The sequence below is a fragment of the Mucilaginibacter sp. genome (genome assembly GCF_041088075.1).
GTDB lineage: Bacteria > Bacteroidota > Bacteroidia > Sphingobacteriales > Sphingobacteriaceae > Mucilaginibacter_A.
In genome coordinates this window covers 57,672-114,370 of the sequence record NZ_JBGCVY010000020.1, presented here as the reverse complement: position 1 = coordinate 114,370, position 56,699 = coordinate 57,672, and the positions used below count along the sequence as shown (strand labels likewise).

At 40.8% G+C, this 56,699-nt stretch carries 60 protein-coding genes and 1 tRNA gene (2 of these 61 cut by a window edge); 37 read left to right on the top strand and 24 right to left on the bottom strand.

Translation table 11 applies throughout. The features are described 5' to 3' along the window. From V5804_RS04065 to V5804_RS04035, 7 genes are all read left to right on the top strand, one after another. Positions 1-213, top strand: partial view of a hypothetical protein gene (locus V5804_RS04065; RefSeq protein WP_369590094.1) — the final stretch only. Its footprint begins 753 nt before the window's first position; 213 of the gene's 966 nt are visible here — the last part of the coding sequence; its start codon lies off the left edge, out of view; the stop codon is at positions 211-213. A gap of 191 nt (positions 214-404) precedes the next feature. Further along, positions 405-755 carry a hypothetical protein gene (locus tag V5804_RS04060; RefSeq protein WP_369590093.1) on the top strand — a complete coding sequence of 117 codons (351 nt, stop codon included), beginning with the start codon at positions 405-407 and terminating at the stop codon, positions 753-755. 11 nt (positions 756-766) lie between these two features. Next, positions 767-1,816 carry a DUF2235 domain-containing protein gene (locus V5804_RS04055; RefSeq protein ID WP_369590092.1) on the top strand — a complete coding sequence of 350 codons (1,050 nt, stop codon included), beginning with the start codon at positions 767-769 and terminating at the stop codon, positions 1,814-1,816. 518 nt (positions 1,817-2,334) lie between these two features. Further along, entirely contained in the window at positions 2,335-4,527 is a 2,193-nt protein-coding gene (locus V5804_RS04050; RefSeq protein ID WP_369590091.1) for an ATP-binding protein, read from the top strand. Positions 4,528-4,660: 133 nt separating this feature from the next. Next, positions 4,661-5,026: a hypothetical protein gene (locus V5804_RS04045; protein ID WP_369590090.1), complete on the top strand. Its 366-nt coding sequence runs from the start codon at positions 4,661-4,663 to the stop codon at positions 5,024-5,026. Between the two features lie 168 nt (positions 5,027-5,194). Continuing rightward, on the top strand, positions 5,195-6,454 hold the full coding sequence (locus V5804_RS04040; RefSeq protein ID WP_369590102.1) for a M16 family metallopeptidase: 1,260 nt from the start codon (positions 5,195-5,197) through the stop codon (positions 6,452-6,454). A 21-nt stretch (positions 6,455-6,475) separates the two neighbouring features. Then, positions 6,476-7,747, top strand: coding sequence for a M16 family metallopeptidase (locus tag V5804_RS04035; protein ID WP_369590089.1), 1,272 nt, complete (start codon positions 6,476-6,478; stop codon positions 7,745-7,747). Between the two features lie 46 nt (positions 7,748-7,793). Here V5804_RS04035 and V5804_RS04030 read toward each other — a convergent pair whose 3' ends face one another. Continuing rightward, positions 7,794-8,477, bottom strand: a complete 684-nt coding sequence (locus V5804_RS04030) for a heme exporter protein CcmB (protein WP_369590088.1) — start codon at positions 8,475-8,477, stop codon at positions 7,794-7,796. Between the two features lie 53 nt (positions 8,478-8,530). On the opposite strand from V5804_RS04030, the gene V5804_RS04025 reads away from it, so the two are divergent. Both V5804_RS04025 and V5804_RS04020 read left to right on the top strand, forming a co-directional pair. Continuing rightward, a complete protein-coding gene (locus tag V5804_RS04025) occupies positions 8,531-9,013 on the top strand; it encodes a methylated-DNA--[protein]-cysteine S-methyltransferase (protein ID WP_369590087.1) in 483 nt (160 codons plus the stop codon). 93 nt (positions 9,014-9,106) lie between these two features. Next, entirely contained in the window at positions 9,107-9,397 is a 291-nt protein-coding gene (locus tag V5804_RS04020; RefSeq protein ID WP_369590086.1) for a YciI family protein, read from the top strand. 19 nt (positions 9,398-9,416) lie between these two features. On the opposite strand, the gene V5804_RS04015 is transcribed toward V5804_RS04020, so the two are convergent. The 5 genes from V5804_RS04015 to V5804_RS03995 all read right to left on the bottom strand — a co-directional run bounded on the left by V5804_RS04015 (position 9,417) and on the right by V5804_RS03995 (position 12,896). Further along, positions 9,417-9,830 carry a hypothetical protein gene (locus tag V5804_RS04015; RefSeq protein ID WP_369590085.1) on the bottom strand — a complete coding sequence of 138 codons (414 nt, stop codon included), beginning with the start codon at positions 9,828-9,830 and terminating at the stop codon, positions 9,417-9,419. Between the two features lie 10 nt (positions 9,831-9,840). Then, on the bottom strand, positions 9,841-10,170 hold the full coding sequence (gene gldC, locus V5804_RS04010; protein WP_369590084.1) for a gliding motility protein GldC: 330 nt from the start codon (positions 10,168-10,170) through the stop codon (positions 9,841-9,843). Between the two features lie 89 nt (positions 10,171-10,259). After that, the gene (locus V5804_RS04005; RefSeq protein WP_369590083.1) at positions 10,260-10,526 is read right to left on the bottom strand and encodes a hypothetical protein; all 267 of its coding nucleotides are present in this window, start codon (positions 10,524-10,526) and stop codon (positions 10,260-10,262) included. A 12-nt stretch (positions 10,527-10,538) separates the two neighbouring features. Beyond that, on the bottom strand, positions 10,539-11,876 hold the full coding sequence (locus tag V5804_RS04000) for a DEAD/DEAH box helicase (RefSeq protein ID WP_369590082.1): 1,338 nt from the start codon (positions 11,874-11,876) through the stop codon (positions 10,539-10,541). A gap of 153 nt (positions 11,877-12,029) precedes the next feature. Then, entirely contained in the window at positions 12,030-12,896 is an 867-nt protein-coding gene (locus V5804_RS03995) for an alpha/beta hydrolase (protein WP_369590081.1), read from the bottom strand. Between the two features lie 379 nt (positions 12,897-13,275). Here V5804_RS03995 and V5804_RS03990 point away from each other — a divergent pair, with 379 nt between their 5' ends. Then, positions 13,276-13,509, top strand: coding sequence for a hypothetical protein (locus tag V5804_RS03990; RefSeq protein ID WP_369590080.1), 234 nt, complete (start codon positions 13,276-13,278; stop codon positions 13,507-13,509). A 131-nt stretch (positions 13,510-13,640) separates the two neighbouring features. Here the strand turns inward: V5804_RS03990 and V5804_RS03985 are convergent, their stop codons facing one another. Further along, positions 13,641-14,240 carry a hypothetical protein gene (locus V5804_RS03985; RefSeq protein WP_369590079.1) on the bottom strand — a complete coding sequence of 200 codons (600 nt, stop codon included), beginning with the start codon at positions 14,238-14,240 and terminating at the stop codon, positions 13,641-13,643. A 137-nt stretch (positions 14,241-14,377) separates the two neighbouring features. Between V5804_RS03985 and V5804_RS03980 the strand changes: the two genes are divergently transcribed. From V5804_RS03980 to V5804_RS03970, 3 genes are all read left to right on the top strand, one after another. Next, the gene (locus tag V5804_RS03980; RefSeq protein WP_369590078.1) at positions 14,378-15,712 is read left to right on the top strand and encodes a dihydroorotase; all 1,335 of its coding nucleotides are present in this window, start codon (positions 14,378-14,380) and stop codon (positions 15,710-15,712) included. A 62-nt stretch (positions 15,713-15,774) separates the two neighbouring features. Next, on the top strand, positions 15,775-16,002 hold the full coding sequence (locus V5804_RS03975) for a hypothetical protein (RefSeq protein WP_369590077.1): 228 nt from the start codon (positions 15,775-15,777) through the stop codon (positions 16,000-16,002). Then, positions 15,989-16,339 (top strand): type II toxin-antitoxin system PemK/MazF family toxin, encoded by a 351-nt coding sequence (locus V5804_RS03970; RefSeq protein WP_369590076.1) that lies wholly within the window; start codon positions 15,989-15,991, stop codon positions 16,337-16,339. The genes V5804_RS03975 and V5804_RS03970 overlap by 14 nt, the downstream gene beginning before the upstream one ends. 48 nt (positions 16,340-16,387) lie before the next feature. Here V5804_RS03970 and V5804_RS03965 read toward each other — a convergent pair whose 3' ends face one another. The 3 genes from V5804_RS03965 to V5804_RS03955 all read right to left on the bottom strand — a co-directional run bounded on the left by V5804_RS03965 (position 16,388) and on the right by V5804_RS03955 (position 19,985). Beyond that, entirely contained in the window at positions 16,388-17,371 is a 984-nt protein-coding gene (locus V5804_RS03965) for a transglutaminase domain-containing protein (RefSeq protein WP_369590075.1), read from the bottom strand. A 211-nt stretch (positions 17,372-17,582) separates the two neighbouring features. After that, complete coding sequence (locus V5804_RS03960) at positions 17,583-18,518, bottom strand: alpha-E domain-containing protein (protein ID WP_369590074.1); 936 nt, start codon at positions 18,516-18,518, stop codon at positions 17,583-17,585. 18 nt (positions 18,519-18,536) lie between these two features. Next, a complete protein-coding gene (locus tag V5804_RS03955; protein ID WP_369590073.1) occupies positions 18,537-19,985 on the bottom strand; it encodes a circularly permuted type 2 ATP-grasp protein in 1,449 nt (482 codons plus the stop codon). Positions 19,986-20,543: 558 nt separating this feature from the next. Between V5804_RS03955 and V5804_RS03950 the strand changes: the two genes are divergently transcribed. The 3 genes from V5804_RS03950 to V5804_RS03940 all read left to right on the top strand — a co-directional run bounded on the left by V5804_RS03950 (position 20,544) and on the right by V5804_RS03940 (position 25,467). Then, positions 20,544-23,222, top strand: coding sequence for a ThuA domain-containing protein (locus V5804_RS03950; RefSeq protein ID WP_369590072.1), 2,679 nt, complete (start codon positions 20,544-20,546; stop codon positions 23,220-23,222). A gap of 269 nt (positions 23,223-23,491) precedes the next feature. Then, positions 23,492-24,562, top strand: coding sequence for an aldose epimerase family protein (locus V5804_RS03945; RefSeq protein ID WP_369590071.1), 1,071 nt, complete (start codon positions 23,492-23,494; stop codon positions 24,560-24,562). A 434-nt stretch (positions 24,563-24,996) separates the two neighbouring features. Further along, entirely contained in the window at positions 24,997-25,467 is a 471-nt protein-coding gene (locus V5804_RS03940) for a hypothetical protein (protein WP_369590070.1), read from the top strand. Between the two features lie 295 nt (positions 25,468-25,762). Here V5804_RS03940 and V5804_RS03935 read toward each other — a convergent pair whose 3' ends face one another. From V5804_RS03935 to carA, 3 genes are all read right to left on the bottom strand, one after another. Beyond that, complete coding sequence (locus V5804_RS03935) at positions 25,763-26,050, bottom strand: HigA family addiction module antitoxin (protein ID WP_369590069.1); 288 nt, start codon at positions 26,048-26,050, stop codon at positions 25,763-25,765. Positions 26,051-26,061: 11 nt separating this feature from the next. Further along, positions 26,062-26,145, bottom strand: coding sequence for a type II toxin-antitoxin system RelE/ParE family toxin (locus V5804_RS03930; protein ID WP_369590101.1), 84 nt, complete (start codon positions 26,143-26,145; stop codon positions 26,062-26,064). A gap of 121 nt (positions 26,146-26,266) precedes the next feature. Further along, a complete protein-coding gene (gene carA / locus V5804_RS03925) occupies positions 26,267-27,379 on the bottom strand; it encodes a glutamine-hydrolyzing carbamoyl-phosphate synthase small subunit (protein ID WP_369590068.1) in 1,113 nt (370 codons plus the stop codon). 208 nt (positions 27,380-27,587) lie between these two features. Between carA and panB the strand changes: the two genes are divergently transcribed. The 4 genes from panB to V5804_RS03905 all read left to right on the top strand — a co-directional run bounded on the left by panB (position 27,588) and on the right by V5804_RS03905 (position 30,694). Beyond that, positions 27,588-28,403 (top strand): 3-methyl-2-oxobutanoate hydroxymethyltransferase, encoded by an 816-nt coding sequence (panB, locus tag V5804_RS03920; protein WP_369590067.1) that lies wholly within the window; start codon positions 27,588-27,590, stop codon positions 28,401-28,403. A gap of 120 nt (positions 28,404-28,523) precedes the next feature. Beyond that, entirely contained in the window at positions 28,524-29,246 is a 723-nt protein-coding gene (locus tag V5804_RS03915; RefSeq protein ID WP_369590066.1) for an RluA family pseudouridine synthase, read from the top strand. A gap of 224 nt (positions 29,247-29,470) precedes the next feature. After that, on the top strand, positions 29,471-29,770 hold the full coding sequence (locus V5804_RS03910; protein ID WP_369590065.1) for a DUF6582 domain-containing protein: 300 nt from the start codon (positions 29,471-29,473) through the stop codon (positions 29,768-29,770). Positions 29,771-29,800: 30 nt separating this feature from the next. Further along, positions 29,801-30,694, top strand: a complete 894-nt coding sequence (locus tag V5804_RS03905) for a Rieske 2Fe-2S domain-containing protein (protein WP_369590064.1) — start codon at positions 29,801-29,803, stop codon at positions 30,692-30,694. Between the two features lie 71 nt (positions 30,695-30,765). Here the strand turns inward: V5804_RS03905 and V5804_RS03900 are convergent, their stop codons facing one another. The 4 genes from V5804_RS03900 to V5804_RS03885 all read right to left on the bottom strand — a co-directional run bounded on the left by V5804_RS03900 (position 30,766) and on the right by V5804_RS03885 (position 33,490). Then, positions 30,766-31,746, bottom strand: a complete 981-nt coding sequence (locus tag V5804_RS03900; RefSeq protein WP_369590063.1) for a type I phosphomannose isomerase catalytic subunit — start codon at positions 31,744-31,746, stop codon at positions 30,766-30,768. A gap of 18 nt (positions 31,747-31,764) precedes the next feature. Beyond that, positions 31,765-31,953 (bottom strand): type II toxin-antitoxin system HicA family toxin, encoded by a 189-nt coding sequence (locus V5804_RS03895; RefSeq protein WP_369590062.1) that lies wholly within the window; start codon positions 31,951-31,953, stop codon positions 31,765-31,767. Beyond that, the gene (locus tag V5804_RS03890) at positions 31,953-32,168 is read right to left on the bottom strand and encodes a type II toxin-antitoxin system HicB family antitoxin (protein ID WP_369590061.1); all 216 of its coding nucleotides are present in this window, start codon (positions 32,166-32,168) and stop codon (positions 31,953-31,955) included. The genes V5804_RS03895 and V5804_RS03890 overlap by 1 nt, the downstream gene beginning before the upstream one ends. Before the next feature lie 86 nt (positions 32,169-32,254). Then, positions 32,255-33,490: an NADP-dependent isocitrate dehydrogenase gene (locus tag V5804_RS03885; protein ID WP_369590060.1), complete on the bottom strand. Its 1,236-nt coding sequence runs from the start codon at positions 33,488-33,490 to the stop codon at positions 32,255-32,257. Positions 33,491-33,646: 156 nt separating this feature from the next. Here V5804_RS03885 and V5804_RS03880 point away from each other — a divergent pair, with 156 nt between their 5' ends. Further along, on the top strand, positions 33,647-34,135 hold the full coding sequence (locus tag V5804_RS03880; RefSeq protein ID WP_369590059.1) for a hypothetical protein: 489 nt from the start codon (positions 33,647-33,649) through the stop codon (positions 34,133-34,135). A 157-nt stretch (positions 34,136-34,292) separates the two neighbouring features. Here V5804_RS03880 and V5804_RS03875 read toward each other — a convergent pair whose 3' ends face one another. Continuing rightward, complete coding sequence (locus V5804_RS03875; RefSeq protein WP_369590058.1) at positions 34,293-36,152, bottom strand: DNA polymerase III subunit gamma/tau; 1,860 nt, start codon at positions 36,150-36,152, stop codon at positions 34,293-34,295. A gap of 117 nt (positions 36,153-36,269) precedes the next feature. Between V5804_RS03875 and V5804_RS03870 the strand changes: the two genes are divergently transcribed. The 10 genes from V5804_RS03870 (at position 36,270) to mtgA (ending at position 43,536) form a co-directional block, all read left to right on the top strand. Further along, on the top strand, positions 36,270-36,872 hold the full coding sequence (locus tag V5804_RS03870; protein WP_369590057.1) for a Uma2 family endonuclease: 603 nt from the start codon (positions 36,270-36,272) through the stop codon (positions 36,870-36,872). 75 nt (positions 36,873-36,947) lie between these two features. Beyond that, the gene (locus tag V5804_RS03865; protein ID WP_369590056.1) at positions 36,948-37,550 is read left to right on the top strand and encodes a Uma2 family endonuclease; all 603 of its coding nucleotides are present in this window, start codon (positions 36,948-36,950) and stop codon (positions 37,548-37,550) included. Positions 37,551-37,622: 72 nt separating this feature from the next. Then, on the top strand, positions 37,623-38,540 hold the full coding sequence (locus V5804_RS03860; protein WP_369590055.1) for a glycoside hydrolase family 43 protein: 918 nt from the start codon (positions 37,623-37,625) through the stop codon (positions 38,538-38,540). A gap of 92 nt (positions 38,541-38,632) precedes the next feature. Beyond that, on the top strand, positions 38,633-39,505 hold the full coding sequence (locus V5804_RS03855) for a UbiA prenyltransferase family protein (RefSeq protein ID WP_369590054.1): 873 nt from the start codon (positions 38,633-38,635) through the stop codon (positions 39,503-39,505). Beyond that, positions 39,502-40,965 (top strand): hypothetical protein, encoded by a 1,464-nt coding sequence (locus V5804_RS03850; RefSeq protein ID WP_369590053.1) that lies wholly within the window; start codon positions 39,502-39,504, stop codon positions 40,963-40,965. The genes V5804_RS03855 and V5804_RS03850 overlap by 4 nt, the downstream gene beginning before the upstream one ends. Beyond that, a complete protein-coding gene (locus V5804_RS03845; protein WP_369590052.1) occupies positions 40,952-41,557 on the top strand; it encodes an HAD-IB family hydrolase in 606 nt (201 codons plus the stop codon). Before V5804_RS03850 ends, V5804_RS03845 begins: the two co-directional genes overlap by 14 nt. Before the next feature lie 65 nt (positions 41,558-41,622). Beyond that, positions 41,623-41,991 (top strand): 30S ribosomal protein S6, encoded by a 369-nt coding sequence (gene rpsF, locus V5804_RS03840; RefSeq protein ID WP_369590051.1) that lies wholly within the window; start codon positions 41,623-41,625, stop codon positions 41,989-41,991. Beyond that, positions 41,991-42,254: a 30S ribosomal protein S18 gene (gene rpsR / locus V5804_RS03835; RefSeq protein WP_157566583.1), complete on the top strand. Its 264-nt coding sequence runs from the start codon at positions 41,991-41,993 to the stop codon at positions 42,252-42,254. Before rpsF ends, rpsR begins: the two co-directional genes overlap by 1 nt. Before the next feature lie 11 nt (positions 42,255-42,265). Beyond that, complete coding sequence (gene rplI / locus V5804_RS03830; RefSeq protein ID WP_369590050.1) at positions 42,266-42,709, top strand: 50S ribosomal protein L9; 444 nt, start codon at positions 42,266-42,268, stop codon at positions 42,707-42,709. Positions 42,710-42,858: 149 nt separating this feature from the next. After that, positions 42,859-43,536 (top strand): monofunctional biosynthetic peptidoglycan transglycosylase, encoded by a 678-nt coding sequence (gene mtgA, locus V5804_RS03825; RefSeq protein ID WP_369590049.1) that lies wholly within the window; start codon positions 42,859-42,861, stop codon positions 43,534-43,536. A gap of 116 nt (positions 43,537-43,652) precedes the next feature. On the opposite strand, the gene V5804_RS03820 is transcribed toward mtgA, so the two are convergent. Continuing rightward, complete coding sequence (locus V5804_RS03820) at positions 43,653-44,138, bottom strand: ABC transporter ATPase (RefSeq protein WP_369590048.1); 486 nt, start codon at positions 44,136-44,138, stop codon at positions 43,653-43,655. 297 nt (positions 44,139-44,435) lie between these two features. Between V5804_RS03820 and V5804_RS03815 the strand changes: the two genes are divergently transcribed. After that, positions 44,436-44,508: transfer RNA gene (locus V5804_RS03815), tRNA-Phe, on the top strand. Between the two features lie 117 nt (positions 44,509-44,625). On the opposite strand, the gene V5804_RS03810 is transcribed toward V5804_RS03815, so the two are convergent. The 3 genes from V5804_RS03810 to V5804_RS03800 form a co-directional block, all read right to left on the bottom strand. Then, positions 44,626-46,185 carry a glycoside hydrolase 43 family protein gene (locus tag V5804_RS03810; protein WP_369590047.1) on the bottom strand — a complete coding sequence of 520 codons (1,560 nt, stop codon included), beginning with the start codon at positions 46,183-46,185 and terminating at the stop codon, positions 44,626-44,628. 197 nt (positions 46,186-46,382) lie between these two features. Next, positions 46,383-47,486: a cellulase family glycosylhydrolase gene (locus V5804_RS03805; RefSeq protein ID WP_369590046.1), complete on the bottom strand. Its 1,104-nt coding sequence runs from the start codon at positions 47,484-47,486 to the stop codon at positions 46,383-46,385. A 184-nt stretch (positions 47,487-47,670) separates the two neighbouring features. Continuing rightward, complete coding sequence (locus tag V5804_RS03800) at positions 47,671-48,489, bottom strand: phytanoyl-CoA dioxygenase family protein (RefSeq protein WP_369590045.1); 819 nt, start codon at positions 48,487-48,489, stop codon at positions 47,671-47,673. Positions 48,490-48,803: 314 nt separating this feature from the next. On the opposite strand from V5804_RS03800, the gene V5804_RS03795 reads away from it, so the two are divergent. Then, a complete protein-coding gene (locus V5804_RS03795) occupies positions 48,804-49,811 on the top strand; it encodes a family 43 glycosylhydrolase (RefSeq protein ID WP_369590044.1) in 1,008 nt (335 codons plus the stop codon). 394 nt (positions 49,812-50,205) lie between these two features. Here V5804_RS03795 and V5804_RS03790 read toward each other — a convergent pair whose 3' ends face one another. Next, on the bottom strand, positions 50,206-50,745 hold the full coding sequence (locus V5804_RS03790) for a pyridoxamine 5'-phosphate oxidase family protein (protein WP_369590043.1): 540 nt from the start codon (positions 50,743-50,745) through the stop codon (positions 50,206-50,208). 204 nt (positions 50,746-50,949) lie between these two features. Here V5804_RS03790 and V5804_RS03785 point away from each other — a divergent pair, with 204 nt between their 5' ends. Beyond that, entirely contained in the window at positions 50,950-51,780 is an 831-nt protein-coding gene (locus V5804_RS03785; protein ID WP_369590042.1) for a Cof-type HAD-IIB family hydrolase, read from the top strand. Positions 51,781-51,985: 205 nt separating this feature from the next. Here V5804_RS03785 and V5804_RS03780 read toward each other — a convergent pair whose 3' ends face one another. After that, positions 51,986-53,929: a KUP/HAK/KT family potassium transporter gene (locus V5804_RS03780; RefSeq protein ID WP_369590041.1), complete on the bottom strand. Its 1,944-nt coding sequence runs from the start codon at positions 53,927-53,929 to the stop codon at positions 51,986-51,988. Here V5804_RS03780 and V5804_RS03775 point away from each other — a divergent pair. The 3 genes from V5804_RS03775 to V5804_RS03765 all read left to right on the top strand — a co-directional run. After that, entirely contained in the window at positions 53,922-54,131 is a 210-nt protein-coding gene (locus tag V5804_RS03775) for a hypothetical protein (protein WP_369590040.1), read from the top strand. The two genes, V5804_RS03780 and V5804_RS03775, sit on opposite strands and share 8 nt — an antisense overlap. Before the next feature lie 158 nt (positions 54,132-54,289). Then, complete coding sequence (locus tag V5804_RS03770) at positions 54,290-55,639, top strand: sigma-54-dependent transcriptional regulator (protein WP_369590039.1); 1,350 nt, start codon at positions 54,290-54,292, stop codon at positions 55,637-55,639. Between the two features lie 233 nt (positions 55,640-55,872). Further along, positions 55,873-56,699: the 5' portion of a hypothetical protein gene (locus V5804_RS03765; RefSeq protein WP_369590038.1), read on the top strand. 121 nt of this gene lie beyond the right edge of the window; only the first 827 of its 948 coding nucleotides appear in the window; its start codon is at positions 55,873-55,875; the stop codon falls past the right edge of the window.

Below are 56,699 nucleotides of genomic sequence, written 5' to 3'. Positions count from 1 at the left end.
TATACTTTGTTTGTGAAAAACCAATTTTCATCATATTTAAACAAGACCGATGCCGGCGTTATCTTTTTCCTGACCAAACAAGATAAAAGCGGTATCCGAAACCCGGTGCTTGGTTTTATCATTCAGGCCGTAAATTTATTTGACACGCAGCATTTGGACAACGGATTGCAAAACCGCATCCGCATTGGTTTTACAACAAACTTTTCTTTGTGATAATACGTAACTTAAAACCAGCAGCCGTTATAAATCCAACCGTTCTAAAAAAATTAAGATTTTACTTTACAATCCGGTTTTTTTAGTTTAGCTTTATTTTATTGATAATCCGATAGTTAATTAAGCCGCACCTGTTAATTTTAGCACTATAGTATTTAATATTATCATCAACCATTAATCAGCCAGCATCTATGGATACCCGTAAACATTCCATTTCGTATGCTTCTTTTATCAACAAAACTTATCGTTGGTCAATTGCTTATTTACACAGAAAAAGGGCGTTTAAACATGTGGCGTTGTTGTCTGTAGTTTTGTTTTGCACTTTAACGCGTTACGTCGTGCTTTCTTTTGATAAAAACGAAGTAAGGCAAACCCAAGCAAAGCCTGGCAATTTTAAATTGTTAAAACTTCCGCTTGTACGGGCAAAAACTATTTTGAAAAGCGAAGTTGAGGCACTGAACCAAAAACATCGGCACAAAACAAAATCCTTAAACTTTAAAAATGCCAAAAGCAACAGCTTTTACATTTATGCCTTAAACTAATGTAAAATTGGATGAAACGCATTGTTACCTGCTCGGACGGAACCTGGAACAAACCCAACGAAACCTACAAGGGAAAACCGGTAACCACCAATGTGCAAAAAATTTTTGAGGCGATTTGCAACAGCGATGACCGGCAGACTGCGCAGATTAAGTTTTATGACGAAGGCGTAGGTTCCGACGGTTCCTGGTTTTCGAGGCGTATGGATGGTGCCACCGGAAAAGGTATAGACGATAATATCCTGAGCGCCTACAAATTTATTTTATGGAACTACGAACCGAACGACGAACTTTATTTGTTTGGTTTCAGCCGTGGCGCCTACACGGCAAGAAGTTTGGCCGGTTTGATCCGGAATTGCGGCATCCTTAAAAACAATGATTTATCGTTGATAAAAGAAGCATACCGCATTTACCGCGACCGGAATTTTGTTTCTGACCCGAACGGGGAAGAAGCAATGGCTTTTAAGCAAAAATACAGTTACTACAACCTGCGTATCAAATTTATTGGCGTTTGGGATACGGTTGGCGCGCTTGGCATACCGTCGCGCTGGTTTCAATGGTACAACAATAAAAAGTACCAGTTTCATGACACCAAGCTCAGCAGCATCACCGACTACGCTTACCAGGCTTTGGCCATTGATGAAAAACGGAGCAATTTTACGCCAACTTTATGGGAAAAAAGCGATAAAGTATTGCGCGTCGAAGTGCAGCAGGTGATGGAACAGGTTTGGTTTCCGGGCGTGCATTCTAATATTGGCGGCGGTTATCCGGATGCAGGTTTGAGCGACCTTGCCTTAAATTGGATGGTAAACAAAGCAAAAGCCGCAGGTTTGGGTTTCGAAAAGAAGTATCTGGACGGGCATTTGAAACCCGATGCAGCGGGAATGTTGTACAATTCCAAAGTCTTCCCCTTTAATTTACTGCCGGATTACCTTCGCCCGGTTTGTAAAAACCCTTTGGCCAACGAACTGGTGAACGAAGCCGCTTTTGCAAGAATGAAAACTGTGCCCAATTATCAGCCTGAAAATTTAGCAGGAATGGCTTCACAACAAAATGTTGCCTAAAAATACACCGGTAAAAGAAGCATTGCCGCAAGCCCCAAATTTACAGGCATAAAAGAAGCATTGTAAATTTTTATCATAGAAATTGAAACAGGTATTTATTGCTGCAAAATTTATTTTGGCAACCTGTCGTTCTTTTATTTGCTTTTACGTTTGAAAAATCAAACCATTCGCAAGTAGCATCGAGGTTGTTTAAATTTTTAGGGTTCAGTTTAAATTTGTACCATAAAAACAGACATGCTTCTTTTACCGGGTAAAAATTGGTGGCTATATTTATTGATATACAAAAAAATGACCAAGGTTTTTATGCGGTAAAAGAAGCATCAACCCAAACTGGAAATAAATTTAGACAAATCCGCAATTAAATTTTCAAATTTTAAGATTAACATTATGCCGATCAAGTCAAAAATAAACTTCTTATATTTAAAGATTATAACCTTGCACAAGCTAACCTGCTACAATTATTGCAACACTATTGGTTTGTTAGCGTAGAAGCAACGGTATGAATATCAAAGCCTAAGATGTCTAATTTGCAGATCCGCCCTTATATTTTAACTGTTGCAACCACAATTATCGCCGCCGCAATTTTATATTCGGGGATTTTGCTTAAATCCAACCAAAACGTTGTTACCAGCAGCCGTCTCAGTTATTTAACCCAGCAAATAAATGTGCAGGAACTCGGCAAATCGTTGGGTACGCTGCAATACGGTGTAAACCAATATATTGTTTACCGTAACCAGTCTGCCTTAGATACCATCCGTTTCTTTGAAAAAGATTTTCAGTTACAGGCGGATAAATTGCAGCAGCTTTCTAAACTCATCCCTGAAATTAAAAAACCCGCTGTTATAATTTGTTCCAGCTTCCCTAAAACATTAACCCAAATTGAAGCCAGGCTAAAAAAACTTCCGCCAAAAATAACCCTAAACGAAGCTGTTGCCATTTTTGAAGACAACAGCAATGGCTTTAAACGCTATTGGTTGGCGATGGACGAAATCCGTGCTTTTCAAATTAAGTCTATCAAAAACAGTACAAATCAAACCATTGTTGCCGGTTACCAATCCTGGCGTTATTCTATTGCCGGCATTGTTTTTATGCTGGTGGTTGTGCTTGTCGGTTACCTGCAGTTTAAAAAAATATACAAAAAGCAGGCAATTGCAGAAGCCAATGAAAAGGCAAGTGAAGCAAAACGGAAGGAAAACGAAAAACTTTTGCAGGCTGTAGTAGATAATTGTCCGGTAAATATTTTTTTAAAAGATACCAGCTCACGCTATACGCTGGTGAACAAGAACTTGATCCAAGCATTAAAATTAGAATATAAAGACTTTATAGGCAAAACACAAATGGAGGCATTCGGGCATGTTCATCCGGAGTTTATCCTTGAAAACGAAAACGAAGTGCTGAAAGAAGGCAAGGTACAGGAATCAAAACAATGGTTGAACCTGGACGGCCAAGTCAGGTATTTTTTAACAACTAAATTTCCTTTGTTTAATGAGCAAGGCACCATTTTTGGCCTCGGCGGAATTGCTGCAGATATTACCGAACAAAATAAGTACGAAGTTGAATTGCTGAAGGCGCGCGAAACCTCTGAATCTGCAAAAAATTCGCAGCAACTTTTTTTGGCAAACATGAGCCACGAGATCAGAACGCCGATGAACGGTGTTATCGGTATGTCAAACCTGCTGGAAGCCACAACGCTGAACGAAGACCAAAAAGATTATGTGAACGTGATCAAGCAATCGTCAAACATTTTGATGCTGCTGATCAACGATATTTTGGACGTTTCTAAAATGCAGGCCGGTATGCTCAGGCTGGAAAAAATACCTTTTGAGGTAAGGGAATCTGTGAAGCACATTTACCTCAGCTACAAACCGCTGGCCGATGAAATGGGCATTTATTTAAATTGCCACGTGGATCCTTCCATCCCCGAATATTTACTGGGCGATCCGTTGCGCTTAAACCAAATCATTTCTAACCTGGTTAACAATGCCATTAAATTTACTGTCCAGGGCGGCGTAAGTGTTGATGTTGGCACTTTTGAAACCGAAAGCGGTTCATTTGAACTTAAAATTGTAGTGGCAGATACCGGGATTGGCATTCCACCGGACAAAACGGAAGCAGTTTTTAAAAGTTTTACCCAAAGCAGCAGCAGCACGACCCGGAAATACGGCGGCACAGGCCTGGGTTTGGCAATTGTAAAAGAACTGGTAGAACTGCAAAACGGCACAATAAATTTAGTTACCGAGCTGCAGGTGGGCAGCACTTTCACGGTGGTGATCCCGTTTGAAAAAGCGGTTGCAGAAAAAAACCAATTGCGGCAAAGCATACAACTACAAAAATTTTCTTCTCTGAAAAACAAAAAGGTTTTGGTGGTTGAAGATAATTTGATCAACCAAAAAGTGGCACGCCAGATTTTATTGAATGCTGATTTAGGCGTGGTTGACATTGCCGATAATGGTTTTATCGCTTTGGAAATGCTGCAAAAAGCGGCTTATGATGCGGTTTTGATGGACCTGCAAATGCCGGATATTGACGGCTTGGAAACCAGTCGGCGCATCCGGAACGATTTGAAACTAACGCTGCCGATTATTGCGCTTACCGCTTCCGTTTTGACAGAAAACCAGGAAATTTGTTTTGATGCCGGCATGAACGATTATATCACCAAACCGTTCTTGCCATCAGAACTGCTGCATAAACTTTCCGTTTTACTGCAGTAAAAGCTGTTTTTAGGGCAATGCTTCTTTTATCGGTATAAATTTAATGCTTCTTTTACCGGCATAAATTCATTGAAAATATTGCAAACAATAATTAATCAGTTTCTTTATAACTTGTAATTAGAACAATCAAAATATGGCAACAAACAACCTTAGCAACAGCGGCGAAGAACTTCCGTTAAGCACAACCGGAGAACCGACAGACCAATTAGCACCGGAAGAAGATGACGATTTTGAAGATGACGACGAACTGGACGACGATGAGGATGATACGGATTTGAATTCTGACCTATCGGATTTTGATGACGAGCCAATGGAAGACGACGAAGACTTGGACGAAGATGAAGTAAAACGCTTGTTTCCGGGAGAGGACACGTACAGCGGGGATAACGAGGACGACGATGACGAACCTTACGAAGGCATCCGCCACGGCGACGAAGAAGACGAAGGTTTGGTAGACGACAACATGACGGGCATGCCGGTCATCCCGTCGCCATCATAACTTTTTTTGTTTTTAAAAGATAAAGTAGTGAAGCAGGTTTTAAAACAATCTGCTTTTTTTATGCCATAAAAACAGCATCGGCAGGATTATCCAAACCCAAACAAAACGCTTTTGAACCTAAAAGCTTACCTTTGTGTTTTGGTTTTTAAAGATGATTTTAGGATAATTATGGTCAGGTTTAACAGGTTTACACTTTCTAATGGTTTAAAAGTTCTGGTTCATGAGGACAAAACAACACCAATGGCCGTGGTTAATGTTTTGTACGATGTTGGCGCAAGAGACGAAAACCCCGAACAAACCGGATTTGCACATTTGTTTGAACATCTGATGTTTGGCGGTTCGGAAAATATTCCGGCTTACGATGAACCGCTGCAACGTGTTGGCGGCGAGAACAATGCCTTCACCAGCAATGACATCACCAATTATTACATCACGCTTCCGGCTGTTAACATCGAAACTGCTTTTTGGCTGGAAAGCGACCGGATGCTGAATTTGGCTTTCAGCGAAAAAAGCCTGGAAGTGCAGCGCAACGTGGTTTCCGAAGAGTTTAAACAACGGTATTTAAACCAGCCTTACGGCGATGTCTGGCTGAAACTGCGCCCTTTGGTTTATAAAAAACACCCGTACCAATGGGCAACCATCGGCAAAGAACTTTCGCATATTGAAAATGCAAAAATCGAAGATGTAAAAGCATTCTTCAAAAAACACTACAACCCACAAAACGCCATATTGGTTGTGGGCGGCGATGTATCTACGGCACAAGTTAAAGCTTTGGCAGAAAAATGGTTCGAACCAATCCCGCCAGGCGAAAAATACCACCGTAATTTGCCGCAGGAACCCGAGCAAACCGAAGCACGGAGCGAAACCGTTATTGCAAAAGTGCCTTTGAATAGTTTGTACATTGCCTTTCATGCACCGGGACGAACGGAAGCGGCAAGTTACCCGACGGAATTGCTGGTGGATATCCTTTCGCGCGGCAATTCTTCCCGTTTGTACCGCATTTTGCTGAAAGAGAAACAATTGTTCAGCGATATCAACGCTTATTTATCCGGCAGTTTGGATACGGCGGTGCTGGTGGTTGAAGGAAAACCGCTCGAAAACATCAGCATAGAACAGGCAGAAGCAGCGGTTTGGGAAGAACTGGAAAAATTTAAAAACGAATTGGTGCCCGAAGAAGAACTGACGAAGGTGAAGAACAAAACCGAATCAACCATGGTTTTTACCGAAATGTCTTTGCTGGAAAAAGCGATGAACCTGGCCTACTTTGAGCTGATGGGCGATGCCGAAAACCTGAACCACGAAACCGAAAAATACCTGGCCGTAACGGCAGAGGAAATAAGGCAGCAGGCCCAAAAAATGTTCCGCAAAGAAAATTCATCAACCTTGATTTATTTGGCAGAAGAGGTTGCCGAAAACGTAAGTGCCTGATTTTATACCGATAAAAGAAGTATGTTAAATAGAACTGTTGCGCCTGATTTTCATGCAGTTGAAGAATTGGCTTTGATTGAGCCGAAGAAAATTGTGTTGGAAAATGGCTGTAAAATATTTTCGTTCCACTCGGACGAGCAGGATTTGGTGCGTATAGAATGGATTTTTAATAACCTGTGCTTTCATCCCCAAAAACCGCTTTTAAACGTTACGGTAAACACCTTGCTTACCGAAGGGACGAAAACGCGTACCACGGCACAAATTTCGGCCGAGATTGATTTTTACGGTGCTTTTTTACAGGTGGAGCATAGCGCAGACCAATCGCAGGTTACGCTTTACACGCTGAATAAACACCTGAAAGCTGTTTTGCCGGTGCTGAAAGATATTTTGACCGGTTCGATTTTCCCGGAGAAAGAACTGCAAACCTACATCCGCAACCAGCAGCAAAAGTTGCAGGTGCATTTGCAAAAAAACGATGTGATTTGCCGACGGAATTTTAACAAAGCTTTATACAATGGCACCATTTACGGCTATACGGCCGAATTGGAAGATTATGGCCAGATCAAACTGGATGATTTGCGGCTGCATTTTGAGCAGCAGTACCAGCCTGCCAATTGTACCATTGTGGTGGCCGGCAAAGCGGATGAAAACATCATTGGCCTGATTTCGGATACTTTTGACGATTGGCAAAACACGATCACGGCCGATTTTATGCAGCCAGAATTAGATAAAGTACCGGGCGAATTACTGTTTATCGAAAAACCGGAAGCTTTGCAATCGGCTGTTCGTTTGGGCACGGCAACCATCAACCGCAAACATCCTGATTTTCCTGGTTTGCAGGTTTTGAACACGGTTTTGGGCGGTTATTTTGGTTCGAGGCTGATGAACAATATCCGCGAAGACAAAGGTTACACTTATGGTATTGGCTCGGCAGTTGCTTCCTACAAAAACACCGGCACGTTTTTTATTGCCACAGAAGTTGGGGCCGAAGTTTGCAAACCAGCCGTGCAGGAAATCGAAAAAGAAATTAACCTGCTAAAAACAGTATTGATTGGCGAAGGCGAACTTTCTTTGGTCAGAAATTTTATGATGGGTGCTTTGCTGGGAAGCTTAGAAAATATTTTCTCCCACGCCGATAAATTCAAAAATGTGTATTTCTCCGGTTTGGATTATGCGTACTATCATCTTTATACCAAAACCGTTCAGCAAATTACTTCCGAAAAATTGCAGGCTTTGGCCAATGAGTATTTGAATTTTGAAGATTTTATAAAAGTAATCGTCGGGAAATATTGATTGCTGTTGAAACCGCAATGCTTCTTTTACCGGCATTTTTTTGGTGTCAATCGCGCCACAAATAAGGAAATAGAACCAGCGAAGTAGCCATAACAATAATGTTAATGGCGGCAAGCACAATAATATCATGCCCGCTTGCGCTTCTTTCGATGCCGTCCATCGCGTTTTTGGAGAACCGCACCAAAATCAAAATCACCGGAATGATGATGGGGAAACACAAAATCGCCATCAACGTTCCGTTGTTTCCGGCTTTGGAAGCAATGGCCGAAAGCATCGTAAAAACCATCGAAAAGCTGATGCTTCCACTTAAAACCGCCAGAAAATAATAAAGCGGGTCGCCCAACGAATTTTTAAAAAACAGCAGGTAAACCAAAAGCGCCAGCGTGCTTAAAAGCATCATCAGCAAGCAATTGTAAATGATTTTTGCCAGGATGATGGCTTTTGCGCTTGCTATCGTATAATAATAAAGCAAACGGCTGCTGCTTTCCTGCATAAAACTTTTGGCAATGGCATTTACGGAAGCAAAAAGCAAAATGATCCAGAACAAAACATTCCAAACAATAGGATAACCGGCGCTACCAACAAAACCAGGCGACAAATTAAAAGCGATATAACACACAAAAACCGTGGAAACCACATAAAGCAGCACGCCATTGAACGCGTATTTGGATCGCCATTCCAGCAAAACCTCTTTCTTCAGCAAAAATTTTACCTGGTTCAATAAATCCATCTGGGGCAAATATAACCAAGGCAAACGGCTTTAAATTATTTTTATATTTGAAAATGCACGCACATTATCGTTCGCCGATTGGAATTGTTCGAGTTGAAGAAACCGAAGGCAAAATCTCTGCAATTTCTGTTTTGGATAAAGAAATGGAAATGCTCGAACCGCAAACCGAAGTTTTAAAATTAGCCGTCCAACAATTACACGAATATTTTGCCGGTAAAAGAAGTATGTTTAATTTTCCTTGTCAGCAAAGCGGGACGCCTTTCCAGCATCAAGTTTGGCAGCAACTGGGCCAGGTGGATTTCGGAAAAACGCAAAGTTATTTGCAAATGGCGAATGATTTTGGCAACCCTTTGGCTATCCGCGCCATTGCTTCGGCCAACGGCAAAAACAAATTGTGGATTGTGGTTCCTTGCCACCGCATCATCGGCAAAAATGGCGAACTAACTGGTTACGCCGGTGGTTTATGGCGAAAAAAATGGCTGCTGCAACACGAAGCAACCGTAATTGGAAAAGCACAAACCGAGTTGTTTTTGTAGTTTGGATAAAAAATAGGCGATAAAAGAAGCATTATCATCAACCTAAAACTTAAACCTAATTTCAAGATTGTAGCTTAAACATTACCAAAAAACATGAAACAATACCTGATAAACGCGTTGGATTTTACCGATGAACAAGCATTAGAAAGACGAATGCTAGCCCGGCCAGCGCATCTGGAAAGCGTAAAAGAAGCGAAAAACAAAGGCCACTATTTAATTGGCGGCGCTTTGTTAAACGATCACGGGCAAATGGTTGGTTCGGCCCTGATCGTGCAATTTGAAACACCCGAAGCTTTGCAGGAATGGCTCAACAACAATCCGTACATCAAGGGTGAAGTTTGGGACAGGATTGAAATTAAGCCATTTAAAGTTGCTGAAATTTAGGTGGTAAAAGAAGTATTGCTTACGCTTTTGTATGCAAGCTTTCCCTTTTTCCACTGCTTCCCAATAAAGCCAAAACCGGGCCGGCAAAAAGCAAAAACCAGCCCCAGCGGTAATGGATCAAACCGGATAAAGTGTGCGATAATTTAGGAAAAGGGATAAAACTAAAAGATGTATTTACTTTCATCACTGCCGCAATAAAAACTAAAACTACCAAACCTAAAGTAATCCAACCGGCAAATTTAACAAGCTGAACACTTTTGGTTAACGAAGCTGCCAATCCGGTAACTGCGATTGCCAAAACTACAATTCCGAAAGGCTTGTTCAGGTCGAACAAATTCCATTTTACCAATCCAAGCGGACTTATCAGCGGACTAAAAACTCCGGCAATCAATAAAATAAATCCTGCAAAAGAAACAAAATTACGTGGTGCCATGCTGTTTTTATTATTGTTTTATTTCCATTTTATCGGCAAAGTGGGCGCAATAATCGCGCAGGTCTTCCACAATTGCTTTTTCGCCGGTTGCCCGCAAAAAGCTGTCGCCCATAGTTTGCAGCATTTCGTAAAAAAAGCGTTTCATTTCATCTACGGGCATTTCCTTGGTCCACAAATCAATTTTCAACGTGTTTTTATACTGATGGTCCCAAAGCGATAAATTAAAAGCCGTTACCGCTAACGCCTCTTTTGATTGCGAATCGGTTGATTCCCAGGTAATTTTTTCAGGAACGTTTTGGTTGTCCAGTTCTATGGTTAATTTTATTTCTGCTTTTTTCATTGGTTTGGTGAGAGGTTTGGTTTCAGGTATGAGGTATCAGGTTTGAGGTTTAGGGCTATCAACTATGAACTATTAACCATCAGCTTTTCTCAACTTACTAAAAGGTAAATTACAACGGCCAAAGTGATAAAGCTAATTTCGATGAGCCATATTTTTTTGGTTTCGGGGAAAAAGTTTCGGAAGATGATATCGAGAAACGCGACAGCGACGGCAAACAGTAAAAACATCCAACTGATGGCACTGCCAAAGTGTTCGTATTGCCCGCCGGAAAGTTTTGCGCCGTTGATCCAGATGTCAACCGCCAGCACAATAAATGCGGCGGTTGCCAGGTTGAGCGGGGTAATCCTGAATTTCATGCTGCAAAAGAACTATTTATTCCGCAATTTTTTGCCTCTCGCTGCTTTTGGCGATTTAAACTTGCGGTCATCTTTTTTCTTCGGCAGGTTGCTTTTTTGGTTAGAAAGCTTCTTTTCGTGGAACGCGCCTTTAAATTCCGGGTTGTCTTTCCGGTTTTGCAAATCAATTTCTTTGTTCTGTTCCTGGCGTTCGTCGTAACCGGTTTCTTCCACAAAAACACCTTCCGGGATCGGCAAAATTTCTAATTTCTGGCGGATCAGTTTCTCAATTTTCTGCAAATAATATTCTTCGGAAGGCGCACAAAAAGTAATGGCTTCGCCGGATTGCAGCGCGCGGCCGGTCCGTCCAATTCGATGTACATAATCCTCAATCACAACAGGAACATCAAAATTTATCACATGGCTAACGGCGCTTACATCAATGCCGCGCGAAGCAACATCGGTAGCCACCAATATTTTTACTTCATCGTTTTTGAAGGAATTGATGGAGTTGATGCGCGTGTTTTGTCCTTTGTTGGCGTGCAAAACCTTCACCTGCTGCTGCCCGAATTTGCGTTCGAGAAATTTGTAAACATCTTCGGCAGATTGGCGTGTTTTGCAGAATACAATCAATTTTGTAATGCTTTCCGGTTCGTCCAGCAGCTTGCGCAACAGATTGATTTTGGTTTTCATGTTCGGCACAAAATATAACTTTTGCGTTACGGTTTGTGCCGGCGTGGCTTGCGGCGTAACTTCGATTACGGTTGGAAATTCCAAAAAATTACTGGCTAAAAGATGCACTTTATCGCTCATCGTAGCCGAGAAAAGCAGGTTTTGCCTTTTGCGCGGCACCACTTCGAGGATGCGGTTGATTTGCGGCATGAAGCCCATGTCCATCATTTTGTCGGCCTCATCCAAAACCAAAACCTGCAACGTTTTGGTAATGATATGTCCGGCCAGATAAATATCCAGAAAACGGCCCGGCGAAGCAACGATGATATCCACGCCTTTTTGGATCTGTTCGATCTGCGTTTTCGGGCCTAAGCCGCCGTATAAAACCACCGTCCGTAAATCGGTATTTGCAGCAAAAGTTTTGATGTTTTCTTCAATTTGCATCGCCAGTTCTCGTGTTGGGGCAATGATCAAAGCACGCGGATCGTTGCCTTGTGCATATTTCAGCTTCATCAGCAAAGGCAAAACGTAGGCCGCAGTTTTTCCGGTTCCGGTTTGGGCAATGCCCATCACATCTTGTCCGTTTAAAATTGGCGGAATCGCTTTTTGCTGGATCGGGGTAGGTTCGGTGTAACCTGCATCGGCAATGGCATTCTGGATTTGCCGGTTAAAATTAAAGTCCTCAAAAGTTACAGGCATGCGGCAAAGATAATGTTTCTTTTTGGGAGCGGGGATGGAGAGGAGCGGGGAGCGGAAAAGTTTGAGGAGGGGGGATGTTAAGGTTTGGGTTTAGAGATTTTTAGTTGATAAAAGAAGTATGTTTAATTTTCAACCTGATGCAAATACGATGAATTATTTTACGATTAAATCTTTTATGATTATATACAAATCCTCCACTAATACAGGTAACTTAATAATTTTATCATGCCCTATATTATCATAACATTTACTTTTAATAGTTGGATGGCCTTCTAAAAACTCCTTAACATAACTTAAGGGGGAAATTTGATCATAGTGATCATATATTACCAAATGGTTAAGCTCTTCGTCAGAATTATATAAATCGCCAAGAGTAAAATAAGATGCAGAAACTCCAAACTTATTTCTAAAGTTATTAAAAAAATCTTCTTTTGCTGTTTGTGGTATTCCAACTACATCCATACTTGCTTCAAAATTTTCCTTTAGCTTTATAAGGGGCGTAATACTTATGAGTAATGATGGAGTCAATTTCATTTCGTTTAAAGCGATGATATTAGCCATTGCACCCAATGAATGACCAATGATAATATCTGGAACACCAAATTTTTGTACAATAACTTCAATTGCTTGAGTGTAGAGCAACAAGTTTGATAAATCTCCCTCAGAACTACCATTTCCAGGAGCATCAAATGCAATAATTTCTACTTCGTCAATCTGTTTGAGCTTTGAAATAAGTTCGCTAAAATCCATAGCTTTTGAACCCCAGCCATGTGTAATTAATAGTTTTACTGGCCCATTTCCCCATTTGAACCCATTAAATCTTATATCTTTATTAGCGAAATGTCTGTCAAATACCGTTAAACTGAATCTTTCCGAATCTTCTATTAATTGTTCTTGATGCCATCTAATTGGCATTTTTGGTGGATAGCATATTAACTGCCAAACAAGTTCTTGAAAATTATCGGAAATAGGTGATTGGTGGGCTTTGATTTCGGTTATAATTTGCTTTAGCTTTTTCATAATTAATAAGCATATATAGCATTAGTAACAGGACAAAAATGTATTGATTGAATTGAAGGATTTGAGAACTTAGAAGTATCATTGATACTGTTGCTCCAATGCTTACAAATAAAAGTTAAAAGAGTGCGTTCTCCAGTAAGATTTAAAATTACGAGAAATAATTAAAGTCCTCAAAAGTTACAGGCATGCCGCAAAGATAAGGTTTTGTTTTTTGGGAGCGGGGAGTGGAAGTGCGGGAGCGAAAAAGTTTGAGGAGCGGGGAATGTTGGGAAAAGACTTTATGAATTTATGCCGATAAAAGAAGCATTGCAAGCAATTTATTAATTCAATTGACGCAGATATTTCTTAATTTTGTTAACAGCTTTATCAATCACAAAAAATGGAAACTGTAACTATAGAATTAACCAACCAAAAAGCTTACAAAATTTTGCATGATTTGGAAGAACTCAACATCATTAAGTTTGTAAAAAAGCCTGAAAGTTTATCATCTTTGCGCCAGAAAATCCAAACGAAAATGAGCAATGAGGACATTGATCAGCAATTAAATAATTTGCGAAAGGAACGCTATAACGGAGATAACTATAAAGGTAGGCACCCAGGTGTGGTGGGTTGAATGCCGCCCGGAGGCGATCCGGCATTCTTGATTTTTGGTTCTTTTGATCAAGCAAAAGAACTTACAAGAAAAAGAAAAACTTTTGCTTTGAAGAAGATCTCTCCCTACGGTCGATATGACAAAAACCGAACCTACCGCCCAAACTCCTTATCAAAACTAATATAACCCGGATAATTGAAAGCACGGCCGCCCAAATCTATCGTTGGCCGGATTTTAAAAGTTACAACGGATTTAGCGGTTTTGGTTGAACCGGATAAATTCGAGATCAAATCGCCAAAAGCTTGGCTGGTTTGCTGATCGGCAATCAGTTTATAAACATTACCAAAAACATGGACCGGAACAATAATTTGTCCGCCGCCAGCCGGAACAACCACTTTGCGGTTTACAAAGCCGTTAAAAATCTCGTTGTTCCGCAGCAAAATTTTGTATTCAAACTGGTCAATGGCGGCCGTTTGCCCGGTTTCGTTTGTAATTCGCAGCGCAACATTGGCCCGAAAAGGAATGTTATGGCTAATCAAACCCATCGCCAGCCGAGGCAAACTGGCCAAATTAATCTCCTGCCCGTTTTCGGAACGGTTAATGCTGATACCGGAAAGGTTAATGCTATCCACCGAAACCAAATCGAAATGGCATTTGCCCAGTGCTTTGGCTTGTTCAACCTGTTTGTTGATGCCGCATTGGCTCAATAAAAATATAAGGGGTAAAAACAGTATCAGGGCAAAATTTTTCATGCTTCTTTTATGAGGTAAAAATGAGTAACAGCAATCGGGTTATGTTTTGTTTGAGTTGTTGGGAGGGAAGATAGTTTAAACCCGACAGAATTTTCTTTTTGTAACCGGATTTGTCGTCCTGCTTTTATCTTTGAGGCATGGCTTCCATCCTCATCAAATCCGCAACCATTGTAAACGAAGGTAAACAATACACGGCCGATATTTTGGTTCGAAATGGTTTTATCGAGAAAATTGCTGCTTCGATTGATACGGCTGCCGACCAGGAAATTAATGCGGAAGGTTTGTATTTGCTGCCCGGTTGCATTGACGACCAGGTGCATTTCCGCGAGCCGGGCCTGACTTACAAAGGCGATTTGGCTTCCGAATCTTTGGCTGCGGTTGCCGGCGGAATCACATCTTTTATGGAGATGCCGAATACCGTTCCCAATACGTTGACGCAGGAATTGCTGGAAAATAAATATCAGTTAGCCGCGCAAAAATCCCTGGCCAACTACTCTTTTTACATGGGTGTTTCCAACGATAATTTGGAGGAAGTTTTAAAAACCGACCGGCAAAACGTGTGCGGCGTAAAGGTTTTTATGGGATCATCAACCGGAAATATGCTGGTAGATAACCCGAAAACGCTGGAACGGTTGTTTGCAGAATCGCCGATGTTGATTGCTGCACATTGTGAAGATGAAGCGACGATCAAAAGCAACCTCAACCATTACAAACAATTGTTGGGCGAAAATATTCCGGTAAAACTTCACCCCAAAATTAGGAATGGGGAGGCTTGTTATTTGTCTTCTTCGATGGCAGTCGAGCTTGCAAAAAAAAACGGAACGCGATTGCATGTGCTGCATATTTCTACCGCAAAAGAAGTATCGTTGTTTCAATCAGAAATTCCTTTAGCAGCTAAAAAAATTACGGCCGAAGCTTGTGTGCATCATCTTTGGTTTTCGGACGAGGATTACGAACAGAAGGGAAACCAAATTAAATGGAACCCAGCCATCAAAACAACAACCGACCGGAACGCAATTGTACAAGCTGTTTTAGACGGGCATATTGATGTAATTGCTACCGACCACGCGCCGCACACTTCAGAAGAAAAAGCAAAACCTTATCTCGAAGCGCCTTCCGGCGGGCCTTTGGTGCAACATGCTTTGCCTGCGCTGTTGGAAATGGTGCATCAAAAAAAGCTTTCGTTGGAGCAGGTTGCCGAAAAAATGGCGCACAACCCGGCCATTTGTTTTCAGGTTGAAAAAAGAGGTTTTATCCGCGAAGGGTTTTGGGCTGATCTGGTTTTGGTTGATTTGAACTCGCCCTGGAAAGTTTCCAAAGAAAACATCTTATACAAATGCGGCTGGAGCCCGTTCGAAGGGCAAAATTTCAATTCCAAGATTACACACACCATCGTTTCCGGAAATTTAATTTGGGCGGATGGAAAACTGCAGAACAATCAAATGGGCAGGCGGCTGAGTTTTGTGCGATAAAAGAAGCATCAACAGATTGGAAATTCAGTTGTAAGAAGCTAACTTAGTATCAAATAAATTTTATGGCAATTCCGGCTTTTAAACCTACCAATGAGGCTTTGGCGTTTATGACCCTTTACAAGGCAATGACACCGCAAGTAAAAGAAGAAGTAAAACAGATGATTGTAGATGAATCCGATGCAGAAGAAGGATCAGAGTTTACGTCTCTATCTTTTCAAAATTGGGATTTGGAAGGTGATGGCTTAGCAGAAAGTCAATTATGGGAAAGGTTTTATAATGAGCGAAAGTAAGTATAAGCAGGGCGATATTATTATGGTTCGATATCCTTTATCGGATAAGCCTGAAAAAAGTATCATTCGTCCTATGGTCATTGTATCGAATGAAATTTCCAACCAATTAGACAAAGATGTCTTAGTTTGTCAGATTACCACTCGATTACGAAATGATGATTTTTCTTATTTACTTACTGATAAGTCGCTTACCGTTTTGATGCCTGAAACTTGTGAAATTCGATGCAATAAGATTGCAACCGTTCGTGTTTGGGACAAAATTATATTAGATAAAATCAGCGAATTAACGCCCAAAGCATTAAATGATATTACTGATTTAGTTAAAACGGCATTTTAATTATTAGCATAAAGCAATAGCGGCAATGCTTCTTTTACCACCCTAAAATCATTGTTGCTGTTGCTGCTGCCATTCCAGATATTGCCGGTACGAATTTTGAGGTTCTGCTTTGGTTTGATCAAAAGTTTGATTGTTAAAAGGCACAAAAACCGGGACCGGCTCGCTTTGCTTTACCGGCCTGTTTTCGTTATCATAGGAAACCGTAACCGAAACCTCTAATTTATGCTGTGAGTTGCCTTTGTAAGTGCCTTTTACCGGGCTGCAATCCGAAAAGTTGCGGCCAACCGCCAGCCGCACATGCTTGTCTTCCACCAAAATATTATTGGTTGGATCTAAACCCTGCCAGCCAAAATACGGAATGTAAGCTTCCACCCAGGCGTGGGTGGCGCCTTCGCCGCGCATCCCGTTTTTGTTGGGGCAAATGTAACCGCTTACATATCTTGCCGGAATACCGGCCAAACGGAGCATCACCAACAATAAATGCGCAAAATCCTGGCATACGCCTGATTTTAATTCCCAGGCTTCGTCAATCGTGGTTTCTACCGTTGTTACTCCGGCTTTGTATTCAAAGTTGGTGTAAATGAAATTGCTCAGGGCTTTTGCTAATTGTAATGGCGTTTGTTCGCGTGCTTTCTCTTGGTTAATCACCTGCAAAACTTCGGGCTGGCTTTTAAACGGTTGCGGCAACAAAAAATTGATGTACGGCAACTGGTATTTCAACTGGTTTAAAACTTCCCATTGTTCTAAAGCCGGAGCCGAATCTTCGGGCATCGCATGGCTGTGCGTAATCACTTCAATTTCCGAATCAATAATTAAAGCAGAATGCACGCCCGGATTGGTAAATGTGCCCACCAAATTGTCGTAATAATCGCGGTAAATTTCCACCAAAGGGTCGTCCGTGATTTTTAAATGATGGCTGATGACCTGCTGCAGTTCGTCCTCAATCGGGTATAGCATGATTTGGTTTGCGCTATCATTGATTGGCTCTTGGTACAAGTAACGGGTGATATGGGTGATGTTGAATTTTGGCATTTGTGATTTTGATAATACGCATGGAAATTTGAAACGCGAAAAGATTGAGAGGCTGTTTAATTTATACAAGAAAAAGTCAATACTTCTTTTACCCTATAAAAATTGGTGTTTGCCATCAACCTAAAAAATAAATAATTTGTACACACCATTTTTTATGGGGTAAAAGAAGCATATGAACCTCAACAAGCAAACTTTAACAGGTTCTGATAAATCAATCGTACGCAAAATAATAGTGGTTAAAAGCAGTACCGATCTCGAACAATCCGTTTTTGATGTCTTGCAGATAATTTTGCAAACCTTCTGCTTCCAACGTTTGGATGTCGGAAAACTGCACGCGGCTTTTCAATTTCCCAATTAAAAACTTTAATTTTTTAAAGCTTTCTAACTGATGGTCAATTTCCAGTTTTTCAAACGAACGCTGCAAACGCACAACCGAATAAAGGATAGAACGCGGAAAATTTTCGTTCCAAATAATCTGGTCAATAATGTTACGAGGTTCTAAAGTAGAACGGTAACTGCGTAAAAACAACTCGTAGCCGGAGATGGAAAGCAACAGGTAACGCCAATAAATTGGGTCGTGTGTTCCGTTCAGATCATAATTTTGTTCGCTGAATTTGACATCCAAAATGTTAACGGCCTGAATGGCGCGTTCCAAATATTTGCCCACGTTCATATAATAAAAACCTTCGCCGCGCGCCATCGTAATTTCGGTAGTTCCGTAATACAACATACATTGCTTGATCAAACCGTCCATTACCGAAATCGGGTCTTCAATTCTTAAAGAATTTGACAAAAACTGGTCGCGCACGCTGTGGTAAAACTCGTTCAGGCATTGCCATAATTCTTTGGTGATATGATCCTGGACAGCCCGTGCGTTTTCGCGGCTTTGGGTAACGAGGTTAAAAACAGCATTGGTATTTTCCCGTTCCAAAACCATGTAGCGCAGCACTTCTCGTCCGTTTCTTTCCATTTTTACAATGTCTTCTTCCTCACAAAACGAAAATATTTTGAGTACGGCGCGCCAGGTAAAATCAGGGATATCATCCTGCGAGTAAGCATAATTGATGCGCAACATCCGCAAAATACCATCCGAACGTTCCATATATCTCGACATCCAATACAAAGAATCCGCAACCCTGCTTAACATATTTTATCTTTTAAAATTCTATTTACTTAAAATCCAGGTGTCTTTACTTCCGCCGCCTTGCGAAGAATTTACGACTAACGAACCTTCACGTAAGGCAACACGTGTTAAACCGCCTGGCACAATTTCAATTCCGTTAGGTCCGCATAAGGCAAAAGGCCGCAAATCAATCCGGCGCGGTTGCAGCTTTCCGTTTAAATAACAAGGCGCGGATGAAAGGCTGATGATCGGTTGCGCAATAAATTCGCGCGGATTTGCCAGGATCGCTGCTTTAAAATCGTCCATTTCTTTTTCCGATGCCGCACTGCCGATCAACATGCCGTAACCGCCGGATTCATTGGTTTTTTTGATCACCATTTTATTCATGTTGTTAAAAACATGCAGCCGCTCGTCTTCATTACTCAATTGATAAGTCGGCACGTTCTTCAAAATCGGTTCCTCATTCAGATAATAACGGATCATGGCCGGCACATGGATGTAAACTGCTTTATCATCCGCCACACCATTTCCGGGCGCATTGACGATGGCCACATTTCCTTTTCGATAAGCCGACATTAAACCGGCAACGCCCAGCAAACCATTTGGGTTAAACACCAGCGGATCTAAAAATTCATCATCCACGCGGCGGTAAATCACATCAACCTGCTGCAAACCGCCGGTGGTTTTGGTGTAAACACGATGGTTATGCACCACCAAATCGCGGCCTTCCACCAGTTCGATGCCCATCAAGCGGGCCAAAGTGGTATGTTCAAAATAAGCCGAATTGTAAATGCCGGGCGTTAGCAAAACAATGTTTGGGTTTGAAACATGCCGCGGCGATAACGAAGCCAGATTTTTGTACAGCAACTGCGGATACTGCATCACCGTGCGCACATTGTTTTGCGGCAATAAATCCGGGAAAATGCGTTTCGTAATTTCCCGGTTTTCCAGCATGTAAGATACTCCGGAAGGCGTGCGCAGATTATCTTCCAACACATAAAACTCGCCATCGGCATCGCGGATAATATCAATACCGGCAATGTGGACGTAAACATCGTGCGGCACGTTCAGTTCGTGCATTTCGCGCAGGTAATGCGGACAGGAATAGATCATGTCTATCGGCACAATCCCGTCTTTCAAAATAAACTGCTTGTTGTAAATATCTTTCAAAAAAAGGTTCAACGCTTTCAACCGTTGTTTGATGCCGCGTTCGATGAAATCCCACTCGGCAGAAGTGATGATGCGCGGGATCACATCAAACGGAAAGATTTTTTCAATGCCTTCGCCGCTCGAATAAACCGTAAACGTAATGCCCTGGTTCATAAACAAGCGGCGCGCCATTTCTTCTTTCCGGGTCAAATCTTCGGTGCTGATCTGCTTTAAAAACTCATATACCTTTTGATACGGAGTTCTCACGCTGTTATCGGCACACATTTCGTCCCAAACAGTGGGTGTAATGGGATATTGGTTTAAAAGTGAAGATGAATCCATGATCGTTTTTAAAGTTTTGTTGTTAAAGCTGGTTTTAACGCAACAATTTTTTGAAAAAGTAGTGTTTATTTTTAATCTGCCCTAAAAATTAATTCAAAATAAAGTTTTTAGAACAGCAATTTGATCAATATAACACTGATGCTTCTTTTACCACCTAAAAAATAGTAAGCTTTAGAGCCTGTTTAAATTTGTGCCATAAAATTTTACAATGCTTCTTTTATGCCTATAAATCTGGTGTTCCTGAATATTTTATCGGTACAAAAACCACAAAAAGACAATGGTTTTTAGGTGATAAAAGAAGCATGGCAAATAAGTTTAACAGAATTTAATCAGGCTCTTATTGTTTTTTAAAGATGCAGAACGGAGACTGATTTTTAGGCGGTAAAAGAAGCATCGTATTTTTGAAAGAAGCAATTTTAAAAGGGGCAGCTAATCGCTTTTTTTAAGGTCATCTCCTGAAAAAATAAACTCTTTGTATTTTACAACTTATGAACTTTGTTTAAAAAATATTGTTAAAATTTGCAATCTATACAACCAATCAACCAAACATTTCTTTCCATGCGTTTCAAACTTACCTTGTTATTTTTTCTCTCCGTTTTTGCGTTAAGTTTTATCAAAATCCCGGTAAAACCCAAAGTGCTTGTTTTTACAAAAACGGCTGGTTTTCACCATGCTTCCATTCCGGCTGGCGTAAAGGCCATTATCAAATTAGGAAAAGAAAATAATTTTCTGGTTGATACCACTTCTGATGCCTCAAAGATTAATGAAAGCAACCTGGCTAACTATGCTTCGGTTATATTTTTAAGCACAACTGGCAGCTTGCTGAACAATTACCAGCAGGCCGATTTGGAAAGGTACATGCAGGCCGGCGGAAATTTTGTTGGCATTCATGCTGCTTCCGATGCGGAATACGACTGGTATTGGTACGGCCGTTTGGTTGGGGCTTATTTTGACAGCCATCCGCAAATACAACCTGCCGTTTTGCATGTAACCGATAAAAACCATCCGTCAACCCGCGCTTTGCCGGATGAATGGAAGCGGACCGACGAATGGTATAATTTCAAAAAAATAAGCCCTGACATTCATGTTTTGATCAGTATTGATGAGAACAGTTACAAAGGCGGAACAAACGGGGCCAGTCATCCGATGGCGTGGTACCATAACTTTGAAGGGGGAAGGTCTTTTTACACGGAACTGGGCCACACCGACGAATCTTATACCGACCCAACCTACCTGAAACATTTGCTGGGCGGTATCCAATATGCCATCGGCAACAATCAAAAACTAAATTATGCAAAATGTACAACACAGCGTGTTCCCGAAGAAAACCGTTTTGTAAAAACCAACCTGGTGCAGGGCGAGTTTTTTGAACCTACCGAAATGACCATTTTGCCCAACTTAGATATTTTGGTTGCCCAGCGCCGGGGCGAAATTTTGCTGTATAAAAACAGTACCAAAAAGGTAAAACAAGTTGGTTTTTTGCAGGCTTACTGGAAAACACATATAAAAAATGTGAATGCCGAAGAAGGTGTTTTGGGCTTGCAGGCCGACCCGGATTTTAAGAACAACCATTTTGTTTACATTTATTACAGCCCTGCGGATACTTCGGTCAACCGTTTGTCGCGCTTTACTTTTGTAAATGATACGATTGATAACAAATCAGAAAAAGTGGTGCTGCAATTGTATTCGCAAAGGGAAATCTGCTGCCATACAGGTGGTTCTATTGCTTTCGGCAAAGACCGGCAGCTGTTCCTTTCCACCGGCGATAATTCTACGCCTTTTGATGAAGAAGGAAAACCGCCTTACAACACCCACAACTATGCACCGCACGATGACCGGCCCGGCCACCAACAATATGATTCCAGGCGTTCTGCCGGAAACTCCAATGACCTTCGCGGAAAAATCCTTAGGATAAAAGTAAAAGAAGACGGCAGTTACGAAATCCCCGAAGGAAATTTATTTAAACCGGGAGAGGCAAACACGAGGCCGGAAATTTATGTAATGGGCGACAGAAACCCATACCGGATAACGGTAGATCAAAAAAATAATTTTTTATATTGGGGGGAAGTTGGGCCGGATGCCAACAACGATAGCCTGAGCACCAGAGGCCCGCGCGGTTATGACGAGCTGAACCAAGCCCGCAAGTCAGGCTTTTTCGGGTGGCCGCTTTTTATCGGCCCTAATATTCCTTACCGTCCGTTTGATTATGCAACCGGCAAATCCGGCGATCCTTATGACCCTGCCCGCCCGGTAAACAATTCGCGCAACAATACCGGTTTAAAAGTATTGCCTCCGGCGCAGCCTGCTTTTATCTGGTATCCGTATGGCGAATCAGCAGAATTTCCGCAGGTAGGTTCAGGCGGCCGGACAGCCATGGCCGGGCCGGCTTACTACACAGATCTGTACCCGAAAAGCACGCGCTACCCGGATTACTTCAACAAAAAAGTAGTTTTTTACGAATGGATCAGGGGCTGGATAAAACTGCTGACCTTGCAGCCAAACGGCGATTTGGACAAGATGGAACCGTTTATGCAAAACACCAAATTTAACGGGCCGATTGATATGGAAACCGGGCCTGATGGCAGGATCTATGTTTTGGAATACGGTTCCGGCTGGTTTGCAAAAAACCCGGATGCCGGTTTGGCAAGGCTGGATTATAACCTGGGCAACCGTGCGCCGGAAGTAAAAAATATAACGGCAAACAAAGCATCCGGCACGCTGCCTTTTCCGGTTACGTTTACGGTTGCGGCAAAAGACCCGGAAAACAATAAACTTACTTATACCTGGAACCTGGGCAACGGCATCAAAAAACAAACCACGGTGCCAAAACTGACTTATACTTTTACCAAAAAAGGAAATTATACGGTTTCGGTTGAAGTCAAAGACGAACAAAACGCATCAACAAAAAGTAAAACAATTACTATTTTGGCAGGAGATTTTGCACCGGACATGAAAGTTAAACTGGCTGATCTAAAAGCAAACAATGCAGGCAAAGCGTTGATGCTTTCGTTGGATTGCAAAGGTTGCCACAGTGTAAACGAACGTTCAATCGGCCCGGCGTTTGTTCAAGTTGCCAATAAATATCCAAAGAACAATGCTTCGCTAACGCATTTAAGCAACAAGATCATTCAGGGCGGAGCCGGTGTTTGGGGCGATGTTTCTATGCCGGCACATCCAAACTTAAAACCGGCAGACACGAAACAAATTATCAATTGGATATTTTCGCTTAAACAATAAATGGCCAATGCTTCTTTTATCAGCCTAATTTTGGTGTGGTAAAAGAAGCATTAGGATTTGATAAGCAGTAGTTAAACAATACTTAAACACCAACCGTAATTTGGTTTTTTTCTGATTTTGTTTATCCTGATCCTGTAAATACCAGACTGTTCAATTCAATATTGATTAAATTTATGATCTATTTAAAAAACTGTATCCTTCCGGCAATTGTATTGTTTTTTATTACAAGTTGCCAGCAATCTTCCACTAAAAAAACCGGAAACCAAACTATGAACCAGGCAGAAATTCCAGACTCAAACAGCTTTAAACAAACGCTTGAAGGCAAACAAGTGTACCTTTATACTATTGGCAACGGCAAAATGAAAGCAGCCATTACCAACTTTGGCGGAAGGTTGGTGAGTTTATTGGTGCCAGACAGCAGCGGCAAACTAACCGATGTGGTTTTGGGCTACAACAGTTTAAAAGATTATCAGCAATACACCAAAAACGGCGCTTACTTTGGCGCTTTGATTGGCCGTTATGGCAACCGCATTGCCAAAGGAAAATTTACTTTGGATGGCAAAAGCTATCAACTGGCCATCAACAACCCGCCAAATGCGTTGCATGGCGGGCCAAAAGGTTTTTCAACCGTAGTTTGGGACGTGGTAAAAACAACGCCAACCAGTGTCGAACTGCATTATTTATCCAAAGACGGAGAAGAAAGTTATCCCGGAAATTTAGATGTTAACGTTACTTACGCTTTAACCGATGCCAACGGATTGTCCATCACTTACAAAGCCAAAACGGATAAAACAACCATATTGAACTTAACCAATCATTCGTATTTTAATTTGAATGGAGAAGGAAGCGGAACGATTAACGACCATTCATTGCAGCTAAACGCCAGCAAATTCACGCCGGTTGATGCTACTTTGATCCCGACAGGAAAGTTGGAACCGGTTGCCGGAACGCCTTTCGATTTTACAAAACCTGAAAAAATAGGGGCGAGGATTGATGCAAAAGACCAGCAGTTGGAATTTGGAAAAGGCTACGACCATAATTTTGTGTTGGATGCAAAAGAAAAAGGCCAGCACCTGGCAGCCGTAGTTGTGGGCGATAAAAGCGGTATCGAAATGGAAGTTTACACCGATCAGCCCGGCATCCAATTTTACGGCGGCAACTTTTTGGAGGGCGGCGACAAAGGCAAAAGCGGGAAAGCTTACGAACACCGTACTGCTTTATGTTTGGAAACACAGCATTTCCCGGATTCGCCAAACCATCCGCAATTTCCAACTACTGTTTTAAAACCTGGGGAGACTTTTAGTTCGGTTACTTCTTATCGGTTTCCTGAGAAGAAGTAAGATTTTTGGTTGATAAAAGAAGCATCAGGATTTATAGCTGATGCTTTTTTTATGGGGTGAAAGTTGGAGAAGTTTTGAGCCAGTGGGTGAGTTAAGTAGATTGGCGTAAATCTCGACAACCAGAAATAATAAAATACATGTTGTTTGGCATAAAAAAGCAATAACAGCTTGATTTCAAGTAGAAAACAATAAAAATTTATTAATTTCTTTTAAAGAAAATTTTAAATTTATATTTTAATACAAATTAAATATAATTACTAATTAATAATTAAAAAATGGAAAACAGTAAATCAAATCAGGTTTCCCATTATGTCAAAAAAAGTTATTAACAATTTAAATGATAAATATTAGAATGTTAATAAGTTGTTATAGATTATTATTGGTGAATTTATTGAAATAAACCCATATTTACGTTTACTTAAAATAAACCTAAAATGTACGATAAAAACGGTAGAAGTTACGACATTATAACTACTGCAAAAATTGAAACAATTATTGATGTTAGTAAGAAGTATAAAGAAAAACCACCTCTATACGTTAACAGCGTAGAGATATTACCACCAACAGTTGGTGATTTGACAAAGGACGAAATTTTGAAGTTTCTAAGTACCGATCCTTTGCACAACATTAAACATAATGTATTAATTGCAAGAAGCCCATACATAGAAAAAGAACATCAAATAAATGGTTCAAAATATTTTATGTTCCTAAGTCAAACTCTTGAACAGATGATCTCTGAGGTTAGAAAACACCAAGAAACTCCAATTTTTGCTGACCGGATTGATGCACTTCCAACATCTTATCCAATTACAGCAACAGATTTCGATCATTCCGTTGGAAGCTTCACTTTTCCACAGTTTAAATATTCAAGTTATATTTACCTACTGCTTTATTCAAAAGTATAAATTTATAAAATTAATCGTAAAGGCTAATTAAATTATGGTTAGCTTTTTTGTTTTATAAACATAAATTTTAAAAAATTGGACTTTCTACTGGTCGGGATTTGCAATCCCGTCCTTTGAACTTCGGATTTCTAATCCAAGATAAACCTTTGTCTTATAAGAACAGCATCAACAAAAAAGCCACCTTTTACAGTAGCCTTTCACTTATTCAACTGAATTAAAGTACATTCTCCAATTTTGTGATCAGTTTCACAAAAACATCAATCTAAAATCATAATAATTTAAACTACAAAAACAACTAAGCAGAACGTTCATACTGATAAGGTTTCAAATCCAATTCTTTGGTTTTTTCGGCTGCCAAATACAAGTTATACTTGGTTTGCAGGTTGGCCCAAATATCAGCAGTCCCTCCAAATACTTTTGCAATCCGGAAAGCCATTTCAGGTGTAATATCAGATTTCTGATGTACAATATTGTTTAAACTTTGCCGCGAAATGCCCAATAGTTTTGCGGTTTCTGTTATGCTTAGTTGGTTGGCTGCAATTACTTCTTCGCGTAATATTTCACCGGGATGGATTTGTCTCATGGTTGCGTTTACTAATGGTAATCTATATAATCAAGGTCATAAGCGTGTTGCCCGTCAAAGCGAAATATAATCCGGTAATTCTTGTTTACTTTCAGGCTTGGATTTTAATCCAATACAAACTTTTACCCGATAAAAACAGCATCCACAAAAAAGCCACCTTTTACAGCAGCTTTAATTTTATTTGAACTTTCAATCTTTCGGACTTTCCCGACTTTCCTAACTTTCCGACTTTTTCCCCATCATCTCCACAAAATCATCAAACAAATACCTGGAATCATGCGGTCCGGGAGAAGCTTCCGGGTGATATTGAACCGAAAACGCGTTTTTACCTTTTACGCGGATTCCTTCAATCGAATTATCATTTAAGTTGATGTGCGTAATTTCTACTTTGTCCGAATTTTTAACGGCATCCTGCACCACGCCAAAACCATGGTTTTGTGAGGTTACTTCGCAATGGTTTTTAATGATGTTTTTTACCGGATGGTTGATGCCACGATGGCCGTTAAACATTTTTTGTGTTGGGATATCATTTGCCAAAGCCAACAATTGATGGCCCAAACAAATGCCAAACATCGGTTTATCGGCCTCCAGAATATTTTTTACGGTTGTAATGGCATAATCCATCGCAGCCGGGTCGCCGGGGCCGTTGGAAATAAAATAACCGGTCGGGTTAAATTCCTGCATTTCCTCAAACGTAGTGTACGAAGGAAAAACGCGGGCAAAAACACCACGCTCAGAAAAATTGCGCAAAATGTTTTTCTTCACGCCCAAATCCAAAACGGCAACCCGGTATGCCGAGTTTTCATCGCCAATATCGTAAGTTTCATTGGTCGAAACCTGCGAAGAAAGCTCCAGCCCGTCCATTGACGGTACTTCTTTTAGCCTTGCTTTTAACGCATCCAAATCCAACGTTTCCGAAGAAATAATGGCGTTCATGGCGCCTTTATCACGGATATGGCGAACCAGTTCCCGCGTATCAATATCCGAAATGGAAACAATATTTTGTTCCTGGAAGTAATCCTGAATGGACAAATCCGCTTCTTTCCGGCTGTATTGGATGTTGTAATTCTTGCAAACCAAACCCGAAATCTGTATCTGTCCGGATTCCGTTTCGTCATGGTGGATACCGTAGTTGCCAATGTGCGCGTTCGTGGTAACCATGATTTGGCCGAAGTAAGAAGGATCGGTAAAAATTTCCTGGTAGCCCGTCATGCCGGTGTTAAAGCAAATCTCGCCAACGGTTGTGCCGATTTTTCCGGCGGCTTTTCCGTGGTAAACCGTGCCATCGGCCAGTAACAAAACGGCTGGTAATTTGGTGAAGTTAGTCATGTTGATTCTGAAAAAAGGTGGATAAAAGAAGCATCTCCCGAAGGAAAACCAGAGGTGAAACGTGCAGGAAAAAGCGGAATGGAGCGTCTGTTTTCACAGGAGCCAAAGTTAGTTTTTTCGTTGGATTTTTAGAAGCCCGGTTTCAGGTTTTTACCAACGGTTATTCTACATTTACAAATTCTGAAATCAGCATAAAATAAACGATAAAATGTCTGTAAATAAAGAAGTTAAGCGGATAACCACCAATACATTGCAGGAAATGAAGCAGCGCGGCGAGAAGATTTCGATGCTGACAGCGTATGATTTTTCGATGGCAACGATTGTGGAAGATGCCGGAATTGACGTGATGCTGGTTGGCGATTCGGCTTCCAATGTAATGGCCGGACACGAAACTACGCTGCCTATTACATTGGACCAGATGATTTACCATGCTTCGTCCGTTGTTCGCGCGGCAAAAAAAGCGTTGGTGGTGGTGGATTTGCCTTTTGGCTCGTACCAGGGAAATTCTAAAGAAGCGTTGAATTCTGCCATTCGGATTATGAAAGAAGCCGGTGCGCACGCCGTAAAAATGGAAGGAGGAACCGAAATTGCCGAATCGGTAACGCGGATTTTAGCAGCCGGAATCCCGGTGATGGGCCATTTGGGTTTAACGCCGCAATCCATATATAAATTTGGGACTTATACTGTTCGCGCCAAAGAAGAAGCAGAAGCGATGAAGTTAAAATCGGATGCTTTGGCTTTGCAGGAATTGGGCTGTTTTGGTGTGGTTTTGGAGAAAATCCCGGCCAAATTAGCGCAGGAAGTAACCGAAAGTCTGTCCATCCCAACCATTGGCATCGGTGCGGGCGGCAGTTGCGACGGACAGGTTTTGGTGATACACGATATGCTGGGCATGAACAAAGGTTTTAAACCGCGGTTTTTAAGACAATATTCAAACCTGTTTGATGAGATGAGCCGCGCGGTAAAAGCTTATATTAAAGATGTAAAGTCAAAAGATTTTCCGGGGGAGAAGGAGCAGTATTGAGCTTTTTGTCATCCTGAACTTGTTTCAGGATCTCTCTGGATAGATCAAAACCTTTCTGATGAGATGCCGAAAAAGGTTCGGCATGACAACACATACTTCTTTTACCACATATAAATCATTATGCGTCAATCTCAATATATTCCAACGCCTTCCGATATTACCCCAAAAGATATTTTGTATGAGGATAACCACCTGATTGCCATCAACAAAAGGGCAGGGGATATTGTGCAGGTAGATGAAACCGGCGACGAACCGCTGGACGAGAAAGTAAAGCGTTACCTCGCCCAAAAATACAACAAACCCAACGGTGCTTTTTTAGGTGTTGTTCATCGTTTGGATCGGCCGGTGAGCGGCGTGATTTTGTTCGCCAAAACCAGTAAAGCTTTGGAGCGCGTGAACGAAATGTTCAAAAGCCGAGAGATGCACAAAACTTACTGGGCGGTTGTGCGCAATAAACCAGTTCCGGAAACTGGGAATTTGGTGCATTGGCTGGTCAAAAACCAGCAGAAAAACATAACCACGCCGCATCATAAAGAAGTTGTTGGCAGCCAGCGGGCGGAATTAAACTACAAGTTGCTTGGCGAACTGAACGGTTATTATTTGATCGAAGTTGATCCGATAACCGGCCGTCCGCATCAAATCCGGGTACAGCTTTCTACTTTGGGCTGCCCGATTGTTGGCGATAACAAATATGGTTATCCGCGCGGCAGTTTGAAAAAAAGCATTTGTTTGCACGCCCGCCGTTTGCAATTTATCCATCCTGTAAAAAAAGAACCGGTTGATATTTTGGCGCCGCTGCCGAAAGATGGTTTCTGGGAAAAGTTTGAAGTTTTCGGCCAATGATTTTTAGGGCACAAAAGAAGCATTCAAAATCATCATTTTCTCTTTAAGCATGAATATATCCGCTTTCCGCAAAACAATGTATGTGCTTTCTTCCTTTTTAATAATTATCTAAATAATTATTGTCGGCCGTTAATTTAATTGCATTTATTCAATGAAAAAATGTTGTTTTTTTAGTTATTGATAAGTTTAAGGACGGGAAACAGTATAAAAAAGAGGTATAAACAATGGCAAAAACGACTTGGAAACCAGATACAACGCACGGCAAATTAAGTGCTAAAGAAAAAAAGGAATTACCGGAAAGCGTTTTTGCATTTCCAAAGCAGCGCAAAGAGCCTATTACCGACGCTTCGCACGTTAAAAATGCCCTTGCACGTTTTGATCAGGTAAAAGACGTAACCGATGAGGAGCGCGACCTGGCTTTTGCCAACATCAGGAAAGCTGCAGAATTTTATAACATTGAAATGCACGAGAACGATTGGCATGAACTTGGTAAAAAGCCACACACTAAAAACCCGTCGAAATAAATACAAATAAAAGAAATAAGGAGAAATACAATGAACGCAGAAGACGTAATGGATGCAATTGCCAAACAGGAATGGCTCAATGCAGCAGGCGATAAAATCCAACCGGCCATACTTAACGCCTATAAAGCAGGCGGAGAAGCCGGACAAAAGATCAAAAATTTTTTACACGGAACCTGGCTTGGTCACCCGTTGCATCCGGTTATTACGGATGTTCCGGTTGGTTCCTGGACGGCAGCGGCTGTGTTGGATGGAATGGAGTTGTTGGGCAAGAAAAAGTATAAAGCAGGTGCCGATGCAGCCATTGCAATTGGCTTATTTGGCGCAGCAGGTGCGGCAGTTTCCGGGATGACAGACTGGACAGGAACCACTAAGAAAAAACGTGCCATAGGTTTGATGCATGGCTTAATGAACATCAGCGCAACTGCGCTTTACGCAACTTCTTATTATATGCGTAAGCAAAAAGATTCTCGCAAAACGGCAATTGGTTTGGCGATGCTGGGTTACGGCATCACCAGCGTGGCGGCGTATCTGGGTGGGCATTTGATTTATAATGAACAGGTTGGCGTTGACCATACCGCAACTTCGGTAGAATATCCGAAAGAATTTACAGCAGTTTTACCGGAAGCGGAACTGGCAGATAATTCCATGAAAAAAGGCAAAGCCGGAGAAATAGATATATTACTGGCCCGGAAAAACGGGGAAATATTTGCCTTGGCCAATACTTGTTCGCACTTGGGCGGGCCGCTTTGCGACGGCGATTTGCTGGATGATTGCAGCGTTCGTTGTCCGTGGCACCATTCTGTTTTTTCTTTAAAAGATGGAAGCGTGATTGACGGGCCAGCTACAGAACCGCAACCAAAATTTGAAACACGCATTAACAACGGACAAATTGAAGTCCGTTTAATAAAAAACGACAAGCAGTAAATATTAACTTGGATTTTATACCGATAAAAGAAGCATTACAATTGGATGCTTCTTTTATCGTATAAAATTTGTTATGGCACAAATGTTTCCAATACTTTGAAGCCAGTTGTAGTTTCTAATTGTATGTTTTTGATGACATTTGGAATCAACATACAATCCCCTTTTTTAACTTGGAACTTTTGATTATTGCAAACTAAATCATAAGCGCCATCAACACAAACATGGATCACGAAAGAATCCAAGTTTGAATAATCCCGATTGGTGTTTTCTGTAAATTCTAAAATATTGGTTGTGAAATACGGACAAGTTACGGCTTCCACAATTTCATTTGTTTTGTGAGGATACTTGGATTTGTATTCCGGGTAAACTTTGTAATCAATTGCGGCCAAAGCTTCTTCCGTGTGCAGTTCGCGTTTTTGGCCTTTGTCGTCCACGCGGTCAAAATCATAAATGCGGTAAGTGATATCCGAAGTTTGCTGGATTTCGGCAATCAATAAACCTTTTCCAATTGTATGCACGCGGCCGGCTGGCAAAAAGAAAATGTCCCCTTTTTGTACTTCTTCTTTGTTTAAAATATCTGAAAGTTTGCCGCTGTTTAACTTATCCAAGTATAATTTTTCATCAACCTGTTGGTTAAATCCTGAAATTAATGTTGAACCAGGATCGGCTTGCAGCACATACCACATTTCGGTTTTGCCGAAAGAGTTATGGCGTTTTTTGCCCAATTCATCATCCGGGTGAACTTGGATGGAAAGGTCATCATTGGCATCAATAAATTTGATCAGCAGCGGAAATTCTGTTCCGAATTTTTCAAAAACTTTGTTTCCGGCAAGTTTGCCTTGGTATTCTTCAAGCAAATTAGTTAAAGCTTTTCCGGCCAGTTCGCCTTCGGCAACTACAGAAATATCGCCTTTTACGCCGGAAACTTCCCAGGTTTCGCCACAATTAGGCAGCGGAGAAAAATCTTTTCCTAAAACAGTTTTTATTTTTTCGCCACCCCAGATTTTATCTTTAAAGATGGTTTTGAATTTTAATGGATATAGTTGAGACATAAGTTTTTGATAGCAAAATTAAGAAATGACAGGAATTTCTAACTGCTTACATATTTTTTTGCAAAGCTGGTTATCCAATTCCTGGTGTCGTCCGACAGACGTTTGTTTTAAGTTAACAGGGTTTTGATAAATGGCATGATTTGTTCCTTCACGAAGTAACTGGCAACTATTTTTTAGAAGGTGTTTAATCAAAGCAGAACGTTTCATTATGAAAGTTCCAAATCTTCAACAACAGTTGTTTTATTGGCATATTCCTTTTCGGTCAATTCTTTATTCACCTCCAAAACCAACTTTAAAGCATCCAACAAATTATCCTTCAATTCTTCAATAGTCTTTCCTTGTGCCAATGCCGCCGGAATTTCTTCTACCTGGCCAACTAACCAGCCGTTTTCACCTTTTTCTATGATTGCTGTAAACTTCATAATCAAATATAAGCAAGTATTTTAACAAAGAAGCACGCTTTCATTTGGAGAAAGCGTGCTTCTTTTATCGGCATAAAATCAGGGGATTAAAAACCCAATTTCGCTTTTAAATTTTCATCAATGGCAGCTAAAAATTCTTCGGTGTATAAATAATCTCGGCCGTGTTCTACCTTATTGCCGTGGATACAAACTGCTAAATCTTTCGTCATTTTGCCGCTTTCTACGGTTTCGATACAAACTTCTTCCAATGTTTTGCAAAAGTTGATCAATTTCTGGTTTCCGTCTAAAATTCCGCGGAACTCTAAACCACGTGTCCAAGCAAAAATAGAAGCAATCGGGTTGGTAGAAGTTGGTTTTCCGGCCTGATAGTCGCGGTAATGGCGCGTTACCGTTCCGTGTGCCGCTTCGGCTTCCATCGTTTTTCCGTCTGGCGTAACCAACGTCGAAGTCATCAAACCCAAAGAACCGAAACCCTGCGCAACGGTATCCGACTGCACATCGCCATCGTAATTTTTACAAGCCCAAACAAAGTTACCATGCCATTTTAGGGCAGAAGCAACCATGTCGTCAATTAAACGATGCTCGTAAGTAATGCCCGCTTCTTTAAACTTGGTTTTGTAGTCCTGCTGATAAATTTCTTCAAAAATGTCTTTGAAACGGCCGTCGTATTTTTTCAGGATCGTGTTTTTGGTGGATAAATACAGCGGCCAACCTTTCATCAACGCCTGGTTAAAACAAGCATGGGCAAACCCGCGGATGGATTCATCCGTGTTGTACATGGCCAGTGCAACGCCATCGCCTTTAAAATTGTACACTTCAAAAGATTGCTCTGCGCCGCCATCTTCGGGTGCAAACGTAATGGTCAATTTGCCTTTTCCTTTCGTTACAAAATCTGTTGCACGATATTGATCGCCAAAAGCATGACGGCCAATGCAGATTGGCGCAGTCCAATTTGGCACCAAACGCGGCACGTTGCTCATCACAATTGGTTCACGGAAAACTGTTCCGTCCAAAATATTACGGATCGTTCCGTTTGGCGATTTCCACATTTGTTTCAACCCAAATTCTTCCACACGCGCTTCGTCCGGCGTAATCGTAGCGCATTTGATGCCCACGCCGCAGGCTTTGATCGCGTTTGCCGCATCAATGGTAACCTGGTCGTTGGTTTCATCGCGGTACTCAATGCCCAAATCAAAATATTGAATGTCCAGATCCAGATAAGAAAGGATCAGTCTGTCTTTAATAAATTTCCAGATGATGCGGGTCATCTCGTCGCCATCCAGTTCTACAACCGGGTTGTTCACTTTAATTTTTTGTGCCATAGAAGGTTTTATAAATAGAATGCTTTTTTTAGCGTTCCAAATATATAAAATTGCAATTACGGCAGTTGTGGTTTTTGTCAGAAAATTATGCAAAGCCTATAAAAAGCTAAAACTTATGGCCGTGTTTTTTCTTTATCCCTAAAAATAAATACAATTATGAGCAATCCGAATCCATTATTGCCCGGTTCAGACGAAAACCTGGACCGCGACAAAAAATTAAAAGATGACCTGGGCGATAGGACAGACCCGGACGATTTATTGTACAATGCCGAAAAAAACAGTTATGAGATTGATGTAAAAAGCGAAGACCCGGATTATCAGCACGATTTTCCGTACAATACGGCTGCACCAAACGGCGAAGATTTTAATTCCACTTATGACGAAGCCAACCCGGAAGCGGTTGACGAATACATTCCGCACGAAACGCTGGCAACCGATGTTGATAGTTTAGATAACCTGGGAATGCACATTGACAATGGACAAGACATTGAATTAGACCCGATTGATGAAGTTTTGGCCAGGACACCGGAAGACGACCGCGATGATTTGGACGAAGAAGGGTATCCAAAAAACGACCGCGGGATTGATGCCGAAGGTTATCCAAAAAAAGGCGCGGGCGACAACGATGACCAGCTTTTTAAATAGAATTTAAAATTTATTTGTCATGCTTCTTTTACCACCTGAAAATTGGTATTGCCTGGTTCCGGTTTGTTTGAACTGGTGCAAACACCAATTTTTATATGGTAAAAGAAGCATTGATATTTTTTCTTGTATAATTTAAACAGGCTTTTAAAAGAAAGCTTTAATCAATCTCCAAATTAAACCGCTTCTTCAATTCTGCCAGTTCCGGTTTTTTGGCGAGCATATATTGAAATTTCTCTATCGGTGAATATGGTTTTCTCAACCCGGATTGTTCTTCAATCCGGGTTTGTATTTCGATGTTAAAATTCTTCAACTCAGAACGCAAAAAGTTCATTAGGTTTGGTTTATCGTCCCTGAAAATGTTTTCCTGGGTTTTGTTCTCCAGCACCAACTCAAAAACATAAGGCTTTAACATCACCGGTTTTTGATGGGTAAAAACAGTAAGCAACGTCATGCTTTTATCTTCGGTTTTGGCTTTTGCAGCGTATTCGTTCCACTTTTTTTGGAAAGTTTCGGGATCAAAATCTTCAAAATCCGTTCCTTTTAAATACGGGTCTTCGTCAACCGTTTCCTGCAAACTGGTTTTGGCTAGGTCTTTTAAGGAAGGGATTTTAACAGAAGTGGAAGCGCGATTTAGGTTTGGAATAAAAAGCGTGGATTTTTCTGCCGGCTTCTCTACTGTTTTTACCGGTATATTTTCTTCGGATTTAAAAGCTGGTTTTTCAACAGGTTTTGGTGCGGTTACTTCCGGTTCAATAACTTTTTTTTCTTCGGGAACGATTGCTTTTTCTGTAATTACAGGTTTTGTTTCTGATAAAGTTTCCTGTGGTTTTGCCGGCGGCGGAGCAATTACAACATCAGTTTTTTTTTTAAGCGGTTCTTCCGGGCGGCTTAAATTGGATGCTTCTTTTACCAGGTTAAAAGCAGCGTTGATGTGGCACATTTTAATCAAAGCCAGCTCCACCTGCAAGCGTTGGTTTTTGCTGATCTTGTAATTTAAATCGCATTGGTTGGCCAAATTTAAAGCCGAAACCAAAAAAGAAACCGAAGTTTGCTGCGCCTGCTGTTCGTACTTTTTGCGGATGCCTTCGCTCACTTCCAGCAATTTCAAAGTTGAAGTATCTTTTCCAACCAACAAATTCCTAAAATGGTTGGACAAACCGGAAATGAAATGGTAACCATCAAAACCGTTGGCCAAAATCTCGTTCAAAATCAATAAACTTTGTGAGGTGTTTTCGGATAAAATACAATCCGTCAAACGGAAATAATAATCGTAATCGAGAATATTTAAGTTATCAATCACCAGTTTATAAGTGATTTCTTTTCCGCCCGAAAAACTTACAATCTGATCAAACATAGATAACGCATCACGCAAACCACCATCCGCTTTTTGGGCGATGATGTGCAGGCCGTCTTCCTCGTAATTAATATGCTCTTTTTGCGCGATAAATTCCAAGTGTCGCGTCATGTCATCTACTTGGATCCGGTTGAAATCAAAAATCTGGCAGCGCGATAAAATGGTTGGTAGGATTTTATGCTTCTCGGTTGTGGCCAAAATAAAAATGGCATAAGGCGGCGGTTCTTCCAGCGTTTTTAAAAACGCGTTAAAAGCTGCCTGAGAAAGCATGTGCACCTCATCAATAATGTAAACTTTGTACCGGCCAAACTGCGGCGGGATGCGGACTTGCTCAATCAGATTCCGAATGTCATCCACCGAATTATTGGAAGCCGCATCCAATTCATGCACATTAAAAGAATTGCCGTTTTGAAAAGCGCGGCACGAATCGCAAACGCCGCAAGCTTCTATATCGGGCTGCAAATTTTGGCAATTGATGGTTTTGGCCAGGATGCGCGCGCAAGTGGTTTTGCCCACGCCACGCGGACCGCAAAACAAAAATGCCTGGGCAAGCTGGTTGTTTTTGATCGCGTTTTTCAGCGTGCCGGTGATATGCCGCTGGCCTACAACACTTTCAAACGTAACCGGACGATATTTACGGGCTGAAACAACAAAATTATCCATCAAGGCGAAGTTAAACAGAACGCCGGGTTTGTGCAAATGAAGATTGGAATACTGTTTTTACCGGCATAAAAACAGCATCAAAGATTATTTGTATTTTTGAAAACAACAGAACAAACTATGCAATTTTCTGACCTCGACCTCGATAAAACTTACACTTACGCCGATTATTTAAAATGGAATTTTGATGAGCGGCTGGAATTGATCAAAGGAAAAATATTTCCGATGAGTCCGGCTCCGGTAGAAATCCATCAGCGGATATCAACTATAGTTGGAAATGAACTGTATAATAATTTAAAAGGAAAACCTTGCCGGGTTTATTCTGCTCCTTTTGATGTACGGTTAATCCGAAAATCAAAAAAAGACAAAGAGATTATTACAGTTGTACAACCTGATATTTGTGTAATTTGTGATTTAAGCAAAATTGATGGGCGGGGCTGTATTGGTGCGCCAGATATTGTTGTGGAAATCCTCTCGCCAAGTAACAACAAAAAGGAATTGAAGAATAAGTACGAAGTTTACGAAGAAGCCGGCGTAAAGGAATATTGGATTATACATCCAAGTGAAAAAACGTTTTTTAAATATGTTCTGGATGAAGCGGGAAAGTTTCAGCCTACGAACTTATTAACTTTTGGCGATGAAGTTACAAGTCCAATCTTGCCAAACTTTGCTTTGAACTTGGATGAAGTTTTTGCTGATCGTTTAAATGGAACAAGTAACTAAACTAATTATTTTATCTTTATCAGCTTACAATTGTAATAGCCTAATGTAGTTTGTAAAACACAAAAAAATATAATTATGCAATTTTCTGACCTCGACCTTAACAAAACTTATACTTACGCCGATTATTTAAAATGGACTTTTGATGAGCGGCTGGAATTGATTAAAGGATATATCTTTGAAATGAGCCCGGCGCCGGCAGAGATTCATGAGCGAATATCACAAAGAATTAATAGGGCTTTGCTGATTTTTTTTTACAATAAACCTTGTGAAGTTTATACTGCCCCTTTTGATGTACGTTTAGTAAGAAAAACAGTATCAGATCGAAAAATTACTACCGTGCTTCAGCCTGATATTTGCGTAATTTGTGATCTTGCTAAAATTGATGAAAAAGGTTGTTTAGGTGCGCCTGATATAGTGGTAGAAATCTTATCGCCCGGAAACAATAAAAAAGAACTGCAAAACAAGTACGAGGTTTACGAAGAAGCCGGCGTGAAAGAATACTGGGTATTTGAACCGCAGGGAAAAATATTTTTTAAATATGTTTTGGATGAAGATGAAAGGTTTCAGCCTACTAAAGTATTGACGTTAGGTGACGAAGTTACAAGTCCAATTTTACCTGGTTTTGCTTTAAGTTTAGACGAAGTTTTTGCCGATCGAATCGGTGGGACGAACAATTAATTTTGCATCAATACTGTTTTTACCTGCATAAAAGAAGCATCAGGCTTTTTTCAGATTTAGATAAAAAATACAATGGACAAACCGGAAAATTCATCTTATATAAACCCGCTGATTAATGCCGATTTCCCGGACCCGTCCGTAATTTATGTTTCCGGCGATGGTTATTACGCTTATGCCACGCATGATGCGCCTTCGCCAACGGTCAACAACATCCAATTAAGCTATTCTAAAGATTTAATTAGTTGGACAAAACCCGAAGGCGCGCTTGTAGAACCGCCGGTTTGGGCGAAAACTTGCGAAAAATTTTGGGCGCCGCAAGTGGTAAAAGTTGGTTTAGAATACCGTTTGTATTATGCTGCTGAGCCCGATACCAAAGACGGCATGTGTTTGGCAATGGCTGTTTCTGATGAACCGCACGGTTTTCGGGACGTCGGGAAACCGCTGGCACAAGTTCCGGGCTCCACTTACCGGATGATTGACCCATGCTTCTTTTATGATGCAAAAACAGGCAAAAACTTGTTGTTTTATGGTTCGGCACACCAGCCAATTAGTGTGGTGGAAGTTGCCGATGATGGTTATTCGATCATCAGCAAACCAATTGATGTGCTTTTCCCAAAACCCGGCGTAAAGTTTGAAACTTTGCGCGAAGGTGCTTTTATAACCTATCAGCCAAAGTTTGACCGTTATTTATTATGGGTTTCGGGCGATAACACCTGGGCAGAAAATGGTTATGCCGTCAGTGTTTTTTGGTCTGATGATCCGCAAAAAGAATTTCAGCCTATTCCCGGAGACCACATTATTTTAAAACCCAACGATCATTGGGACGCGCCCGGACAAAATTGTATTTTAACGGATATTGATGGTAATGATTGGATTTTTTATCATGCCGTTGATCCTCAAAACCGTTTTATTGACGGAACAGAAAAGTTTAAACGCAAAATGTGTATAAAACGGGTTTGGTATGATGGGCAAGGCTGGCCAAGTATTTAAACTTGGATTGTTGCCGATATTTATTTTGCTAATATTCAATTTTTATTTTCAACATAATTCCACATCTTGCGTAAAAAACGGAACATAAATTTATGATAAAAAAGTACTTTCCGCTGTTACGTGTTTCGCATTACGTTAAAAACTTTTATATATTTTTGCCACTTTTTTTTTCGGGCGAGATTTTAAACCACGCTAAGTTTTTAGAATCTTTACCGGTTTTTTTTGCTTTCTGTTTTGCCGCAAGTTCCATTTATATATTTAATGATTTGATGGATATTGATTACGACCGGCAGCATCCTATTAAAAGAAACCGTGCCATTCCATCCGGCAAAATATCCAAAGTTGAAGCTTACATTTTCGCTGCAATTTTATTTGCAATCGCTGCCGCCATTGGATTTAGCATTTCCAACCAAGTTTTATTGGTTGTTTTAGCTTATTATATTTTAAACATATTTTACTCTGTTAAATTAAAAAACTTTGCGTTGATTGACGTAACCATCATCAGTATTGGTTTTGATCTGCGCGTAGTTGCAGGCGGCCTGGCAACCGGGATATTGGTAAGTAAATGGCTGATGATCATGGTTTTTTTGTTGTCCATGTTTCAGGCACTTTCAAAAAGAATGGACGATTTATATTTAATGTTGAATGATGCCGACAAACAAGTGAGGCGATCCATTCATGGTTACAGCATTGAGTTTCTTCAAATTGTGTTGTCCATGTTGACCGGCGTAATGTTGGTTTGTTACATCATGTATATCATCTCCCCCGAAATTTTGAACCGGCTTGGCGAATATTCTTATTTTACAACCTTGTTTGTTTTGCTTGGATTATTGCGCTACCTGCAAATCACTTTTGTTAAAAAAACAAGCGGTTCGCCGGTAAAAATTTTGGTGAACGACCGTTTTATACAATTGAGCATTTTGTTCTGGTTGTTTTCTTTTGCTTTTTTAATTTATATCAAATGAAAAAATATTTAATCGCAATTGTCCTGATTATTGTTTCAATTTACGCTTGTTTAACTTTTACATTTGCTATTAATGGTTATCCGGGTTTTATCCAAGATTCAACTTGTTTTCTACCGACTGCATATTTCATCAACCATTTCCATCAATTAATTAACCCTTTGTATGATGCTGGTTTAGACCCAATCAATCATCGTTTTTTATTTTATCCGCCGCTGTTTCCTTGCGTTGTTGCTTTAATCAATAGTTTGATGCCTGAGTTTTACAACAACATGCAAGTAAGTTTAGCTATCATTGATTTGATGAGTTTGATTATACTGATAGTTGCTGTTTATATTTATACCATCAAAAGAAAAGTCAATGCTTCTTTTATCCTATGTTTTTTGGTGATACTCTGGCTTTTTGCCTTGTTTTCCTTTTATGGCGTGCAAGAAGGTAGGCCCGAAGTTTTGTGCAAGTTCTTTATCTCCTGCTTTTTGTTGAACAATGTTTACCAGAGCAAGCGGTTTTGCAATTTTAACAATGGCGTTTTGGTAACGCTAAATATGATTACCTCGCCGGTTTCAACTTTTTATTTGATATTGATAACTGCCGGTTTGCTTTTCTACCGGAACGAATTTAAACTAAAACCCATCCTGCAAACTGCTTTGGGTTTTATGGTTATTGCTGGGGTTTTTACAATCTTTTATCCATATCACATTATAGATTTGATCCAGGCTTTGCGCCAGCATTCCAAAAATGTAATTGTAAACCGTTACAGCACAAACTCGTTAAAAACGTTTATCAACTTTTACATCACTTATACTTATGCACCGTTTTTAATCTTTAATTTTCTAATTCCAGTTATTTATGTTGCGCGTATTTTGGTTAGAAAAAAAATGATAATTGCATTAGGATTACTTGCAGTTTTATCAATATTGGTAGCTTATTTTTCTTTCAGGGATATGCCCATGAATTACAACATGCTTGTTTTATCGCCTGTTTTTTTCTTTGTTTTATTTGTGATGATAACAAAGCAATTTAAAGGTGATAAAAGAAGCATCCAGTTTAAAATTGTGCCGCTTGCCATTGCTTTTATTTTACTTGTAAACGCTACCGGTTTTATCCGAAGGTCATTACTTTTTTATAACACACAAGACGAAATCAAAATCACTTATAACAATTTTAGAGCCGAATTTTTGAGAGTTGCATCACAAACGAACAAAGGAAAAAAAGTTGGCATCACATTTTCGTTATGGCCTTATTGTTTAGACCATTATAAAAACATCACTTTAAACCAAACTGATACTTCTATCCAATATTTAATGGTGCAACAATTGTACTCTGGTGCTACCGAACCACCGCCATTAAAAGATTATAAATTAATCAAAAACAACTTTATCACCAAACATCCAAAGTTAGGGAAGCTGCCTTTGGGCAATACTTATCCCTGGTTTCAAACTGCAACTTATGAACGAAAATAAAGTTATTGCTTTTTTTGATTTTGACGGGACAATAACCAACCGTGATATTTTTTGGGACTTTACTTTTTTCCGGCTAAAAAATGGTTTGTCGGTTTTAAAAGTTGTGAAAGCTTTGCCTGATTTTGCTTTGTATCTTGCCAAAGTTTTAAACAACGAACAAGCCAAACAAAGGATTTTTAGTAAATTGTTTAAAGATGAAAGTTTGGATAGTTTCAATAATTCCGTTGAAAAATATCATCAAACACATATTTACAAAAGGGTTAAAAAAGATGCTTTAGACAGAATTAAGTGGCATAAAAACAGTATGCACCAGGTTTGTATTGTTAGTGCCAACTTTGACTTGATCTTGCACAAGTTTGCGCAAGCCAATCAAATCCGATTAATTTCGACACAAATACAAGTGGAGAATAATTTGATCACCGGGAAATTTGCAACCCGCAATTGTTATGGCGAAGAGAAAGTTAGCCGGATCAAAAGCATTTTTCCCGACATAAATTCCTACACCAAAATATTCGCTTATGGCGATAGCAAAGGCGATTTGCAAATGCTGGATTTGGCTACAGAAAAGTTTTACTGCTTCTTTAAAAAGTAATTTTTTCTTTCTACATTTGCGCTCCGCTTTTTGGCGGGTAAATCATTAAATATCAACAGCAAAGAATGCAACAGTACGAAACAGTAATCGTTCTTACCCCGTTGTTATCTGTAGAAGTAGCGAAAGAGGCCATTGCCAAATTCACTAAAATCCTAACCGATAACGGAGCCGAAATTATCCAGGAGGATAATTGGGGTTTGAGAAAATTAGCGTACCCTGTACAAAAGAAAACTACAGGTTACTATCACCTAACTGAATACAAGGCACCGGGTGAACTAATCAACAAGCTGGAAACCGAGTTCCGCCGCGATGAGCGCGTAGTCCGTTTCCTCACTATTTCCTTGGATAAACATGCTATCGCCTACAACGAGAAAAAACGCAGCGGTGCTTTTAACCAGCGCAAACCTAAAACTGAGGAGGCAGCAGCAAGATAATGGCAAACGATCAAATTAAATACGTAACCGCCCCTAAAGTAGAGGACAACCGTAAAAAATATTGCCGTTTTAAAAAGAACGGCATTAAGTACATTGATTACAAAGACGCCAACTTTTTAATGAAGTTCATCAACGACCAGGGTAAATTGTTGCCACGTCGTTTAACCGGGACTTCTTTAAAATTTCAGCGCAAAGTGGCACAGGCCGTTAAACGCGCGCGCCACATTGGTTTGTTGCCTTACGTTGCAGACTCGTTAAAATAGGAGGATACGAAATGGAAGTTATTTTAAAACAAGACATCAAGAACCTCGGCGAGAAAGATGATGTAGTAAATGTAAAGCCAGGATACGGCCGCAACTTTTTAATCCCGAAAGGGTTTGCAAGTATGGCAACCGAATCTGCACGCAAAGTTTTGGCCGAAAACCTGAAACAAGCTGCTTTTAAACAAGATAAGATTCGTAAAGATGCGGATGCGATTGCAGCCCGTTTGGAAGGCGTAACGCTTACCATCGGTGCAAAAGCCGGCGAAAGCGGTAAAATTTTTGGTGCCATCAATACCATCCAGGTTTCGGATGCTTTGAAAAAACAAGGCTTTGATGTTGACCGCCGCAAAATCACTTTTGATTCTGATCCGAAGTTTGTTGGCGATTACGTTGCGAATTTAAACCTGCACAAAGAAGTAAAAGTGAAAGTTCCGTTTACGGTTGTTGCTGAATAGGAAGTCAGAAAGACGGGAAGTCGGAAAGTCCGGAAGACGGAATTTACAACTTCAAACCAATGCTTCTTTTAGCACATAAAAATTAGTATAACAAATAAAAAGGTGTCCGGGTATTCGGGCACCTTTCTTATTTTATATTTGGCTTTGAAATGCGCCTGTTCAAATACCTTCTCAAATTAATCCTGATCGGCTTTTTCGGCGTTACCATTTTGTGGGTGTTGCTGTTGCGTTTCATCAACCCGCCGGTAACTTTATTGATGATCGAGCGTGGTTTTGAACGAAAAGCGGCAGGCAAGGATTGGAAGATTGATAAAGATTGGGTTTCGTTTGATGAGATGTCCATCAACATCAAAAAAGCAGCGGTCGCATCCGAAGACCAGTTGTTTTTAGAACATCACGGGTTCGATTTAAGAGCGATTGAACGTGCCATTGATAAAAACCAGCATAGTAATAAATTGATTGGCGGAAGTACCATTTCGCAGCAAACAGCAAAAAATGTGTTTTTGTGGCCGGGCCGTTCTTACATCCGTAAAGCTTTTGAGGCTTATTTTACCATGCTGATCGAAGCATTATGGAGCAAAGAACGCATCATGGAAGTTTACCTCAACGTGATTGAAATGGGCGACGGCATTTATGGGATTGAAGCTGCTTCGGAAACTTATTTTAAACGTCATGCCTCGCAATTGAACAAACAGCAGGCGGCATTGATCGTGGGCGTTTGGCCAAACCCGCTCAAATGGTCGCCGGTAAAGCCAACGCAATACATCAGGCACCGCAGTTATTTGATCATGAAAAACATGCGTAGGTTAGGGCCGCTTGATTTTTAGTTGGTAAAAGAAGTATCAGTGTTGTCATTTCGACCGAAGGGAGAAATCTTCTTTCAACAATTAAAGCCTGATTGCTTCGATGAGGATTTCTCCCTGCGGTCGAGATGACAAAAAAATCAAGCTTCAATCAAACTACCAAAAACCCTTGCGTGCCAACTGTTTTTTAAAGGCACCTGCCACTTTGTTTCAAAATCCTGAAGGTTGTTTACCAGGTTGTTAAATACGATTGTTTCGCCGTTTATTTTTCCTGTACGCAGCAGTTCTTCCAATTCTTCACGTGTGGCAGATTGTATTTTGTCGGCTTCCAGATAAGCAGTATTAAAACGGTCGAACAGGTTGATAGCAAATTCTTGTTCCACATCCTGCAAAAACCTTACTGATTTATCAATCGAACAACCGCTTGCGCCAGCATGGCTTTCATCAACCACCAAAACAATAAAACGGTTATAAACCACTTGGGCAGCAGCTTTTAATTGTTGGTTGTGCGCCGTCCAACTACTGGCAAATTGGTTAAGTTGAGGTTGCAATTGGGCAGTTTCCTGTTCGGATAATTCCCGGTCGGCTTGATAAACCCAAACTTTTGATGCAGGTGAAAATTCCATAATGCAAAAATAGTTAAAGGCTATTTAGGAATTGCATTTTTAGGTAAAATCTTAAAGGTTGGTGTACGCCGCGCAGGTTTTTATAAACCAAGCTTAAAAAACAAAAGATTACAACTATAAAAACAGAAACTTTCCATACTGTTTTTATGGCATAAAAATTAGTGTGGAGTTTGTATTGAATTGATAATGAACATTAATCAAGAAAAAGCAGGATGTGCAGCAAGCGCAGTTGTAAATAATTTGAAAAAAAATTTTCAAAAGTAAAAAAACACGTTACATTTGCAACCCCAACCAGGGGGTACCATAGCTCAGTTGGTAGAGCAAAGGACTGAAAATCCTTGTGTCGCTGGTTCGATTCCAGCTGGTACCACTTTCATAACTACCTACTTTTAAAAAAACCCTGTAAATTAATGTATTTGCAGGGTTTTTTTGTTTCTCATCAAATTAAAATCTCAACAGGTTTTGGTGTACACAATCTTTTTTATGATTATATTCTTTTGGCAATTTGCATTCTAAACCAATTTACATCTACATAACCGCCTAATGCTTTTGTTGCATAATTGAACAAGCAAAACTTGTTGCCCGTAAATACCGACAGGTTAAACTTCATGGCAAAAGCATTGCCCAAGGGTTTAAAGTTGCTGTTATCGGTGCTGTAAAAGAAGGTTGCAGTATCGGTTACGGCATCTACTTTGGCTTGAAAATAAATTTTGTTTGCCGTCCAATTTTCTACGGCGGCTAACTCTTTCCCGTTGTCCACCATTACCAAACGCTTTTTACCGTCTTTAACTTCAACCGCAATGTAAGCATACGGGTCCTGAAATAAAGCTAAACCAGCCACATCACCTTCGCGCATTTGGCCAACCTCAAATTCTGCGGTTCCGGTTGAGGCAGGGCCGAAAGGGCGTTGGGTCAACGTGTTTCGGGCTAAAGTAAGCTTGTCGGTTATCGTTGCTGTTTTTAGCCGCAAATATCCTTTTCGTTCCGTAAGCGACCATAAGCTGTCGTTCGGGTTATGGTTCCAGGCCCATTGCAAGCCCAATTTCGGTTGGTTAAATTCATCCGAAGTTGGCAAAACAGTAATTGGCCAAGTTTTGCCCACGTTTGGTTTTTTATAAGTAGTTACCGCTTTTCCGTTTACGCCCAGCATCGGCCAACCATCCGTCCAGGTAACCGGTTGCAAAGTTGGCACCCTTCCGATGGCATCGCGGTCCTGAAATATCACCGACCACCATTCGCCGGTTTGGGTTTGGATCAATGCGCCCTGGTGCACGCCTTTTTTTCGGAAACCCATATCATCTTTCAACACTACTTTTTCTTCGTAAGGGCCGTAAATATTTTTGGAACGCATGGCAACCTGGTAACCATCGCCGCCGCCGTAAGTGCAATACAAATAATAATAACCGTTGATTTTATAAACGTGGCTGCCTTCCAAACCTCCGCGCTGTTTGCCTTCAAAAATTATCGTATCTTTTGATTTTGGCGAAAGATCAGGGTTAACCTCCGTTAAGTTTAGTTTGGAATAGCCATGAACGATATAAATCTTGTTGTCGTCATCAAAAAACAAACCGGCATCATAATACGCTTTGGGCAGTTTGTTCAGTTTCCAAGGCCCGGCAGCATTTTTTGCTGTACACAAAAATCCGCCTTCGTCCAGCGTTACAAAAAGTATGTAAAACTGCCCGTTATGGTAGCGGATACTGCTTGCCCATTGCCCGTGCGAATAGCGTGTCCCGCCTTGCATATTATACGCCGGATAGCCGGGCATCCGCTCGACCGCATTGCTAAGGTATTGCCAGTTTACCAAATCTTTGGATTGCATCACCGGCACGCCCGGAAAAAAATTCATGGTAGTGCTCACCATATAATAAGTATCGCCAACCCGGATGACATCATTGTCCGGAAAATCAGCCCAAATAATCGGATTGGTGTAAGTGCCGTTGCCGTTGTCTGCGCTTTGTGCAAAAACAGGAGAAGATGAACTAAAGATGAACAAGGCAATCAAAGCCGACAAAGCTTTTACTGATAACTTCAAAGTTTGCATCATTGGGAATTTGGGTTTTATGGTTATCGCAATTGTTGCACGAAACCACGTTCATTAAAAGCCTAATTTTCGAATAAGTTCAGGTTATGTTGATGCTTCTTTTATCGGCATAAAATCAGTAACGTTTTGGGTTGAGATTGCCAACACCAATTTTATACCGGTAAAAGAAGCATCGGCAACCCGGAAAATATCCAAAGAAATTATTGCAAATGTTGTTGCAGGTAAGTTTTGGTTTTTGATTTGGAAATGTATTCGGACAATAAATCAATTTCCTGCTGATCGTAAGGAGAGAAATCACCATGAAACAAATCATGCTGCCAAACTTTTGAAACAGGGTCTCCCGGACGATGGCCCCAGGGAAGATCGGTTTGGGTTTTTCCGTTCACCAACCCCCACAACAAACAACCCACTTTTTCATTATAAAAAACAGCAAGGTTATCCCGGATAACAGATTTATTCGGCCGGTTCATCCATTCGGTATTTATTAAAGGGCGGTTATAAATTTTAAGTTCGGCAATATTCCGCATCAAATCATCTTTGCTACCATAATTATGGAAGGAAACAATATCCGAACCGGTAATGGCAATATCGTTCAGTTGTTTGTTTTTGTTCCAGATGCCAACAGTGGTTGGTTGCGAAGGATGGATTTCGTGCGCCCAGCGGATCACTTTTTTAAGCAAAGGCAAAGTGGTGGTGCCCAAGCCGCCGTTGGTTGGTTCGTTGTACAAATCCCAGATAAAAATACGAGGGTCGTTTTTAAAACGCCCCATTACCGCTTTTACATATTTTTCGAGCCGGGGGTGCGTGGTAGAATCAACCACCATGCTGTGGCCGGGGCTTGGCGACCAGGCCCAGGCGTACCAGCCTTTTACCGGCTCTGGTTGTTTGCCAACTTTCGGGTCAAATTCCAAACCGAAAACACAATCATCAAAAAGGGCAGGCATAAACTTGATGTGATGTTTGTCGCATATGGCCAAAAAAGTATCTAAAGTTTTTAAAAAATAGGCCGGATCGTCTTCATAAACCGCAAACTGCAATACTGCCCGCAAACTGTTCAAGCCCGATTTTTCTGCCAAGCCCAACTCTTTATCAATCGCAGCGGGGTCAAAAGTAGTTTTGTCCCACATGGCGGTGTAGTTTATGGCATAAGCCGGGATATAATTAAAGCCGCAATACCAGGGTTGCTTGTTGTACCATTCCTTGATTTTTTGTTCGGGCCAGCGTTCGTCTTTGTGTTGGGCAGAAACGGGATTGGCAGCAATAATCAACAGGAAAAAGTTGATGCTTAACAGGAGTTTTTTCATCAAAGAATGTATTTTTAAGATTTAATTATCTAATTAGGATTGGTTTAAACTTGTAATAAGTTTTGATTTTTTTTGGATGATGTGCATGCTTCTTTTATGTCTATAATTTTATAGTGATAAAAGAAGCATGCAACTAACTATTATAAACACTTGCATCAAATTATAACTACAAGATTAACAGTATTTATAAAACCAAAGGGTTTAATTTGGAGGCAACCAATTCGCCCGGTTCCAAGCCACACAGCCAGCGCTGGCGGTCATTTTCCTGATGTTTGTTTTGAGGCGGAGTTACGTGTGCGCCATCGGCAATATAAATAACCGTCATTACTTCCCGTACGGTATCTTTCGACTGGTTTCCCGGAGCCGAGTGCAGCGTCCAGCCGTAGTGCCAGGAAGCGTCTCCGGCCTGCATGGCGGCAGGTTGTTCAAGCGCAAAACCTTGATTTTTGATGTAGTGTTCCAGCATCGTTTCCGATTCATCAGAAATGGCAACATTCTCCACAAAACCAGCCTGATGCGAGCCGGAAGCAAAGGTGAGCATGCCCATTTCATTGGTGATATCAATCAAAGGCATCCACATCGTTACCGTGTTGTTGGTATTTACCGGCCAGTAATATTGGTCTTGGTGCCAGGGCGTAAACCCGCCGCCCGGTTCTTTGTACAAAGCCTGGTCGTGGTAAATGCGTACATTTTCTACCCCAAGCAAATCAGCAGCAATTTTGCCCATGCGTTTGGCCAATGTGAATTTTTTAACCTGCTGGTCAACTTCCCATAAATTCATGATCTGCAAAAATGCTTTGCCGTAAGTGTCGCGCTCTTCCAGCTTTCGCTTTTCGGTGTTGTGTTTGTTGGCTGCTTCGTTGATGACATCGCGGTAGGCGGCTACTTCGTCTTTATCAAGAATATTTGGAATTAAAACGTGCCCGTTTTTGCGAAATCCTTTAATTTGTGCATCTGTTAACGGTTTATAATCCGTCAATTCCGGGAGTTTGAGGTCTAACATAAGCTTGGTTTTTAGTGGTATCCTTTTTTAAGTGTTAATTCAACATTTATTTTGGCTGCCTTAAAGGTATAAATTAATTTATCTGTGCTTTATCTTCATTTATAATTTTTGAAGTTTTAATTTTAGAAAATGTAGTTGTTTAAACTTGTTCTTTTGTGCTTTACACATGCTTCTTTTACCTTATAAAAATTGGTATGGCCTGGTTTTTTAGTTTGTTCGATCCTGTAAAGGCACCAATTTTTATAGGGTAAAAGAAGCATCGGCCAAAAAAGGAGGGCCAGAAAAAGTTTAAACAACTTCAATATAAATCAAAGATGAAAGCCTTTTTTGCAAAACTATTTGGGTTGTTTGCCTTATTGCTGCTGCTGCTGATCAGCACGGCATCCGCACAAAACAAACCGCAGATGTATTTTAGTGATAGTACCGCAACCGGCACTTCGCTGGCCAAAGATCCTATTGTGGTTAAATTTCAGGGGCGGTACCTGATGTATTATTCGCGCAAGGTGAGCAACGATAGCAGCAACGGGATGCTGGGCTGGGACATTGGCATTGCCGAAAGCAAAGATTTGTACAATTGGGTTAAAATAGGAGAGCTGAAACCGGAAGCCGCGTATGAAAAAAAAGGGCTTTGTGCACCGGGCGCATTGGTGAAAAACGGCAAAGTGCATTTGTTTTATCAAACGTATGGCAACGGGCCGAAAGATGCCATTTGCCATGCTGTTTCTGCTGATGGCATCCATTTTATCCGCGACAACAGTAACCCGATTTTTCATCCCGCGGCGGGCAACTGGACCAACGGCAGGGCAATTGATGCGGAAGTTTACTTCTTTAAAAACCAATACTTTCTTTACTATGCCACGCGCGACAGCAGCGGCGTTATCCAGCAGCAAGGCGTGGCCACTGCGCCTGCCAATACAGATTTTAGCCGTGATACCTGGAAACAAGCAACTGATTCATCCATTTTAAAACCAACTTTGACTTGGGAAGGCAAATGTATCGAAGGCGCAACAGTCATCAAACGCAACAATAAACTGTACCTGTTTTATGCAGGAAATTACAACAACGCGCCGCAACAAATTGGCGTGGCCGAAAGTACAGATGGCATTACCTGGAGAAGGTTATCAAACAAACCTTTTCTTGAAAACGGAAAACCGGGCACTTGGAACAGTAGCGAATCTGGCCATCCTTGTATTTTTGAAAACGACAACGGCGATACTTACTTGTTTTATCAGGGAAACAATAACCAGGGAAAAACCTATTTTTTATCCAATTTAAAAGTCGGCTGGGATAAATCCGGGCCGTATGTTTTAAACAAACAGTAGCAGTTTTAAATTTTTAAAACGATGAAGTTGTTTAAACTTATTTTTTGTCAAAATGATACTATTTACAATGACCATCAATTTATCCCCCTAACCCCCTTCAAAGGGGAAAGCCTGTCGCCTACCTTTCTAAAGCTTAGAAATTTGGAGAAAGGTCTGCGCCCTGGCCCTTTTCCCCCTTTGAAGGGGGCAAGGGGGATGACCTTGATTTTTACCCGGTAAAAGAAGCATCCCGGAATAAGTCTAAACAACTTCGATAAAGAAATCAAATTTAGTCGGTTTATATCACAAATAAAAAGCCTGTTTCCGTAAAGAAAACAGGCTTTTTGCATTATGAAACAAGCGATCAAACCAAAAGCTTAACAATTAGGTTGATGCTTCTTTTACCACTATTTTTTTATTCTACTTCCAGTTTGCCTTCGATAGAATCATCAATGGTTTTACCAATTACGGCACCGGCAGCTTGTTTGATAAAAGCAATGGCATTGCCATGTTTGTTGTCCCAATAATAACCGTCAGTCGGGTCAACTTTAATAACCGTAATGCGGTGATCGTCTTCGCCTTCGGTAAACCAGGTTTTCAAAATTGGCTTCCACAATTCTTTGATTTTTGCTTTGTCGGTGCTTACTTCGGCAATGCCATAAACATTTAAAAAACCGGAAAAGGAAGAACCTTGAAACAAAAGTTGTACAAAAGGGTCGTGGCTCAATTCTGCATTTTTTGTACTGTCGTTTGAACTTAAAAACCAAAAGGTCCCGGCATCATCTACTTTTAAAACCGACATTGGCCGGGTTGAAAACGGAAGCCCTGTTTTAATGTTCGAGCAAAAAAAGCAAGAGTCGGCACGTTCGGCCAGTTCTTTCATTTTTTGTGCGGCGTCGCTGCCTTGCAAATCCTTCAAATTGTCTTCCGGCTGCTGTTGATTAATACTATCCATAATTAAGTTTCTTGATTTTGAACAATAACTTAAAGGGTTGATTTTTGTGTGGTAAAAAAAGCATTACACATTATTATTTGGTAAAAAGACCGAAAAGCGCGATAACAAAATCAGCCTAAAACCCCAATGCAGCATTTGCACCTCTGTTTTTCTCAAAATAGTTTATAGTTTTAGCGTGATTGCCCATCTTTCAAAAATAAAATAATGGTAAAATTGATTTGTACCGATATAGACGGCACGCTTTTGAACAAGGAGCGGACGGTGGACGAACGGACCATCCAAGTATTCAAACAGTTGGACGAAAATATCCCGATTGTACTGGCTTCTTCCCGGATGCCGAAAGCGTTGTGGCACATCCAGCAAAGTTTGAACATCGAAAACCAGCCTTTGATTTGCTATAACGGTGCTTTAACGCTGTCTTCGGGTGCAGCTTTTGATCCTGAAAAAGTAATTTCCTCCGTTACCATTTCCGGGGAAAATGTACAGGAAATGCTAAAAACGGCGCAATTTCACAACCTACACATCAGCATTTTTCAAAATAATACCTGGCTAGCTTCTGCCATAGATTTTTATGCTGAACGGGAAATCAATAACACGCGCGTTCGTCCGGATGGTTTGCTGACCGATTTTTCTGCGGAAGCCTTGGCTGCTTTTATCGCAAATGGTGCCCATAAAGTAATGGTTATGGGAAAACCGGAACTGATAAATTTGATCGAAGAAACCTTGCGCACAGAAACTGAATTAGCAATTTGGCGATCAAAAGATATTTACTTGGAGATAACACCGCATACCAATAAAAGCCAGGGTTTAACCATAATTTTAAACCAATTGCCACAATTTGCTGGCATTAAATGGGAAAATGTAATGGCTTTTGGTGATGGCCACAATGATTTTGAACTGCTAAAAGAAGCAAAGTTTGGCGTTGCAGTTGGCAATGGTGTGCAACAAATTAAAGACGTTGCCTATGCCATTTCCAAAACCAATATCGAACATGGCGTGGCAGAATATGTAGCAGGATTTTTCGGCCTAAAATAAGCGTGGTGTTTTTTGCTGATACTGTTTTTACCACCCTTTTTTCAGTATTGCATCAATCTCAATAAAACCAATGGTTACCAATTTTTAGGTGGTAAAAGAAGCATCTGGTTTTTACCAAGAAAATTTTAATCAGGCGCTTAATGTTCAAAGAAAATCCTGAAGCCGGTTAAAAGCCTCAGGATTTTTTAATGGGAACAAGTTTGAACTATTGTACTTGTACTTTCGGTTCGATCCTTTTTAAAGCAAAGTTGGAGAACGGCGTTACCACCAAAGGTATTTTTTCAACACGCGTTTCGCTGGTATCCAAACCATAAGCCTGGGCATCGCTCAAAGCGTATTTTTTGATCGCGAAATAGCTTCTCAAAATAAAACCTTCTTTTAAACTAAACTCGTTTTCGTAGGACAAGAATTTTTCTAACAACACAAAGCGGAAATCGGCCGCCAGTTTGTATTGGCTCAAGGCTTCGTACGGGCTGGTAATGTCCAGTTCTTTGCGGGCAACCATATCTTCCACCACTTTTCTAAACAATACATTGATACGCGGCTGGATGCGGAAACCAAGCCTGAACTCGACCCGGATGATCTTGTCGTTCGCCAGTTCTTCGATGCTGTATTCCATTGTGTATGGGTCGTCGGCCCTTTCAATGTGGATAAACCAGTAAATATCAGCGCGTTTTGGCATCCGGCTGAAGATCGAATACAAAATCTTCTGCTCGATCTGGCTGCTGTTGTTGGCTTTGGTGAGATAAATTAAATGGGTGGCAAACTTAGGCACCGAAGTTTCTGCACTCAAGGCATTAAACATCGGGATTTTATCTTTCAGGTCAATAAACGTGAGCAAACGGTTGTTGATTTTTCTCGCCCGGTACCAAATGTACATGGTAAAGATCAACCCGATTTCGAACACTAAAAAGAACAAACGTTTGAGCAGTTTAACGGCGTTGGCCACAAAGAACGAGCCTTCTACCGTCAGGAAAACACAAAGGATGATGACCACCAGCCAGAGCGGCCAATGCTTTACGTAACGCATAAAATAATAAACCAGGATTGTTGTCATCAGCATGGCAACGGTGATGGAAAAACCGTAAGCGGCAGTCATGGCTTCCGACGTGCGGAAATACAGCGAAACCGCAATACAGCCAAAGCAAAGCAGCCAGTTGATGCTGGGGATATAAATTTGCCCGCGAATATCACTGGGGAATTTGATGGTAACGCGCGGCCAGAAGTTCATGCTTACGGCTTCGCTGATCAAGGTAAAAGAACCGCTGATCAAAGCCTGGCTGGCAATAATGGTGGCAAATGTGGCCAGGATAATACTTGGTATCAAAAACGCGTGCGGCACAATTTGGAAGAACGGGTTTAGGTTGGTAAAAGAAGTATTGGCCGGTTGCAAAAGCACCCAGGCGCCTTGCCCCAAATAGTTCAGCATCAAGGTGGTTTTCACAAAAATCCAGCTTACCTGGATGTTTTTTCTGCCGCAGTGGCCCAAGTCGGAATACAAAGCTTCGGCACCGGTGGTACATAGGAAAACGGCACCCAAAAGCCAGAAACCGCGCGGGTGGTTGGTCAATAGTTCAAATCCGTAATGCGGGCTTAATGCCTTAAATATTTGCGGGTATTGTGCAATTTGGATCGTTCCTAAAACGCCCAGCATCAAAAACCAAAGCAGCATGACCGGACCGAAAGCAGAACCGATAACTTTGGTGCCAAACTGTTGAAAAAAGAAAAGCAGTAAAATAATACCGATCACGATAGTAAGGATCAACTCGTTTCCCGGAACAATGTATTTGGCTAAAGCCGGTACCAAATGCAGGCCTTCGATAGCGGAAGTAACCGAAATGGGCGGCGTGATAATGCCATCGGCCAGCAGCGTGCCGGCGCCAATAATAGCCGGAATGGCCAGCCATTTGCCATAACGCCGAACCAGGGCATACAGCGAAAATATGCCGCCTTCGCCTTTGTTGTCTGCCTGCAAAGTAATTAAAATGTATTTAAAAGTAGTTTGCAGCGTAAGCGTCCAAAAAACGCAGGAGATAGAACCGAGTACCAGTTCCTGGTTCACTTTTCCGCCTTCCGTAAGCAAAGTTTGAAAAACATAGAGTGGGGAAGTGCCAATATCGCCGAAAATAATGCCCAGGGTAATGAGCATACCAGCGGCAGACAACTTTTTTAAATGTGAATTCATAGTGAAAAAAAATGAAGAAGATAAAATGGAAAAAATAAAACCCGGGAAATCAGAAAAAAGAACGATGCTTCTTTTACAGGCATATTTTTGGGGTTGTTGCAATCATAAAGAAGTAGCTTCCGGGCAGATAAGCAAAGGGATTTGCATAGAGTTTGAACATCGCTAAAAGATGCGGCAAAAGTAGTTATTATTAAGGATAATTCAATTTTATTTGGCAGCCAAGCCATTTTTGCATTTAATATTTTTGTTACAAATGGGATTAAATGCTTCTTTTACAATGATAAATTTGATACGCGCAACTTCGGTTTAAAACAAAAGGGTTATATGCAAAAAGGTAAACTGCTGATTATTGATGACGAAGACCGTTTGCGCCAGTTGCTTTCACGCATTATGCAATTGGAAGGTTACGAAGTGGCCGAAGCGGCAACCGCCAAAGAAGGCTTAAAAAAACTGGAACACGATACGTTTGATGTTATTTTGAGCGATGTAAAACTGCCGGATATCAACGGTATCGAACTCACCAAAAAGATTAAGGAAAACTGGCCGGCAACTGAAATCATTGTTTTAACGGCTTACGGAACCATTACCGACGGCGTTACGGCCATTAAACACGGCGCTTTCGATTATATCACCAAAGGCGATGATAATGAGAAGATTATACCGCTGGTAAGCAAAGCAATGGACAAAGCACATTTGCAACATCGCGTACACGAACTGGAAAACAAGCTGAGCAGCCGATTTGGTTTTGAGCGGATCATCGGCACATCCGCAGCCATAACCGAAGCGGTGGGTTTGGCGCAAAAAGTTGCCGTAACTGATACCACCGTTTTATTATTGGGCGAAACCGGGACCGGAAAAGAGGTTTTTGCAGAAGCCATCCACCAGGCCAGCAGCCGCAAAGCGAAAGCGTTTGTGGCCGTAAACTGCAGTGCTTTTACCAAGGAATTATTGGAGAGCGAGCTGTTTGGTTACAAGGCCGGCGCTTTTACCAACGCCGTGAAAGATAAAAAAGGGTTGTTTGAAGAAGCCAGCGGCGGCACAATTTTTTTGGATGAAATAGGAGAGCTGGACTTGGATTTGCAGGCAAAATTGTTGCGCGTTTTAGAATCGCAGCAGTTTATCAAAATTGGAGATACGCGGCCAACGCAGGTAAACGTACGCATCATTGCGGCAACTAACCGCGATTTATTGGCCGAAACTGTCAAAGGGACTTTCCGTTTGGATATTTATTACCGTTTGTCGGTTTTCCAAATTACGCTGCCGCCGCTGCGTGAACGCAAAAAGGACATTAAATTAATAGCCGCGTATTTTGTACAATATTTTGCGGCCAAAGTAAAAAAGCAAGTTCCGCCGTTAAGCCCTGCGTTTATCGAAAAGCTGGAAGCCTACAACTGGCCGGGCAACATCCGCGAGTTAAAAAACATTATTGAACGCGCCATTATCTTGACGGATGAAAACGGTTTGAATGAATCTTTGCTGCCCGTTAATTTGCAGGAACACGCGCTTTCCAACTTGCCCAATCAGCCGCAATCTTTTAACTTAGATTCAATTGAAAAACTGCACATCCAGCGCGTCCTCAATCATACCAAAGGCAACCGAACGGAAACTGCGCGTTTGTTAAATATTGGGATTGCTACTTTATATCGGAAGTTAAAGGAATATGGATTGGATTAGAGGGTTTGTGCTTACTGATTTTATGTAGGTAAAAGAAGTATGGTTAATTGTGGTGTAGGCGAATCGGAAATTTGAAGCTTAAAGATCGGGGGTTGCAAGCCCCAACCAGCAGAATTGAAAATCCGCAGCTTGAAGATCGCAGTCGCACCCCCCCGACCAGTAGGAAGTTTATAAATTATTGCAATTTAAAGTCTTTTGCTAATAATATAGTTTGATTATTCTTATATTCACTTATGGGTTTATTAATACTACAAATATTAGTTATAGGAATTACAGCTTACGTATCAATAAATTCTTTAAAAAAAGATTTAAGATCCAGAACTGAAAAAACAAAATTAGAAGCAAAAAACAATAGGCTGGCAATAATTATAATATCAGTAATATCTTCGGCTATTAGTGTTTGGTCTTATTTGGAATCAAACATTGATAAAAGAATTCTAAATAGGAACGTTGCAAGTATCAGACATGACGATAGTTTGACTAGAATTGATAATAGCGTAATAAGAGAACAATTTGTTAAAATCAGCAAAGAGAATGTCGCTTTAATAAATACAATAGATAAAAATTCAATAAATCAATCTAATCTTATAACCAGTAGTCAAAATAAATCATCAAAACAATTGGTTGAAGCTGCTTCTGATCTTCGTAATCAAATTAATGGAAGTAATGATTTACCTTTTTTAAGTTTTGGAAATTATGCTGATAAGAGAATGCTTGCTATAATTTCAAATGAAAGTTCATCTCCAATTTATAACATACAAATTGCTATAAATAACTTTGAAAAATTTGAACAGTGCAAGTTCATACCTTACAACTTGAAATACATATTCGTTAATGATTCTTGCCGTCAAATTAATGATGTACATTATGGGTTATTTCCAGTCATTCAAGCAAACAGCTCTCAAACTTTTGAAATTCCAAATAATACTATTCCGCAACACGGTAAAGTTATTGTTGAAATAGTATTTAAAGGGAAAAACTACATTATAGAAGGAGAGTATTTAACTGACAATTACATTCTTTATCAAGCGACTCGAATGATGGAATTATCATTAAACTA

Excerpts from the sequence above, each read along its gene's own strand:
- V5804_RS04060 (WP_369590093.1), top strand. The coding sequence starts at position 405 with ATGGATACCCGTAAACATTCCATTTCGTATGCTTCTTTTATCAACAAA.
- V5804_RS04055 (WP_369590092.1), top strand. The coding sequence starts at position 767 with ATGAAACGCATTGTTACCTGCTCGGACGGAACCTGGAACAAACCCAAC.
- V5804_RS04050 (WP_369590091.1), top strand. The coding sequence starts at position 2,335 with ATGTCTAATTTGCAGATCCGCCCTTATATTTTAACTGTTGCAACCACA.
- V5804_RS04045 (WP_369590090.1), top strand. The coding sequence starts at position 4,661 with ATGGCAACAAACAACCTTAGCAACAGCGGCGAAGAACTTCCGTTAAGC.
- V5804_RS04040 (WP_369590102.1), top strand. The coding sequence starts at position 5,195 with ATGGTCAGGTTTAACAGGTTTACACTTTCTAATGGTTTAAAAGTTCTG.
- V5804_RS04035 (WP_369590089.1), top strand. The coding sequence starts at position 6,476 with ATGTTAAATAGAACTGTTGCGCCTGATTTTCATGCAGTTGAAGAATTG.
- V5804_RS04030 (WP_369590088.1), bottom strand. The coding sequence starts at position 8,477 with ATGGATTTATTGAACCAGGTAAAATTTTTGCTGAAGAAAGAGGTTTTG.
- V5804_RS04025 (WP_369590087.1), top strand. The coding sequence starts at position 8,531 with ATGCACGCACATTATCGTTCGCCGATTGGAATTGTTCGAGTTGAAGAA.
- V5804_RS04020 (WP_369590086.1), top strand. The coding sequence starts at position 9,107 with ATGAAACAATACCTGATAAACGCGTTGGATTTTACCGATGAACAAGCA.
- V5804_RS04015 (WP_369590085.1), bottom strand. The coding sequence starts at position 9,830 with ATGGCACCACGTAATTTTGTTTCTTTTGCAGGATTTATTTTATTGATT.
- gldC (WP_369590084.1), bottom strand. The coding sequence starts at position 10,170 with ATGAAAAAAGCAGAAATAAAATTAACCATAGAACTGGACAACCAAAAC.
- V5804_RS04005 (WP_369590083.1), bottom strand. The coding sequence starts at position 10,526 with ATGAAATTCAGGATTACCCCGCTCAACCTGGCAACCGCCGCATTTATT.
- V5804_RS04000 (WP_369590082.1), bottom strand. The coding sequence starts at position 11,876 with ATGCCTGTAACTTTTGAGGACTTTAATTTTAACCGGCAAATCCAGAAT.
- V5804_RS03995 (WP_369590081.1), bottom strand. The coding sequence starts at position 12,896 with ATGAAAAAGCTAAAGCAAATTATAACCGAAATCAAAGCCCACCAATCA.
- V5804_RS03990 (WP_369590080.1), top strand. The coding sequence starts at position 13,276 with ATGGAAACTGTAACTATAGAATTAACCAACCAAAAAGCTTACAAAATT.
- V5804_RS03985 (WP_369590079.1), bottom strand. The coding sequence starts at position 14,240 with ATGAAAAATTTTGCCCTGATACTGTTTTTACCCCTTATATTTTTATTG.
- V5804_RS03980 (WP_369590078.1), top strand. The coding sequence starts at position 14,378 with ATGGCTTCCATCCTCATCAAATCCGCAACCATTGTAAACGAAGGTAAA.
- V5804_RS03975 (WP_369590077.1), top strand. The coding sequence starts at position 15,775 with ATGGCAATTCCGGCTTTTAAACCTACCAATGAGGCTTTGGCGTTTATG.
- V5804_RS03970 (WP_369590076.1), top strand. The coding sequence starts at position 15,989 with ATGAGCGAAAGTAAGTATAAGCAGGGCGATATTATTATGGTTCGATAT.
- V5804_RS03965 (WP_369590075.1), bottom strand. The coding sequence starts at position 17,371 with ATGCCAAAATTCAACATCACCCATATCACCCGTTACTTGTACCAAGAG.
- V5804_RS03960 (WP_369590074.1), bottom strand. The coding sequence starts at position 18,518 with ATGTTAAGCAGGGTTGCGGATTCTTTGTATTGGATGTCGAGATATATG.
- V5804_RS03955 (WP_369590073.1), bottom strand. The coding sequence starts at position 19,985 with ATGGATTCATCTTCACTTTTAAACCAATATCCCATTACACCCACTGTT.
- V5804_RS03950 (WP_369590072.1), top strand. The coding sequence starts at position 20,544 with ATGCGTTTCAAACTTACCTTGTTATTTTTTCTCTCCGTTTTTGCGTTA.
- V5804_RS03945 (WP_369590071.1), top strand. The coding sequence starts at position 23,492 with ATGAACCAGGCAGAAATTCCAGACTCAAACAGCTTTAAACAAACGCTT.
- V5804_RS03940 (WP_369590070.1), top strand. The coding sequence starts at position 24,997 with ATGTACGATAAAAACGGTAGAAGTTACGACATTATAACTACTGCAAAA.
- V5804_RS03935 (WP_369590069.1), bottom strand. The coding sequence starts at position 26,050 with ATGAGACAAATCCATCCCGGTGAAATATTACGCGAAGAAGTAATTGCA.
- carA (WP_369590068.1), bottom strand. The coding sequence starts at position 27,379 with ATGACTAACTTCACCAAATTACCAGCCGTTTTGTTACTGGCCGATGGC.
- panB (WP_369590067.1), top strand. The coding sequence starts at position 27,588 with ATGTCTGTAAATAAAGAAGTTAAGCGGATAACCACCAATACATTGCAG.
- V5804_RS03915 (WP_369590066.1), top strand. The coding sequence starts at position 28,524 with ATGCGTCAATCTCAATATATTCCAACGCCTTCCGATATTACCCCAAAA.
- V5804_RS03910 (WP_369590065.1), top strand. The coding sequence starts at position 29,471 with ATGGCAAAAACGACTTGGAAACCAGATACAACGCACGGCAAATTAAGT.
- V5804_RS03905 (WP_369590064.1), top strand. The coding sequence starts at position 29,801 with ATGAACGCAGAAGACGTAATGGATGCAATTGCCAAACAGGAATGGCTC.
- V5804_RS03900 (WP_369590063.1), bottom strand. The coding sequence starts at position 31,746 with ATGTCTCAACTATATCCATTAAAATTCAAAACCATCTTTAAAGATAAA.
- V5804_RS03895 (WP_369590062.1), bottom strand. The coding sequence starts at position 31,953 with ATGAAACGTTCTGCTTTGATTAAACACCTTCTAAAAAATAGTTGCCAG.
- V5804_RS03890 (WP_369590061.1), bottom strand. The coding sequence starts at position 32,168 with ATGAAGTTTACAGCAATCATAGAAAAAGGTGAAAACGGCTGGTTAGTT.
- V5804_RS03885 (WP_369590060.1), bottom strand. The coding sequence starts at position 33,490 with ATGGCACAAAAAATTAAAGTGAACAACCCGGTTGTAGAACTGGATGGC.
- V5804_RS03880 (WP_369590059.1), top strand. The coding sequence starts at position 33,647 with ATGAGCAATCCGAATCCATTATTGCCCGGTTCAGACGAAAACCTGGAC.
- V5804_RS03875 (WP_369590058.1), bottom strand. The coding sequence starts at position 36,152 with ATGGATAATTTTGTTGTTTCAGCCCGTAAATATCGTCCGGTTACGTTT.
- V5804_RS03870 (WP_369590057.1), top strand. The coding sequence starts at position 36,270 with ATGCAATTTTCTGACCTCGACCTCGATAAAACTTACACTTACGCCGAT.
- V5804_RS03865 (WP_369590056.1), top strand. The coding sequence starts at position 36,948 with ATGCAATTTTCTGACCTCGACCTTAACAAAACTTATACTTACGCCGAT.
- V5804_RS03860 (WP_369590055.1), top strand. The coding sequence starts at position 37,623 with ATGGACAAACCGGAAAATTCATCTTATATAAACCCGCTGATTAATGCC.
- V5804_RS03855 (WP_369590054.1), top strand. The coding sequence starts at position 38,633 with ATGATAAAAAAGTACTTTCCGCTGTTACGTGTTTCGCATTACGTTAAA.
- V5804_RS03850 (WP_369590053.1), top strand. The coding sequence starts at position 39,502 with ATGAAAAAATATTTAATCGCAATTGTCCTGATTATTGTTTCAATTTAC.
- V5804_RS03845 (WP_369590052.1), top strand. The coding sequence starts at position 40,952 with ATGAACGAAAATAAAGTTATTGCTTTTTTTGATTTTGACGGGACAATA.
- rpsF (WP_369590051.1), top strand. The coding sequence starts at position 41,623 with ATGCAACAGTACGAAACAGTAATCGTTCTTACCCCGTTGTTATCTGTA.
- rpsR (WP_157566583.1), top strand. The coding sequence starts at position 41,991 with ATGGCAAACGATCAAATTAAATACGTAACCGCCCCTAAAGTAGAGGAC.
- rplI (WP_369590050.1), top strand. The coding sequence starts at position 42,266 with ATGGAAGTTATTTTAAAACAAGACATCAAGAACCTCGGCGAGAAAGAT.
- mtgA (WP_369590049.1), top strand. The coding sequence starts at position 42,859 with ATGCGCCTGTTCAAATACCTTCTCAAATTAATCCTGATCGGCTTTTTC.
- V5804_RS03820 (WP_369590048.1), bottom strand. The coding sequence starts at position 44,138 with ATGGAATTTTCACCTGCATCAAAAGTTTGGGTTTATCAAGCCGACCGG.
- V5804_RS03810 (WP_369590047.1), bottom strand. The coding sequence starts at position 46,185 with ATGATGCAAACTTTGAAGTTATCAGTAAAAGCTTTGTCGGCTTTGATT.
- V5804_RS03805 (WP_369590046.1), bottom strand. The coding sequence starts at position 47,486 with ATGAAAAAACTCCTGTTAAGCATCAACTTTTTCCTGTTGATTATTGCT.
- V5804_RS03800 (WP_369590045.1), bottom strand. The coding sequence starts at position 48,489 with ATGTTAGACCTCAAACTCCCGGAATTGACGGATTATAAACCGTTAACA.
- V5804_RS03795 (WP_369590044.1), top strand. The coding sequence starts at position 48,804 with ATGAAAGCCTTTTTTGCAAAACTATTTGGGTTGTTTGCCTTATTGCTG.
- V5804_RS03790 (WP_369590043.1), bottom strand. The coding sequence starts at position 50,745 with ATGGATAGTATTAATCAACAGCAGCCGGAAGACAATTTGAAGGATTTG.
- V5804_RS03785 (WP_369590042.1), top strand. The coding sequence starts at position 50,950 with ATGGTAAAATTGATTTGTACCGATATAGACGGCACGCTTTTGAACAAG.
- V5804_RS03775 (WP_369590040.1), top strand. The coding sequence starts at position 53,922 with ATGAGCATACCAGCGGCAGACAACTTTTTTAAATGTGAATTCATAGTG.
- V5804_RS03780 (WP_369590041.1), bottom strand. The coding sequence starts at position 53,929 with ATGCTCATTACCCTGGGCATTATTTTCGGCGATATTGGCACTTCCCCA.
- V5804_RS03770 (WP_369590039.1), top strand. The coding sequence starts at position 54,290 with ATGCAAAAAGGTAAACTGCTGATTATTGATGACGAAGACCGTTTGCGC.